The sequence below is a fragment of the Streptomyces sp. NPDC051582 genome (genome assembly GCF_040681715.1).
GTDB lineage: Bacteria > Actinomycetota > Actinomycetes > Streptomycetales > Streptomycetaceae > Streptomyces.
The window spans coordinates 512,996-569,984 of sequence record NZ_JBFAZJ010000001.1 but is presented as its reverse complement, the minus strand read 5'-3'; the positions used below and the strand labels follow the sequence as shown (position 1 = coordinate 569,984).

The window sequence follows — 56,989 nt, the reverse complement described above, 5'->3', positions numbered from 1 at the left end:
TCCCCCGGCACGCCTCCGGGACCGGCCCCGTCTCGGTCGGCGGCAAGATCCGCCGTGTCGCCGGCCGCGTGGCCATGGACCAGTTCGTCGTCGACCTGGGCGGTGACCCGGTACGCGCCGGGGACGAGGCGGTCCTCTTCGGCCCGGGCGAGCACGGCGAGCCCACGGCCGAGGACTGGGCTCAAGCGGCGCACACGATCGCCTATGAGATCGTCACCCGTATCGGGGTGCGCGTTCCTCGGGTCTACCTGGGCGGCTGAGGGCTGAGTGAGGACGGCGTGGACGGCGTGAGCGAGAACTGGCGCAAGGCGGGGTGGGCCGGCGCCGCGATCGGCGTGATAGCCGCAGGCGCGGCCGCCGGGGTCGCGGTCGAACGGATCACGGTCGGACGCGGCATGCGCCGCAAGGCGCGCCTCGCGCTCGACGCCACCGGCAACTACGGCTCCCTGCGCGGGACCCCGGGCGCCTGCTACGCCGAGGACGGCACCGAGCTCTACTACGAGGTCGACGAGCCGCCCGAGGGCCCCAAGAAGCGGACCCGGCTGCGCCGCAAGGACGCGGCCGCGCCGACCGTCGTGTTCTGCCACGGCTACTGCCTCGCCCAGGACTCCTGGCACTTCCAGCGCTCCGCCCTGCGCGGGCTGGTCCGCTCCGTCTACTGGGACCAGCGCAGCCACGGCCGCAGCGCGCGCGGCTTCGCCCAGGCCGACGGCGAGCGGGTGAGCATCGACCAGCTCGGGCGCGACCTGAGGACGGTCATCGAGGCCGCCGCGCCCGAGGGCCCGCTGGTCCTGGTGGGCCACTCGATGGGCGGCATGACGATCATGGCGCTGGCGGAGCAGTTCCCCGAGCTGATCCGCGACCGGGTGGTCGGCGTGGCCCTGGTCGGCACCTCCAGCGGCCACCTCGACCAGGTGACGTACGGACTGCCGGCGGTCGGCATGGGCGCCGTGCGCCGGATCCTGCCGCCCGTGCTCAAGGCGCTCGGCTCGCAGGTGGAGCTCGTCGAGAAGGGCCGCCGGGCCACCGCCGACCTCTTCGCGGGCATGATCAAGATGTACTCGTTCGGCGCCCCCCGCGAGGTGGACCCGGGCGTCGCGCGCTTCGCCGAGCGGCTCATCGAGGCCACCCCGATCGACGTGGTCGCCGAGTTCTATCCGGCCTTCCAGATCCACGACAAGAGCGCAGCCCTCCAGCGCTTCGCCGACATCCCCGTCACCGTCATCGCGGGCGATCGCGACATGGTCACCCCCGCCGCGCACAGCCAGGCCATCAAGGACGCGCTGCCGGCCGCCGAGCTCGTGGTCCTGGAGTCCGCCGGCCACCTGATGATGCTGGAGTACCCCGACACGGTGACCGGGCTGCTCACCGACCTGCTGGCGCGCACCGGCGCCGTGCCCGCAGCGACTAACGTTGGCGGGCATGGAAGAAGTACCGCTGGAAGCGCCGCGAGCACCGCTCAGTCAGACTCCGCAGCAGGGAGCTGAGGCGGCCGCCGCCGAGGCGCGCATCACCGTCGACTCGCCCGAGGCCATGCAGGACCTGGGCCGCACCCTCGCCGGCCTGCTCCGCCCGGGCGACCTCGTCCTGCTGACCGGGGAACTCGGCGCGGGCAAGACCACGCTGACCCGGGGCCTGGGCGAGGGGCTGGGCGTACGGGGAGCCGTGACCTCGCCGACCTTCGTGATCGCCCGGGTCCACCCCTCGCTGAGCGGCGGGCCGGCGCTGGTCCACGTGGACGCGTACCGCCTCGGCGGCGGGCTGGACGAGATGGAGGACCTGGACCTCGACGTCTCGCTGCCCGAGTCCGTGGTCGTCGTGGAGTGGGGCGACGGCAAGGTCGAGGAGCTCTCCGACGACCGGCTGCACGTGGTGATCGCACGGGCGGTCGGCCACGAGGAGGTCATGGACGACGTACGGGAGGTGTCGGTGCGCGGGATCGGGGCGCGCTGGTCCGCGCCGGGCGCGCTGGAGGCGCTGTAGCCGGTCGGCGGGGCGCCGTCCCGGAAAACGTACCGACAACTCGTCGGCAAGATATTGCGCCGATCGAGTCTGGCGTGGTCACATGGTACAGAGGGCTGGTTAGGTTTACCTAAGTACGGGCCGGCCCAAGCCAGGAGGAGCCATGTCCGCAGCAGGAGTGCAGCGCGACCCCCGCCCGTCCGTCGTGTCCATGGGGGCGCTGCTCGCCGCGGGCGCGGCCGCCACCGCCGTGTCGACGCCACCCGCACGCGAGCCCGCGCTCAGGCCCGGGGCCGAGGTGGTGGACGTACGCGAACAGGCCGCCCCGGAGTCCGAGGCGGCCTGAGAGCGTGTGTGCGTTGGCCCGTGCGGGTGAATCCGCGGCGGACCCGTCAGGGGAGGACGACGACCTTCGAGTTGATCGTCGCGAAGGCCCACATGGCGTCGCCGTCCGCCCGCGTCATCCGGATGCCGCCGGTCTTCTTGCTCTGGTCGGGCTCCGGCACCTGGCCGTCCACCCGGGAGCTGAACCCGACCACGACCCCGTCCGCCGTGGCGAACCGTACGACGTGCTCGATCGGCACCCCGTCCGAGCCGGTGACCGCGCCCGAGCGCGAGTTCACCAGGTACGTGCCCGGCTTCGGGTGCGCCGTACTGGGCTTGACCGGGAACGACTTCGGTTCCTGAGCGTTCTCGCCGACCAGCCACACCCGCTTCTGGCCCACCGAGTACACGACGCGCGATCCGGTGCCCGACCCGTCCGGCACGGCCACCGGCTTCGCCGGATCGGCGGCGTGGGCCGACGGGACGGGGGTGGGGGCCGCGGGCTGCTCGGCCGAAGCCTTCGGGGGGTGCGCGGGCGCGGTCGCGGAGGCCTGGTAACCGAGGAAGCCGACCGCGGCGATCGCCGCGACGGTGAGCCCGGCCACGATTCCCGAGCTGCTGCGTGCCACCTTGCTCCACCTCTCCCGTGCTTCCCCTGTGCCGAAATGCGCCTGCCGGGGGCTTGCGCGCGCCCCGGACCGGGCCTCGGCCGATACCTGGGTCGAAGGTAGCAGCCGGGGTGCCCCGCGACCGGCCGCGAGGGGCCGGGCCCCCGGAGTCGTAGGCTGTTCGCGTGCTCTTGCTCGCTGTAGATACCGCCACGCCCGCCGTCACCGTCGCCCTGCACGACGGCGAGTCCGTCCTCGCCGAGTCGAACCAGGTCGACGCCCGCCGCCACGGGGAGCTCCTGCTGCCCTCCGTCGACAAGGTCCTCGCCGAGGCCGGGCTCAAGCTCGACGCCCTCACCGGCATCGTCGTCGGCGTCGGCCCCGGCCCCTACACCGGGCTGCGCGTCGGCCTCGTCACGGCCTCCACCTTCGCCACCGTGCTCGGCATCCCGGTGCACGGCCTGTGCACCCTCGACGGGCTCGCGTACGCCGCGGGCGCCGCCGGGATCGAGGGCCCCTTCACCGTCGCCACCGACGCGCGGCGCAAGGAGGTCTACTGGGCCCGGTACGAGGACCCGCGCACCCGCGTCGGCGAGCCCGCCGTGGACCGCCCGGCCGACATCGCCGAGCGGGTCGCCGGGGTGCCCGCGGTGGGCCAGGGCGCGCTGCTGTACCCGCAGGTCTTCACCGACGCGCGGGCCCCCGAGCACCAGAGCGCCGCCGCGCTCGCCTCCCTGGCCGTGGAACGGCTGGCGGCCGGGGACGAGTTCCTCGCGCCGACGCCGCTCTACCTGCGCCGGCCCGACGCGCAGGTGCCCAAGAACTACAAGGTGGTCACCCCGCAGTGACGGCACCGACGGCAGTGACGGCGGTACTGCGCGAGATGCGCTGGTGGGACATCGGGCCGGTGCTGGAGCTGGAGCACGAGCTGTTCCCCGAGGACGCCTGGTCCGCGGGCATGTTCTGGTCCGAGCTCGCCCACGCCCGCGGTCCGCACGCCACCCGCCGCTACGTGGTGGCCGAAGACCCTTCGTCCGGCCGTCTCGTCGGCTACGCCGGGCTGGCCGCCGCCGGCGACCTGGCCGACGTACAGACCATCGCGGCCGCGCGCGACCAGTGGGGGACCGGGCTCGGCGCCCGGCTCCTCACGGACCTGCTGCGCGCCGCCACCGCGTTCGAGTGCGCCGAGGTGCTCCTGGAGGTACGGGTGGACAACACCCGGGCCCAGAAGCTCTACGAGCGCTTCGGCTTCGAGCCGATCGGCTTCCGGCGGGGCTACTACCAGCCCGGCAACGTGGACGCCCTCGTGATGCGCCTGACCGACCCCGCACAAGCGACGACTGAAAGCACTGAGAGCAATGGCTGACGAACCGCTCGTCCTCGGCATCGAGACCTCCTGCGACGAGACCGGCGTCGGCGTGGTCCGCGGCACGACCCTGCTGGCCGACGCGATCGCCTCCAGCGTGGACGAGCACGCCCGCTTCGGCGGCGTCGTGCCCGAGGTGGCCTCACGGGCGCACCTGGAGGCGATGGTCCCGACCATCGAGCGCGCCCTGAAGGAGGCCGGGGTCAGCGCCCGCGACCTCGACGGCATCGCCGTCACGGCGGGTCCCGGCCTGGCGGGGGCCCTGCTGGTGGGCGTCTCCGCCGCGAAGGCGTACGCGTACGCGCTCGGCAAGCCGCTGTACGGCGTGAACCACCTGGCCTCGCACATCTGCGTGGACCAGCTGGAGCACGGTCCGCTGCCGGAGCCGACCATGGCCCTGCTGGTGTCCGGCGGGCACTCCTCGCTGCTGCTGGCCCCGGACATCACCTCGGACGTAAGGCCGCTGGGCGCGACCATCGACGACGCGGCGGGCGAGGCCTTCGACAAGATCGCGCGCGTGCTGCAGCTGGGCTTCCCCGGCGGCCCGGTCATCGACCGGCTCGCCCGGGAGGGCGACCCGAAGGCGATCAACTTCCCGCGCGGGCTGACGGGGCCGCGCGACGCGGCGTACGACTTCTCGTTCTCCGGGCTCAAGACGGCGGTCGCCCGCTGGATCGAGGCGAAGCGGAACGCGGGCGAGGAGGTGCCGGTGCGCGATGTGGCGGCGTCCTTCCAGGAGGCCGTGGTGGACGTGCTGACCCGCAAGGCGATCCGCGCGTGCAAGGACGAGGGCGTGGACCACCTGATGATCGGCGGCGGTGTGGCGGCCAACTCCCGGCTGCGCTCGCTGGCGCAGGAGCGCTGCGACGACGCGGGGATCATCCTGCGGGTGCCGCGGCCGAAGCTGTGTACGGACAACGGCGCGATGGTGGCGGCGCTGGGCGCGGAAATGGTCAAGCGGAACAGGCCGGCCTCGGACTGGGACCTGTCGGCGGACTCCTCGCTGCCGGTGACGGACCCGCACGTGCCGGGTACCGCCCCTGCGCACACGCACTCCCACGACCACGACCACGTGCACGAGTTGAGCAAGGACAACCTCTACTGATGAGCACCGTCGCGCTGATGTGGGAGGCCCGCGCCACCGCCGGCCGGGGCAACGAGCTGCTGGAGTGGGCCCGTTCGCAGGTGCTGGAGCGCGAGCCCGTGCGCCGTGAGCTGCTGCGGGCTCCGCAGGACCGGGTGTTGGTCGTCACCTGGTGGGAGGCGGCCGAGGGAGTGGCGGCGCTGCTGCCCGAACTCCCTGAGCCCGCAGCGGATCTGATCACCCGTCCGGTGCACCGCTGGCGGTTCGAGTCGGTGGAGACCAGCGGAACCTGACATACGGGGCGGGCTCCAGCGACTCGTGAGCGGGACTCGGGCCCGCTGCCGTTATCGTCATGAGCATGCCTCGTCGTGACCTGCCGCCTCCACCGCCCCCGGCCCACTTGCGCGACTGGCTGGACGAGAACGCCGTACGCGCCGACCGCGCCCGCTTCCTGAAGGACCTGGGCCGGCGCAGCCTGGGCCTGGGGCGGCTGCTGCTGCTCTGGGCCGTCGCCGCCGTCTTCGCGCTCGGCTGGTCCTTCGTGGCGATGGCCCTGATCTCCTTCGAGACGCCGGGCGACCCGCTCTCGTACCTCTTCGGCCTGATCTTCGGCCTGCTCGGCGCGGGCGTGCTGATCCCGGCGGGGTTCTGGTTCGCCCGGGGCGCCCGGCGGGACCGGCTGGTCCACCAGCTGCTGTGCGCCTGGGCCGAGTCGGACCGGGACCCGGCCGCCGACGCGCGGGTCCGCGCCCCCGGGCTGAGCCTGACCTGGCTGCTGGCCTCCTTCGCGATGGGCGCGCTGGGGCTGTACGTGACCTTCGGGTCGGCGGCGTCGGCCCGTCCGGGCGCCACCACGTACGGGGAGGTCACGTACTACATGGGCCTCGGCATGATCCTGTGGATCACCGGCCTGCTGGGCCTCGGCAAGGCCGGCGCGCACTACCGGTGGGCGGTGCGCGCCTTCCGGGGCGGCAGCGGCGGCGCTACGGCGCGCTGACGGGCGCGCCGATCAGCATCGACGGGGCGCCCGCGACCCGGGTGAGGAAGACGGTCGCGGAGTGCGGCCCCTGCGGCTTGACCTTCTTGCGCAGCTCCTCGGGCTCGACGGCCGACCCGCGCTTCTTCACGGTCAGGATGCCGACCCCGCGCTCGCGCAGCAGGGCCTTCAGCTTCTTGAGGCCGAAGGGCAGCACGTCGGTGATCTCGTACGCGGTGGCGTACGGGGTCGCGCGCAGCTCGTCGGCGGTGACGTACGCGATGGTCGGGTCGATGAGCCGGCCGCCCAGCTGCTCGGCGACCTCGGCGACGAGGTGGGCGCGGATCACGGCGCCGTCGGGTTCGTAGAGGTAGCGGCCGACCGGCCCGGCCCCGGGATCGGGCAGCGGATCGGCGGTGTGCAGGGTGCGCGGGCCGGGCAGCAGGGTGGCGCGTACGGTGCCGGGCGCGGTCCCGAACCACAGCACCGCCTCCTTCACGTCCCCCTGGTCCGAGATCCACTCGGCCTCGGCCTCCGGGGGCACGGCCTCGTGCGGGATCCCGGGCGCGATCTTGATGGCCGCGTACTCGGCCGTACGGGCGGCCTCGACGGCCCACGACAGCGGCGGCGAGTAGCCCTCCGGGTCGAAGATGCGGCCGCGGCCCCCGCGTCGGGCGGGGTCGAGGAAGACGGCGTCGTACCCGGAGGTGTCGACGTCGGTCACATCCGCCTCGCGGACCTCGATGAGCTCTGCCAGTCCCAGGGCCTCGGCGTTGGCGCGGGCGACGGCGACGGTCAGCGGGTCGCGGTCCACGGCCAGGACGCGGATGCCGATCCGGGCCAGGGCGAGGGCGTCGCCGCCGATCCCGCAGCACAGGTCGGCGACGCTGCGCACGCCGAGCTCCGCGAGCCGCTCGGCGCGGTACGAGGCCACCGGGGCGCGGGTGGCCATCTCGCCGCCGCCTGGCGTGAAGTACATCCGGAACGCGTCCTCGGCGCCGAACTTCGCCACCGCGCGCTGCCGCAGCCGGGCCTGCCCGAGCGCTGCGGAGACCAGCGCCGCGGGGTGCTCGCGGCGCAGCCGGGTGGCGACGGCGAGTTCCCGGGCGGGGTCGTGGTCGCGGAGGGAGTCCAGGAGGGCGCGGCCCTCGGGGGTGAGGAGCGCGGCGAAGTCTTCGGGGGTCACGCCTCCATTGTCGGCTCCCTCGCCGGCTCTCCCGTCGGGGTCCTTGCCGGGTCCCCTCGCCGGCTCCCGCGCCGGTCCCTCGTCGCCTGCCTGCCGGTGGCGGTGCGTATGGGCCGGTCGGAGGAACGTGGCGGTCCGGTGCGAGGTGTCGTCCCGGAAGTGCGCGTGGCGGGTGCCAGGATGCGCTGCTATGCAGCTAGTCGGACAAAAGGAACATAAGACGCTTCATGGTCACCGGTCCGCGGCGGGTCCGCGCGGCCGCGTCGGGGTGGCACTGGCCGCACTGCTGGTCGCCGCCCTCGGAACGGGATGCGGCTCGGCCGCCGACACCGCGCCCGCCCGCAAGGGCGGCAAGGCCGCGGACGCACCCGCGGGCGCGGCGGGCGCGGTCGCGAACCCGGCCGAGCAGCAGAAGGCGGCCCAGCAGGCCGTGATCGCCGCGGCGAAGCGGTGGAAACTGGCCAAGCCGCCGCTGGCGGCCCCGCCCGCCCCGAAGACGAAGCCGGAGATCACCACCCGCGAGGGGTTCGAGGTCGAGGGCCAGGACGAGCTCCCGCCCGTCTTCACCACCGTCCCCACGGAGGACAAGGTCGTCTTCCTGACGATCGACGACGGCGCGGAGAAGGACCCCGAGTTCCTGAAGATGATGCAGGAGCTGAAGATCCCGTACACGGCGTTCCTCAGCGACTACCTCGTCCGCGACAACTACCCCTACTTCAAGCAGATGCAGGCCGCCGGCGTCTCGCTGAACAACCACACGCTCAACCACCGCTACATGCCGGCGCTCTCGTACGAGGAGCAGCACGAGGAGATCTGCGGGCAGCAGGACACGATCCAGAAGCAGTTCGGCAAGCGGCCGACGCTGTTCCGGCCGCCGTACGGCAACTACAACCAGGACACGCTGCGCGCGGCGAAGTCCTGCGGCATCAAGGCGGTCCCGCTGTGGAACGCGGAGGCCTTCGTGAACCGCATGGACTGGCGCGAATGGGACCGCGACCTCCACCCCGGGGACATCATCCTGACCCATTTCCGAGGGCGGGAGGACTGGAAGGGGACCATGCCTGACATGATCCGTCATGTCATGAAGACCGTCACGGACAAGGGGTACGCCGTGGCCCGCCTGGAGGACTACTTGTGAGCTACGCGCGCCGGTTGACGGCCGGAACGCTGGCGGCCGGCGCGCTGGCGCTGTCCCTGACGGGGTGCGGGGGCAGCGCGGACCCGGTCGAAAGACTGGGCACCGGAACACCACGGGCGACGCAGCCGACGACGACTGCGTCGCCGTCCCCGTCGGGCGCACCGGGGGACGAGGCCTACAAGAAGTGGGGCCTGAAGTCCCCCCTGGAATTCGCCCCGAAGCCGGCGCAGAAGCCCGCGCTGGCCCCGGCGGCCCCGGGCAAGGCCAAGGTGGTGGACCGAATACCCGTCCCGCCCGCCGACAAGGTCGTCTTCCTGACCTTCGACGACGGTGCGGAGAAGGACCCCGAGTTCCTGAAGATGGCGGCCGACCTCAAGCTGCCGATCAGCATGTTCCTGACGCACGACATCGCCTCGTCGGACTACGGACACTTCGAGAAGCTCCGCGACAACGGCTCCGGCAGCACGATCAACAACCACACCCTGACGCACCCGAACCTCCGGACCCTGCCCTTCGCGGCGCAGAAGAAGGAGATATGCGGCCAGCAGGAGCACCTGGAGAAGCGCTTCGGCACCAAGCCGGTCCGCTTCCGCCCGCCGTACGGCAACTACAACGACGACACCCTCAAGGCCGCCTCCGAATGCGGCATCTCGCAGGTGATCCTGTGGCGCGTGTCGATGCAGATCAACAACTTCCAGTACGCCGAGGGCTCCGCCCTCAAACCGGGCGACATCATCCTGGCCCACTTCCGCGGCCCCTCGGAACTCAAGGGCTCGACGGAAATCCAGATGACGACCCGCATGCTCCAGCGCATCCAGGAACAGGGCTACCGGATAGGGCGCCTGGAGGACTACCTCTGACGCCCGACGGCTGGAGCCGGGGCCGCATCGCGTCCTGAGGGGCCCGTCGGCCGGGCCCGTCAGCCGACCCGCCGCAGGGTCCACTCGCGCGAGGGGTGGGTGTCGCAGTCGAACTGGACGAGCGGGTGGCTGTTGGCCGTGGTGGTGCCGCCGGCGACCGTGGCGCACTTGCCGGTCTGGCCGTTGCTGATCCTGTAGGCGTCCTGGCCCCTGCTCTCGAAGTACCAGCGGCGCGAGGGGTGGGTGTCGCAGTCGAACTGGACGAGCGGGTGGCTGTTGGCCGTGGTGGTGCCGCCGGCGACCGTGGCGCACTTGCCGGTCTGCCCGTTGACGAGCCAGTACGCGCCCTCGGTCCGGTGCGTGATGTTCCAGCGGCGCGAGGGGTGGGAGTCGCAGTCGAACTGGACGAGCGGGAGGCTGTTGGCGGCGCTGGTGCCGCCGATGACCGTGGCGCACTTGCCGGTCTGGTCGTTGACGAGCTGGTAGAAGCCCTCGGTGATCACGGCGGGCGCGCCGCGTGTGGCCGCCTGTCCGGTGCCGGGGCAGGGCAGCAGCAGGACTCCCGCTCCCGCGAGGACCGTCGCGGCGTTCAGCAGACTTCGTGTACGAGCGTTCTTGCGCATCGCGGTACTCCTCGTGCTCGACTCCGCAGGGGCGGAGTGTCGTGGAGGAACGTCGAGGTGGGGTGGAGGCCGTGCCACCCCGGCGCTGCGGGGCACGGCGGTGAGGGCGGTCCGGGGGTCTGGGGCTCTCGCCACCGCGGCCGGCCGGACGGCCGATGAGGCCCCGTCGGCGGACCTTCCGTCCGGCTCCGGAGCCCCTTCACTATCGAAGCGGGTGCATGCTCCCGCAACCCGCGGCCACCACCGTGCCTACCGCGGATCCCCGCCCCGCAGCGCGTTCTCGGGGTGCGGAGATACCGCCATCGGAGTGATCGTCGTTTCCGCCGGGCCCTGGGCGTCCGCCTCGCGTTGGCGTTCCGAGCTGTCGCTGATGCGGAGGAGGAGGGCGATCATGATCCAGTTGGCCAGGAGGGACGAGCCGCCCTTCGCCAGGAACGGCAGCGCCTTGCCCGTCAGCGGGATCAGGCCCGTCACACCGCCGGCCACCACGAAGACCTGGAGCGCCAGCGCAGCCGACAGGCCCACCGCCAGCAGCTTCCCGAACGGGTCCCGGGCGCCCAGCGCCATCCGCAGCCCCCGCTGGACCAGCAGCGCGTACAGGAACAGCACCGCCATGACCCCGGCCAGCCCGAGCTCCTCGCCCACCGTGGTCAGGATGAAGTCGCTGCGCCCCGCGAAGCCGATCAGCTCCGGGTGCCCCATCCCCAGTCCCGTCCCGGACATGCCGCCGGTGCCGAAGCTGAACAGCGCCTGCGCGGACTGGTCCGAGATGACCCCCGGCGGCCGCTCCTTCCAGTAGTACGACAGCGGCTCCAGCCACGCCGCCACGCGCCCCTTGACGTGCGGCTCCGTCGAGCCCACGACGAAGGCTCCGACCCCCGCCATGAGCAGGCCCGTCACGATCCAGCTCGTGCGCTCGGTGGCGACGTACAGCATCACCACGAACACGCCGAAGAAGATCAGCGACGTACCCAGGTCCCGCTCGAAGACCAGCACCAGCAGCGAGACGATCCACACCGTGATGATCGGCCCGAGCTGGCGCATCGGCGGCAGCCGCATCCCGAGGAACTTCCGCCCCGTCAGGGCGAGCGAATCGCGGTGGATGACCAGGTAGCCCGCGAAGAAGATCGCGATCATGATCTTCACGAACTCGCCCGGCTGGAGCGAGAACCCGAACAGGATGATCCAGCGCTTCGCGCCGTACGTGTCCGCACCGAAGAACGCCGGCGCGATCAGCAGCACCAGCGCGACCACCATCGTGATGTAGATGAACCGCTGGAGCAGCCGGTGGTCGCGCAGCAGCGCCACCACCGCGAGGCAGGCGGCCACGCCGATCACCGTCCACAGCAGCTGCCCCGGCGCGTTCGCGTCGCCGCCGTACCGCGCGATGTAGGACTGGTCCAGCCGGTGCAGCAGCACCAGCCCCAGCCCCGACAGCAGCATGGCGATCGGGAAGATCAGCGGATCCGCGTACGCCGCGAACCGGCGCACGCCCAAGTGCCCCACCAGCGCCAGCAGCGTCATGCTGATCGTGAAGCCGGTGAGGTTGGCGGGCAGCTCGCCGTTCATCGCCAGGCCGGCGCTCGCGTGCCCGAAGACGGTGAGGGCGACGACGAAGACGAGCAGCAGCGCCTCGGTACGGCGGCGTGCGCCGGCCGTGGTCAGCGGCCTCAGTCCACGCACGGGATGCCGCCACCGTCGATGGCGGGGGCGGAGCCGCCCGCGCCCGTCGAGGGGCTGGAGGCCGCCCCTGAAGGCGCTCCCGAAGACGCCCCCGACGCCCCCGGTGACGCCCCCGGCGCGTCGCTCGGGCCCGCGTCCGGGCTCGGAGCGGACGCGGAGGCGGAGGCCTCCGGTCCGATCTGCTCGGCAATGAGGCGCTTTATCTTCATATCGTCTACGACGTTTATGTCCTCTCCATGGTTCCTTCCGAACCGCTCGACGGGCAGTGTCGTGAACGCCACTTTTCCGCCGGACAGGTTCTTCGCCTGCTTCACGAACGACAGCAGGTCCCAGCCCGCGTCCGTCACGACGTCCTGTTTCGCGGCGTCGACCAGCTTCATCAGCTTGACCGGATCGGTGAAGGTCCCGGCCGAGTTCAGCTTCTGCGTGGCCCCCGCCAGGAAGGCCTGCTGCCGCTTCGTCCGGTCCAGATCGCCCATGGCCAGGCCGTGCCGCTGCCGTACGAAGGCCAGGGACTGCTGCCCGTTCAGCATCTGGCGGCCCGCCGGGAAGTCGGCGCCCGAGTACGTGTCCCGCACCGGCCGCTTCAGGCACACCGGTACGCCGCCGAGCGCGTCGGCCAGGTGGTGGAAACCGGCCAGGTTGAGTTCGGCGAAGTGATCGACCGGGACGCCCAGGAAGCTGCGCACCGTCTCGATCTGCGCCTTGCGGCCGGCCTCCCGCCCCTCGCGCTCCAGCTGCCGCCGGTCCTTGACCCCCTGGGCGGAGAGCCGGTCCTCCTCCTTGGACTTCGCCAGCCCGTAGGCCTTCTTGATCTTGTCCTTGCCCTGACCCGGGATGTCCACGAAGTCGTCGCGCGGGACCGAGAAGGCCTTCGCCCGGCTGCCGTCGCCGGGTACGTGCAGCAGGATCAGCGTGTTCGCGTTGTAGCCGCCGATGTCGGAACTGCCGGCGTGCAGTTTGTCGAGGACCTCCGCCGGCAGCTCCTCGCCGTTCTGGTCGCGGCGGCTGTCCAGGCCCATCAGCAGGATGTTGGTGTCGCCGTACTTCGACTTCTCGGCGCCCTCCAGGGCCTTGGAGCTGCCGATGCTGCCGGCGAGGTCCCGGTACACGTACCAGGCGCCGGCGGCGGCCATGACCGCCAGCGCGCAGACGGCCACGAGCAGGGTGCGGGCGATGCGGCGGGGACGGGGTCGGCGGCGGGGCCGGCGGGCGGGGTGGCTGGTCTTCCTCCGGTGCGCGCTCATGCCAGTCGATGGTGGGGGAGGGGCGCTGAAGGAATCCTGAGAGACCTGAAGGGGCGTTCAGGACCCGGCGGACCGGGTCGGCGCGCGGGGCCCGCCGACCGGCACGCGCAGGACGAAGCGGACACCGGAGCCACCGCCCGCCCGGGGCGCCAGCGCCCGCGCCTCGCCGCCGTGCGCCCGGGCCGTCTCGCGGACGATGGCCAGGCCGAGGCCCGTGCCGCCGCCCGCGCGCCCCCGGTCCGGGTCCAGGCGGACGAACCGCTCGAAGACCCGGTCGCGGTCCGGCGCCGGGACGCCGGGGCCGTCGTCCTCGACCTCCAGCACCGCCCAGCCGCCGGCCACGGGGTCCGCGGGCTCGGTGGCCGCCCGTACGACGACCCCCGTACGGGCGTGCCGCAGCGCGTTGTCCACCAGGTTGGCCAGCGCCCGCTCCAGCCGGGCCGGGTCCCCGGCCGCCGGTACGGGGGCCCGCGCGTCCAGCCGGACCGGGACCCGGGGGTCCTGGCGCCGGGCCAGGTCCTCCGCGGCCAGCAGCGCCAGGTCCACCGGCTCGGTCCGCGGTACGGGGCCGCCGTCGAGCCGGGCGAGCAGCAGCAGGTCCGCGGCGATGCGCTGGAGCCGCTCGGTATCGGCCAGCGCGGCCGCCACCGACTCCCGGTCGGGGCGGCCCTGGGCCAGCGCCACCTCCAGCCGGGACCGGACGGCGGCCAGCGGATTGCGCAGTTCGTGCGAGGCGTCGGCGGTGAACTGCCGCTGCCGGGCGTCGGACCGCTCCAGCCGGTCGAGCGTGTCGTTGACGGTCCGGGCCAGCTGGGCGATCTCGTCCGCTCCGCCGGGGTCCGGAACACGGCGGTCCAGCTCGCTCGCGGTGACCGCCGCGAGCTCGGTGCGGATCGCGGTGACCGGGCGCAGGGCGTGTCCGGTCACCCACCGGGCGAGGGCCGCCGCGAAGCCGATCAGCGGGGGCGCGCCGGCGAGCAGGCCGAGGGCGATGGCGCGGGTCGCGTCGTCCACGTCGCCGAGCACGGTGACGGCGTACACCTCGTGCCCGCCCGGCGCCTCGACCGCGACCACCGCGCGGCGTTCCGCGCCGGGGCGCGCGGGCGGCAGGACGGCGGAGCGGGAGTCCTCGCCGGAGGCGGTGGGCGGCGGCGGGCGCAGACCGCCGAGGTCGGGGGTGTCGGCGAGGTCCCCGGTGGAGGCGACGGTCCGCCCCTGCGCGTCCCGTACGAGGACCAGGTCCACCCCGCCCTCCGGCGCGGGCAGCCGCCCGCCGGGGAAGGCGTGGCCGTCGAGCTGGGCGGCCACCTTGCGGGCGGCGAGCTCGGTGCGGCCGGTGGTGTTGTCGAGGAGGTTGGCCCGCAGCAGGGTGTACAGCCACAGCCCGCCGGCGCCGAGCACGGCGGCCATGGCGAGGGCGGCGGCCAGCGCGGCGCGGCGCCGGAGCGGGCCGGGGCTCGTCCTGGTTTCAGCCACCGTCGGCGGCCATGCGGTAGCCGGTGCCGTGGACGGTGAGGATCGAGCGGCGGCCGAAGGGGGCGTCGACCTTCTTGCGCAGCGAGGAGACGTACACCTCGACGATGTTCGGGTCGATGGCGTGCGGGGCGTCCCAGACCTCGTCCAGGATGTCCTGCTTGGCGACGGCCCGGCCGGGCTGCTCCATGAGGCAGGCGAGGACGCCGAGCTCGCGGGCGGTGAGCTCGATCTCGTGCGGGCCGCGGCGGCAGCGGCGGCCTGCGGGGTCGAGGACGAGGTCACCGGCCTGGAGGGTGGGGCGGGGGCCGGCGGCGTCGGCCGCCGCCCGCCGGGCGAGGGCGCGCAGGCGTGCGGCCAGCACGACGAACGAGAACGGCTTGGTGAGGTAGTCGTCGGCGCCGCTGTCGAGGCCTTCGGCCTCGTCGTACTCGCCGTCCTTGGCGGTCAGCATGAGGACGGGAGTCGGGTCGCCGCCGGCCCGCAGGCGGGCGCAGATCTCGTACCCGCTGAGGCCGGGCAGCATCAGGTCGAGCAGGACGGCGTCGTACGAGCCGGTGCGGGCGAGGTCCAGCCCGCGGTGGCCGTCGTGGGCGAGGTCGACCCAGTGCCCGTCGGCGGAGAGGCCGCGCCTCAGTGACTCGGCGAGGCCCTCTTCGTCTTCGACCACGAGAATGCGCACGCCCCCAACTGTCACATATCACCCACCGGGACTCTTGGGCGCAGTCCCGCCCGGGCCCCGGGGCGCAGCCCCCGGGCGGGGTCTCGGGGGCGGCGGGGGGGACCCCCGATCCGGACGACCCGGCGGAGCGTGTTGGCACTCCGCTTGACCGAGTGCTAATCGCCGGAATAGTCTCGCACCTGGCACTCGCCACCGGTGAGTGCCAACACAGCGACAGGCAGGTCCGGCACCCGCGACGACGGATCCACCTGGTCGCCACCCAGACAGTTAGCCCCGTGAGATCTCCGAAGGGGGAGGTCGGATCGTGACGACCACCAGCTCCAAGGTTGCCATCAAGCCGCTTGAGGACCGCATCGTGGTCCAGCCGCTCGACGCCGAGCAGACCACGGCTTCCGGCCTGGTCATCCCGGACACCGCGAAGGAGAAGCCCCAGGAGGGCGTCGTCCTCGCCGTGGGCCCGGGTCGCTTCGAGGACGGCCAGCGTCTCCCGCTGGACGTCAGCGTCGGCGACATCGTGCTGTACAGCAAGTACGGCGGCACCGAAGTGAAGTACAGCGGCGAGGAGTACCTCGTCCTCTCGGCTCGCGACGTGCTCGCGATCATCGAGAAGTAATTCACCGAAGTACCAAGCATTGCTTTGAGCTGCGCCCCTGGTCACCCCGCTGATTGCCGGGCGGCAAGGGGCGCGGTTCGTTAAACCCGAGTTTTCGAGAGGGCTGAACCGCTCCCATGGCGAAGATCCTGAAGTTCGACGAGGACGCCCGTCGCGCCCTCGAGCGCGGCGTCAACAAGCTGGCCGACACGGTGAAGGTGACGATCGGCCCCAAGGGCCGCAACGTCGTCATCGACAAGAAGTTCGGCGCCCCCACCATCACCAACGACGGTGTCACCATCGCTCGCGAGGTCGAGCTGGACGACCCGTACGAGAACCTGGGCGCGCAGCTCGTGAAGGAGGTGGCGACCAAGACCAACGACATCGCGGGTGACGGCACCACCACCGCCACCGTGCTGGCCCAGGCGCTGGTCCGCGAGGGTCTGCGCAACGTCGCCGCCGGCGCCTCCCCGGCCGCCCTCAAGAAGGGCATCGACGCCGCGGTCAAGGCCGTGTCCGAGGAGCTCCTCGCGACCGCCCGCCCGATCGAGGACAAGTCCGACATCGCCGCCGTGGCCGCGCTCTCCGCGCAGGACCAGCAGGTCGGCGAGCTCATCGCCGAGGCGATGGACAAGGTCGGCAAGGACGGTGTCATCACCGTCGAGGAGTCCAACGCCTTCGGCCTGGAGCTGGAGTTCACCGAGGGCATGGCCTTCGACAAGGGCTACCTCTCCCCGTACATGGTCACCGACCAGGAGCGTATGGAGGCCGTCCTCGACGACCCGTACATCCTGATCAACCAGGGCAAGATCTCCTCCATCCAGGACCTCCTGCCGCTGCTGGAGAAGGTCATCCAGGCCGGCGCCTCGAAGCCGCTGCTGATCATCGCCGAGGACGTCGAGGGCGAGGCGCTCTCCACCCTCGTCGTCAACAAGATCCGCGGCACCTTCAACGCGGTCGCCGTCAAGGCCCCCGGCTTCGGTGACCGCCGCAAGGCGATGCTCCAGGACATGGCCACCCTCACCGGTGCCACCGTCATCGCCGAGGAGGTCGGCCTCAAGCTCGACCAGGCCGGTCTGGACGTACTCGGTTCCGCGCGCCGCGTGACCATCTCCAAGGACGACACCACGATCGTCGACGGTGCCGGCAGCTCCGACGAGGTCCTCGGCCGCGTCAACCAGATCAAGGCCGAGATCGAGTCCACGGACTCGGACTGGGACCGCGAGAAGCTGCAGGAGCGCCTGGCGAAGCTCGCCGGCGGCGTCTGCGTCATCAAGGTCGGCGCCGCCACCGAGGTGGAGCTCAAGGAGAAGAAGCACCGCCTTGAGGACGCCATCTCGGCGACCCGCGCCGCGGTCGAGGAGGGCATCGTCTCCGGCGGTGGCTCCGCGCTCGTCCACGCCGTGAAGGTGCTCGACGGCAACCTGGGTCTGTCCGGCGACGAGGGCACGGGTGTCGCGGTCGTGCGCCGCGCCGCCGTCGAGCCGCTGCGCTGGATCGCCGAGAACGCCGGCCTTGAGGGCTACGTCATCACCTCGAAGGTCGCCGAGCTCGACAAGGGCCAGGGCTTCAACGCCGCCACCGGCGAGTACGGCGACCTGGTCAAGGCCGGCGTCATCGACCCGGTCAAGGTCACCCGCTCCGCGCTGGAGAACGCCGCTTCCATCGCCTCCCTGCTGCTCACGACCGAGACCCTGGTCGTCGAGAAGCCGGCCGACGAAGAGGGCGACGCCGGTCACGGCCACGGTCACGGCCACAGCCACTGATCGCGCCCCACATCGGGAAGGCCCCGTTCCGCATCTGCGGAACGGGGCCTTCCCCGTTGGCCGGGTGCGGTGAGCTGCGTAGGTGCGGTGCGGTGCGGTGGGCCGGGCGGGGCTACATCGCGCCCAGGTCCCTCATCAGGCGCATGGCGTCGTAGTGCCACCAGCCTTCCTTGATCATTCCGTCCTCGCACCGGAAGACCGTGGTGCCGGTCATCGTGCAGTCCTTGCCGGTCGGGGCGATCCCCATGAACTCGCCCGTGTGCTTGCCGCTGAAGGTCCACATCGTGGTGACGTGGTCCTCCTGTGCCATCTGCGCGTCCAGGGTGAAGGCGAAGTCGAAGGCGCTGCGCCAGGCCTGCACGTCCTCGCGGATGCCGTCGCGGCCGATCTTGGCCTGGGGCCGGCTGATGTCGTGGTCCCGGTAGTCCGTCGCGAAGATCTCGTCCACGACGGACATGTCGCCCTTCATCGCGACCTCTTCGAACATGCGGCTCGCGAGCAGGGTGTTGAGGTGCTCGTCGCGCACGACGTCCAGGTTGGTGAACCGGGGCATCCCGTCGCAGAGGGCCATCATCTCCTGGAACATCGTGTCCGTCTCCGGGAGGTGAGAGTTCTTCATGGCCGCTTCGTACGACGGGAATTCGACGACGTCGACGAAGTGGTTCTCGGATTCCCGGTCCCTGCCCACCACGGTGTGGGACACGGTGCGCTTGCCCTTCGTCTTCTCCAGGTACCGCTCGATGACCTCGTTGACCGCCTCGGGTCTGCTGGTCTCGTAATCGACTATCTGTACGAATGTCATGGCGTACTCCCGCGCTGGAAGGGGACACGTCCAGTTTAGGGAGATTTCACCCGTTCAGCCGGTTTCGAGGCCGCCCCACCCGGTGGTCGCCGGGCTACTGCGGGCCGTACTTGCGGCCCGTGCGCGAGGACACCCCGCCCAGCAGCCCGCGCGGGGTCAGCTTCACCACGCCCATCAGCGCCTTGTACCGCGGATCCGGGACGGAGACCGTCTTGCCGCGCGCCAGGTCGTCCAGCGCCGCCGCCACCAGCTTGTCCGCGTCGAGCCACATCCAGTTGGGGATGTTGTCCGTTCCCATGCCGGCGCGCTGGTGGAACTCGGTGCGCACGAAGCCCGGGCACAGCGCCATCAGCCGTACGCCCGTTCCGGACAGGTCCCGCGCCGCGCCCTGCGTGAACTGCACGACCCAGGCCTTGCTCGCCCCGTACGTACCGCGCGGTACGAACGCCGCCACCGAGGCCACGTTGACGACGCCGCCCCGGCCCCGCGAGCGCATCGACTCGGTGGCCGCCGAGGTCAGCCGCAGGACGGCCTCGACGTGCACCTTGAGCATGGTCAGCTCGTCGGCCATGGAGACTTCGAGGTAGCGGCCCTTGTTGCCGAAGCCCGCGTTGTTGACCAGCAGGTCCACCGGGTGCGTGCGGTCGCCGAGGCGGTGCTCCACGGCGGCGATGCCCTCGTCGGTGGACAGGTCGGCAACCAGCACCTCGGCCTCGATGCCGTGCCGGTCGTGCAGTTCGGTGGCCTGCTCGCCGAGCCGCGACGCATCGCGGGCCACCAGTACGAGGTTGTGGCCCTGGGCGGCGAGCCGCCGGGCGAATGCGGCGCCGATGCCCGCCGTGGATCCCGTAATCAACGCAGTCGTCATAGGCGCAACCTAGCCGCCCCCGGCGACAGCTCAAGGGGAGCCCGCCGGGCGGTACCCCTTCGTGATCGTCGGCGCCGCGCACCGTCGCTTCCCGCTGCGGAACCGCTACTTCCGGCTACGAAAACCCCTGCTCCCGCCCTACCGCCCGTACTTCTCCACGTGGGCCAGGGCCATCTCGTGCCACTGCGGAGCCATCGCCCCGCCCGCCGCCCGCGTGCGCGGCAGCAGCGACCGGTCGGTGGTGAAGGCGCGGAACCAGAGCTCCACCGTCACGTCGTGGTCCGGCCGGTGCGTGATCTCGACGCGGTCGCCGGGGGAGACCGGACCCTCCCGGACCACGCGCAGGTACGCACCCGGCCGCGCGGCCTGCGTGAACCGCTTGACCCAGCCCCGCTCGCCGAGGGCGCCCTGGAAGGTGCGGCACGGGATGCGGGCCGAGGCCACTTCGAGGACGAGCCCGCCCGAGCCGACGCGCCAGCGCTCGCCCAGCCGTGCGCCCGTCAGGTCCATGCCGGAGGTGGTGAGGTTCTCGCCGAAGAGACCGGCGGGCAGTTCCCGGCCCAGCTCGGCCTCCCACCAGTCGAGGTCCTCGCGCGCGTAGGCGTAGACCGCCTGGTGGTCCACGCCGTGGTGGCGCAGGTCGCAGACCGCGTCCCCCGCGAGACCGCCGGCGCCGGTCCCCTTGGGCCCGGGGGCGAACACGTCGACCGGGCCGGGGACGGGCTTCTTGCCGATGCCGGTCAGCCCGCCCTCCGCGTCGGTGTGCTCGACGACCGTCGCCCGGCCGAGGTTCACGGAGAGGACGCGCAGGGGGGCCGCGGGGGCGCCGGGAGCGCCGGGAGCAGAGGGGGGCATGCAGCCAAGGTAGCCGAGCCCCCTCAAAGAAGCACGAGAGTATTCGCACCGGGCCCAAAGCAGGGCTTATGCTCGGAGGATGATCGAGGCACGACATCTCCGGGTGCTGCGCGCCGTCGCCGGCACCGGGTCCTTCTCCGCCGCCGCCCGCGAGCTCGGCTGCACCCAGCCCGCCGTCTCCCAGCAGATGAAGGCGCTGGAGCAGTCCGCGGGCACCCCGCTGCTCGTCCGGGCCGGCCGAGAGATGCGGCTGACGCAGGCCGGTACGGCCCTGGTCCGGCACGCCGCCGGGATCCTCGCCGGGCTGACGGCCGCCGAGGAGGAGGTCGCGGCCATCGCCGGGCTGCGCGCGGGCCGGGTCCGGCTGGTGTCCTTCCCCAGTGGCAGTTCGACGCTGGTGCCGACCGCGCTGGCCGCGATGCGCGCCGAGCACCCCGGTACCCGGATCTCGCTGGTCGAGGCGGAGCCCCCGCGGTCCGTGGAGATGCTGCGCGAGGGCGACTGCGATCTGGCGCTGGCCTTCCGGTACGGCTCGGCCTCGCCCGCGGCCGCCGGCCCGGCCGACGCCGGCGAGTGGCAGGACCTCGTGGTGCGGCCGCTGCTCACGGACCGGCTCGTGGGCCTGGTTCCGCAAGGGCACCGGCTGGCGGGGGCGGAGCGGGTGGGCATGGCCGAACTCGCCGACGAGCCCTGGATCGCGGGCTGTCCGCGCTGCCGCCGCCATCTGGTGGAGGTGTGCGAGGAGGTGGGCTTCACCCCGCGCATCGACTTCGCGACCGACGACTACCCGGCCGTGGTCGGCCTGGTCGGTGCCGGGCTGGGCGTCGCCGTACTGCCGGAGCTGGCGGTGGAGTCGGTCCGGGCCAAGGGCGTGAGCACGGTGGCCGTGGAACCCGCGGTGGAGCGGGAGGTCGTGGCGCTGACCCTGCCCGACCTGGCGCGCGTACCGGCCGTGGCGGCGACCCTGGCCGAGCTGGAGCGGGCCGCCACGCGTTGACCGTACGGCGGTACGGCCAATCGCGTGACGTTCCGGGCCGGTGCCGGTCCGCGCGAGGGTTGGGGAAACGTTCCTTCGTACGTTTCGGCGAACCGCGGGTCAGTGGGGGGGCAGGGGTCCGATCGTGCTCGACGCGGGGATCAGGCGATGGCGTGCGCGTCCCATCAGCTCTTCTCGCTCGTCCTCGGTGAGGCCGCCCCACACCCCGTAGGGCTCGCGGACGGCCAGTGCGTGCGCGGCGCATTCGGAGCGCACCGGGCATCTCATGCAGACCTCTTTAGCCGAGGCCTCGCGCGCGCTCCTCGCCGCGCCCCGCTCGCCTTCCGGGTGGAAGAAGAGGGAGCTGTCGACTCCTCGGCAGGCTGCCAGCAGCTGCCAGTCCCAGAGGTCGGCGTTCGGTCCGGGGAGGCGGGAGAAATCTGCCATGGGTAGTCCTCTTGGTGCCGGTACTGAGACGGATACGGTCCAAGTCTCCACACCTACTGTCGTAGTAGATGTAAATATGACTCATTGGGAATCTAGCCTCAGACACGTGCCAAACGGAAGAAAAGCCGCCAAATAGGGCATAGCTCCAGATGGACGACACGCGGAGAGTGGCACGCGCGTCGTATTCGCTTCCTCACGTAGAGTGCCGAAGGTGTCCGTCCGACCCGTAACTCTTTCGAGTGACCATCGTTGAGAGTGCGAAGGCGGTTGAACGAAGAAGTTCCCGGACAGGTGTCCGAGAGCATCGACCGCACAGGTGACGATACGTACCAGCCTGGAGGCTCAAGGTGACGCGCATCAGCAGCTGCGGAGGGCGGTCATGACTTCCGTCCTCGTCTGCGACGACTCCCCGCTTGCCCGAGAGGCGCTCCGTCGCGCGGTTGCCACCGTGCCCGGCGTCGAGCGTGTGACGACGGCTGCCAACGGCGAGGAAGTCCTCCGCCGCTGGGGTGCCGACCGCTCCGACCTGATTCTGATGGATGTACGGATGCCGGGGCTGGGCGGTGTGGAGACGGTGCGCCGGCTGCTCTCGGCCGATCCGGGCGCCCGCATCATCATGCTGACGGTCGCCGAGGACCTGGACGGGGTGGCCCTCGCGGTCGCCGCCGGCGCCCGGGGCTATCTGCACAAGGACGCCTCGCGCGCCGAACTGCGGGCCACGGTCACCCAGGCACTCGCCGACCCGACCTGGCGGCTGGCCCCGCGCCGGCTCCGCTCGGCCGAGATGGGCGCCGCGCCCACGCTCACCGCGCGCGAGATCCAGGTGCTGGAGGGCATGAGCCACGGCCGGTCCAACGCGGAGATCGGGCGCGAGCTCTTCCTCTCCGAGGACACGGTCAAGACGCACGCCCGCCGGCTGTTCAAGAAGCTGGGCGCCTCGGACCGGGCGCACGCCGTGGCGCTCGGCTTCCGCTGGGGCCTGGTCCGCTGACCGCGAGCCCGCAGGCCGGACGCTGAGAGCGGTCCCGTCCGCCACCGGCGGGCGGGGCGGCCCCTCGTACGCCCGGCCGCGTGCCGATGCGCACGCCGTCCCGCGCACCCTCCGAGGGCCGGTCGGCGGCGCTCCGGTTCCGGCAGCCCCCGGCCGCCTTCGGCAGTCCCCGGCCGCCCCCGCGCGGCCCCTCGCGTGCCGGGTGTCCGCCCGCGGCGTTCTCGTCCGTTCCGGTCCCGCCGTACCCGGTGCGCACCCGGGGATGGGCGGGGCACAATCGGGGAACGTGTCGCTTCGCGCGCGATGCCGCATGCTTGAGGTGTGGCGCATTTTCTGGGATGGGGCCTCGGGGACTATTCGGTCGAGCGGGAGGGGAGGGCGCAGTGACGAGCTCAGGCGCACCCGCTCATAACGCTTCGACGCACAACACGGGCCGTGGCGGCGCGAATGCTCCGGCGCCAAGGCACCATGGATTGATGCGCGACGACGAGGCCCAGGGGTCACCCACGGCCACAGGCTCCACCGGCGCCGCCAAGAGCGGCAGCGCCGGGGCCGTCAGCGCGCTCGTACGCAGAGCGGTCGAGGGCGACGAGCAGGCGACGCACGATCTGCTCGCCTTCGTGCACCCGCTGGCCATCCGCTACTGCAGAACGCGGCTCTCGCGGCTCCCCGGCGACGCCCGCCACTTCGTGGAGGACCTCGCGCAGGAGGTCTGCGTCGCCGTCCTGATGGCGCTGCCGCGCTACCGGGACACCGGCCGCCCCTTCGAGGCCTTCGTCTTCGCCATCGCCGCGCACAAGGTCGCCGACCTCCAGCGCGCCGCCATGCGGCATCCGGGCAGTACGGCCGTGCCCTCCGACGAGATGCCGGAGCGGCCGGACGACTCGCTGGGTCCGGAGGAGCGGGCGCTGCTGAGCAGCGACGCGGCCTGGGCCAAGAAGCTGCTGGCCAACCTTCCGGAGAACCAGCGCGAGCTCCTCGTGCTGCGGGTGGCGGTCGGCCTGACGGCCGAGGAGACCGGGCAGATGCTCGGGATGTCCCCCGGCGCGGTGCGGGTGGCGCAGCACCGCGCGCTCAGCCGGCTGCGCGCGCTCGCCGAGCAGTGACGCCCCGGATCCCGCAAGGCTCGTAGGAACAGACGAAACTTCTCCTTGACCTTGGTCGTGGAATGAGACGCGTCGGGATCCCGTTAGCATGGACATCCGCGCTGAGCAAGACCATTTGGGAAGGTGTCATGACCGCCGACGGAGTGCCCGACAAATTCGCCACGCTCGGACTGACCTACGACGACGTGCTGCTGCTGCCGGGCGCGTCGGACATGTCGCCTGACGCGATCGACACCTCCTCCCTCATCTCGCGCAACGTCCGGGTGAACGTCCCGCTGCTGTCCGCCGCCATGGACAAGGTCACCGAGGCCCGCATGGCCATCGCGATGGCCCGCCAGGGCGGCGTCGGCGTACTGCACCGCAACCTGTCGATCGCCGACCAGGCCAACCAGGTCGACCTGGTCAAGCGCTCCGAGTCCGGCATGGTCACCGACCCGATCACGGTGCACCCGGACGCGACGCTGGGCGAAGCGGACCAGCTGTGCGCGAAGTTCCGCATCTCCGGCGTCCCGGTCACCGATGCCGCCGGCAAGCTGCTCGGCATCGTCACCAACCGCGACATGGCCTTCGAGTCGGACCGCAGCCGCCAGGTGCGCGAGGTCATGACCCCGATGCCGCTGGTCACGGGCAAGGTCGGCATCTCCGGTGTGGACGCCATGGAGCTGCTGCGCCGCCACAAGATCGAGAAGCTGCCGCTGGTGGACGAGGCGGGCATCCTCAAGGGCCTCATCACGGTCAAGGACTTCGTCAAGGCCGAGAAGTACCCGAACGCCGCCAAGGACAAGGACGGCCGCCTCCTGGTCGGCGCCGCGGTCGGCGTCGCCGGCGACGCGTACGACCGCGCCCAGGCGCTGATCGAGGCGGGCGCCGACTTCATCGTCGTCGACACCGCCCACGGCCACTCCCGCCTGGTCGGCGACATGGTCGCCAAGATCAAGTCGAACTCCTCCGTCGACGTCATCGGCGGCAACGTCGCCACCCGCGACGGCGCCCAGGCGCTGATCGACGCCGGCTGCGACGGCATCAAGGTCGGCGTCGGCCCGGGCTCCATCTGCACGACCCGCGTCGTCGCCGGCATCGGCGTCCCGCAGGTCACCGCCATCTACGAGGCCTCCCTCGCGGCGAAGGCGGCCGGTGTCCCGGTCATCGGCGACGGCGGCCTCCAGTACTCCGGCGACATCGCCAAGGCGCTCGTCGCGGGCGCCGACACGGTGATGCTCGGCTCGCTCCTCGCGGGCTGCGAGGAGTCCCCGGGCGAGCTGCTCTTCATCAACGGCAAGCAGTTCAAGTCGTACCGCGGCATGGGCTCGCTCGGCGCGATGCAGTCCCGCGGCGACCAGCGCTCCTTCTCCAAGGACCGCTACTTCCAGGAGGGCGTGGGCGGCGACGACAAGCTCATCCCCGAGGGCATCGAGGGCCAGGTCCCGTACCGCGGCCCGCTCTCCGCGGTCGTGCACCAGCTCGTGGGCGGCCTGCGCCAGTCGATGTTCTACGTCGGCGGCCGCACGGTGCCCGAGCTCCAGGACCGCGGCCGCTTCGTCCGCATCACCTCGGCGGGGCTCAAGGAGAGCCACCCGCACGACATCCAGATGACGGTCGAAGCGCCGAACTACAGCCGCAAGGGCTGAACCGACAGCGCCCGAAGGGGGCGGGTCCATCCGGACCCGCCCCCTTCGCCGTGCCCGCGCGTGCGTCCGTACAGCGGGCACCGGAACGCGGGGCGCCGGGGTTCGGGGATACTGGACGGGCAGACCCAGAGGAAAGGCCACCACACGTGACTGAGATCGAGATCGGGCGCGGCAAGCGCGGCCGCAGGGCGTACGCGTTCGACGACATCGCCATCGTCCCGAGCCGGCGTACGCGGGACCCGAAGGAGGTCTCGATCGCCTGGCAGATCGACGCCTACCGCTTCGAGCTCCCGTTCCTGGCCGCCCCCATGGACTCGGTCGTCTCCCCGCAGACCGCCATCCGCATCGGCGAGCTCGGCGGCCTCGGCGTGCTGAACCTCGAAGGCCTGTGGACCCGGTACGAGGACCCGCAGCCGCTGCTCGACGAGATCACGGGGCTGGACGAGGACGCCGCCACCCGCCGTCTCCAGGAGATCTACTCCGCCCCGATCCAGGCGGACCTGATCCGGCAGCGCATCAAGGAGGTGCGCGACTCCGGCGTCGTCACCGCCGCCGCGCTCTCCCCGCAGCGCACCGCCGAGTTCTCCAAGGCCGTCGTCGACGCGGGCGTGGACATCTTCGTGATCCGCGGCACCACCGTGTCGGCGGAGCACGTCTCGGGCGCCGCCGAGCCGCTGAACCTGAAGCAGTTCATCTACGAGCTCGACGTCCCGGTCATCGTCGGCGGCTGCGCCACGTACACGGCGGCCCTGCACCTGATGCGCACCGGTGCGGCGGGTGTCCTGGTCGGCTTCGGCGGCGGCGCGGCGCACACCACGCGCAACGTGCTCGGCATCCAGGTCCCGATGGCCACCGCCGTCGCGGACGTGGCCGCGGCCCGCCGCGACTACATGGACGAGTCCGGCGGCCGTTACGTCCACGTCATCGCCGACGGCGGCGTGGGCTGGTCCGGCGACCTCCCCAAGGCCGTCGCCTGCGGCGCCGACGCCGTGATGATGGGCTCCCCGCTGGCCCGTGCCACCGACGCGCCCGGCAAGGGCCACCACTGGGGCATGGAGGCCGTCCACGAGGACGTGCCGCGCGGCAAGAAGGTCGACCTGGGTACGGTCGGCACCACCGAGGAGATCCTCACCGGCCCGTCGCACACCCCGGACGGCTCGATGAACCTGTTCGGCGCCCTGCGCCGCTCGATGGCCACCACGGGCTACAGCGAGCTCAAGGAGTTCCAGCGGGTCGAGGTCACGATCGCGGACTCGCAGCACAGCCGCTGACCCGCACGCCGTACGCGGCACGCCGCACGTACGCGAAGGGCCGGCTCCCCGGATCGGGGAGCCGGCCCTTCGGCGTTCGGCCGGTCGGAGCCTCAGTCGCTGGCCTTCTTCGCGGCGCCGAAGGCCACGAAGCCGCCGATGGCGAGGAAGACGTAGTCCATCGCGTCCGCGCCCTCCTGCCAGATGTCGTTCAGACCGCCGACGCCCGCCTTGTCGAGGACCTCGCCGAGGCCGACGTTGCCGTAGTCGGCCAGGGCCAGCGCGATGAAGAACAGCTGGCCGAGGTAGACGGCGCCGAGGGAGAGCACCACGCCGACCACGGGGAGCACCGGGTTCTTGCCGCCGGCCTTGCCGGCGGCGAAGCCGATCAGCAGACCGACGCCGACCGCCGCGTAGCCGACCTGGCGGTCGATCGCGTTCATGATCCCGCCGTACGCGGCGGCCGCGACCAGAGCGGCGACCACGGCCGCGGCGATGCCCAGGCCCAGGTTGCCGGTGCGCGCGGGCTCGGCGGGGTACGGGACGGCGGGGGCCACGACGGGTGCGCCGGACTCGGGCGCGGGCGGCTGGGTGTGCTGGCTCAAGGTGAAGATCCCCCCCAGGGATTCGGGCATACGCGTGTCCTCGGAGGTCGCCGAGGACGTATGGACGAGATAAGAGTCGCCGCAGGCTAGCAGGCGGCTCCGACATCCGCTGGAGCGTTTTTTGGGCGCGGTGCGGTGCGGTCCGGCCCGGTCAGAGCCGGTGTGCCGCGCCCGCCGGACTCGCCCCGCGGGTGTCCAGCAGCAACTGCGCCTTCACGGCGAGGCCTTGGAGGTCGTAGGTGCGGTGGTGCTGGAGCAGGATCGTCAGGTCGGCGTTCGCGGCGGCCTCGTACAGCGATTCCGCACGCGGCACCGGCCGGTCCCTGACGCGCCATCCGGCGACGAACGGGTCGTGGTAGCTGACCAGCGCCCCGAGGTCGAGCAGGCGGCTGGCGATCTCACGGGCCGGCGAGCCCTCCTGGTCGGCGAGGTCCGGCTTGTAGGTGACGCCGAGCAGCAGGACGCGGGCGCCGCGGGCCGATTTCCCGTGCTCGTTCAGCAGGGTGGCGGAGCGTTGGATGACGTACTGGGGCATCCGGCCGTTGATCTCCTGTGCCAGTCCGACCATGCGCAGGGGGTGGCCCGGGGTACGGGTGGTGTGGGGGAGGTAGTTGGGGTCGAGGGGGACGCTGCGGCCGCCGACCCCCGGGCCGGGCCGGAAGGCCTGGAACCCGTACGGCTTGGTCTCGGCGCAGCGGATGACGTCCCAGAGGTCGACACCGAGGTCGTGGCAGAGCACCGCCATCTCGTTCATGAGGGCGATGTTGACGTGGCGGTAGTTCGTTTCGAGGAGCTGGACCGTCTCCGCCTCGCGCAGGCCGCGCGCCCGGACCACCTTCTCGGTGAGGCGGGCGTAGAAGGCGTGCGCGGACTCGGTGCAGGCGGGGGTGAGGCCGCCGATCACCTTGGGGGTGTTGGCGATGCCGTGCGTCCGGTTGCCGGGGTCGAGCCGGCTGGGGGAGTAGGCGAGGTGGAAGTCCCGGCCGGCGCGCAGTCCGGAGCCGGTCTCCAGGATGGGTCGCAGGTAGTCCTCGGTGACGCCCGGGTGGGCTGCGGATTCGAGGATGACGGTGGTGTGCGGGCGCAGCCGGGCGGCGAGCGTGCGCCCCGCCTCGCCGACGGCGGAGAGGTCGAGCGCGCGGTCGGCGCCGAGGCCGGTGGGGGCGCAGATCACGGCGGTGCGGACCCGGCCGAGTTCGGCGGGGTTGTTGGTGATCCGGAAGCCGGCGGCCGACATGCGGCGGATCTCGGCGGCGGTGAGGGTGGAGTCGGTGGCGTTGGCGGCGGTGGTGGCCGTGGTCCCGGTGGGGCCCGTGGCTCCGGCGGGTCCTGTGGCTGCGGCTGTCGCCGGACCGCTGTCGTAGCCGACCGTCTCGATTCCGGCGGCGACGGCCGCCTGGGCCAGCGGGAGGCCGAGGTGGCCGAGTCCGATGACGGCGAGATCTGCGGGCATGGGGTGCCGTCCCTTCCCTGACATGCATGAGGGGGCTGGGTGCGCAAGCCCTGTGGACCGTGCAGGTGGAGTGTGGAGCTGGCGCGATGTCAGACTAGGCGTATATATGACCGATGTGTCGTATTACGGGGTGATGGTCACTGTTGTGTTGTCCACAGGCGGTGGCTGATGTCGGTGCGGCGGGTCAGAATCGTGAGCGGGGGATGTGAGCGGGGTCACCCGCACCGAGCAGGGACGACCCGCACCAACGGGAGGCAGCCGTGAGGACAGCGACACTGGGGCCGGTCCAGCGCGAAGAGGCGCTCGCCGAGATGGCCGAGCGGGAACTGGACCTGCTGGTGGTGGGCGCGGGCGTGGTCGGCGCGGGCACCGCGCTCGACGCCGCGACCAGAGGCCTCTCGACGGGGCTGGTGGAGGCCAGGGACTGGGCGTCCGGCACCTCCAGCCGGTCGAGCAAGCTCATCCACGGGGGCCTGCGCTATCTGGAGATGCTCGACTTCGCTCTCGTGCGGGAGGCCCTGAAGGAGCGCGGTCTGCTGCTGGAGCGGCTGGCTCCGCACCTGGTGAAGCCCGTGCCGTTCCTGTATCCGCTCCAGCACAAGGGCTGGGAGCGGTTCTACGCCGGATCGGGCGTCGCGCTGTACGACGCGATGTCGGTCTCCAGCGGGCACGGTCGGGGGCTGCCGGTGCACCGGCACCTGTCGCGCAAGCGCGCGCTGCGGGTGGCGCCGGCGCTGCGCAAGGACGCGCTGGTGGGGGCGCTGCAGTACTACGACGCCCAGATGGACGACGCGCGGTACGTGGCGACGCTGGTGCGCACGGCGGCGGCGTACGGGGCGCAGTGCGCCAACCGGGCGAGGGTGGTCGGATTCCTGCGGGAGGGCGAGCGGGTCGTCGGGGCGCGCGTGCAGGACGTGGAGGGCGGCGGGGAGTACGAGATCCGCGCGCGCCAGATCGTGAATGCGACCGGGGTGTGGACGGACGACACGCAGGCGCTGATCGGGGAGCGCGGGCAGTTCCACGTCCGGGCGTCGAAGGGCATCCATCTGGTCGTACCGAAGGACCGGATCCACTCCTCGACCGGGCTGATCCTGCGGACGGAGAAGTCCGTGCTGTTCGTCATCCCGTGGGGCCGCAGCTGGATCGTGGGCACGACGGACACGGACTGGGACCTGGACAAGGCGCATCCGGCGGCGTCGAGCGCGGACATCGACTACCTGCTGGAGCACGTGAACTCGGTGCTGGCGGTGCCGCTGACCCGGGACGACGTGCAGGGGGTGTACGCGGGCCTGCGGCCGCTGCTGGCCGGCGAGTCGGACGCGACGAGCAAGCTCTCGCGCGAGCACACGGTGGCGCATCCCGTGCCGGGGCTGGTGGTGGTGGCGGGCGGCAAGTACACGACGTACCGGGTGATGGCGAAGGACGCGGTCGACGAGGCGGTGCACGGGCTGGACCAGCGGGTCGCGGAGTGCGTGACGGAGGACGTGCCGCTGGTGGGGGCGGAGGGGTACCGGGCGTTGTGGAACGGGCGGGCCGGGATCGCGGCCCGGACGGGTCTTCATGTGGTGCGGGTGGAGCACCTGTTGAACCGGTACGGCTCGATGACGGACGAACTGCTGGACCTGATCGCGGCGGACCCGGGTCTGGGGCAGCCGCTGGGCGGTGCGGACGACTACCTGCGGGCAGAGGTCGTGTACGCGGCTTCGCACGAGGGGGCCCGGCATCTGGACGACGTCCTGACGCGGCGGACGCGGATCTCGATCGAGACGTTCGACCGGGGGACGCGTTCGGCGCGGGAGTGCGCGGAGCTGATGGCTCCGGTTCTCGGGTGGGACAAGCAGCAGATCGAGAAGGAAGTGGAACACTACGAGAAGCGGGTGCAGGCGGAACGGGAATCGCAGCGGCAGCCGGACGACCAGACGGCGGACGCGGCGCGGCTGGGGGCGCCCGACATCGTTCCGTTGTAACTCCGGGATGCGGAGGGGGGAACCGCGGACCCGGGGCGCCCGTCCGTTGCGGAGTGAGGAACAATGAGGGTTCTGCCGGGGCGGGTTACCGGGGATCCCCGGGGCAGCAGGCGGCACGATCGCAGAGGGGACGCATGTCGAAGCCGGAGCACACCGAGTCGCCTGCGGCGAAGCAGGACGCTACGCGTGCCGAGTCGCCTGCGGCGAAGCGGGACCTGAGCGCGGCCGGGGCGGAGCCGGAGGCTGCGAACACCGACGCGTCGCCCGCGGCCGACGCCGCCGAGGACGGGAAGTCCGCCCGCGAAACGGCAGGGGACGCCGCGCCCGAGGACGCGAAGCCGGACCCGGCCCCGGGCAAGCCCGACCTGGGCAAGCCCGATCCGGGCAAGCCCGCGGCCGCGTCCGCCTCCCCGGCGCGGCCGAAGGGCAAGGCGCCGGCCACGCCCACGCCCGCGTCCGGGGCCGCCGCCGGCGGTAAGCCCGCTTCCGGCGGGGCCGGTGACGGATCGCCCGCGGCGAAGCCGCAGGACGCCGGGCCCACGGCCGAGGCCGCCGAGGGCAGTGCGCCCGAGGGTGCGAAGCCGGACCTGGGCAAGCCCGCGGCCGCCAGAGCCGGCGGCGCCTCCCGAGGCGCGGAGCCGGAGGCCGGGGCCAAGGCCGATGACAAGAAGGCCGGCGCGGTCAATCCCGTCGTCGAGAAGGCCGATGCCGTTGCCGCCGCCGTCAAGGCCGCCGCCGCCAAGGCCGCCGAGGGCGGACACGACGAGGGCCGGCTGCTCGCGCGTCGCTACCGGCTGCGCGAAGTGCTCGGCAAGGGCGGCATGGGCACCGTCTGGCGCGCCGAGGACGAGACCCTCGGCCGCACGGTCGCCGTCAAGGAACTCCGCTTCAGCACCGGCGTCGACGAAGACGAGAAGCGCCGCCTCATCACCCGCACTCTCCGCGAGGCCAAGGCCATTGCGCGGATCCGCAGCGGCGGCGCGGTCACCGTCTTCGACGTCGTCGACGAGGACGGCCGCCCGTGGATCGTCATGGAGCTCATCGAGGGCCCCTCGCTCGCCGAGTTCATCCGTGAGAACGGCCCGCTGACCCCCCATCGCGCCGCCGAGGTCGGCCTCGCCGTCCTCGACGTCCTGCGCGCCGCGCACGGCCAGGGCATCCTGCACCGGGACGTGAAGCCCTCCAACGTCCTCATCGCGCGCACCGGCCGCGTCGTCCTCACCGACTTCGGCATCGCCCAGGTCGAGGGCGACCCCTCCGTCACCTCCACCGGCATGCTCGTCGGCGCCCCCTCGTACATCTCCCCGGAGCGCGCCCGCGGCCAGAAGCCCGGCCCTCCCGCCGACATGTGGTCCCTCGGCGGACTGCTGTACGCCGCCGTCGAAGGCGTGCCCCCGTACGACAAGGGCTCCGCGCTCGCCACCCTCACCGCCGTCATGACCGAGCCGGTGGAACCGCCCAAGAACGCGGGTCCGCTGACCGAGGTCATCTACGGCCTGCTGGCCAAGGACCCGGCCCGCCGCCTCGACGACGAGCGCGCGCGGGTGATGCTCACCGCCGTCGTCAACGCGCCGGAGCCGGTGGCCGCCCCCGTCCTCGCCCCGGCCGTCGAGGAGACCCGCCAGATCTCGCTCGCCGACGCCAAGGAGGCCGCGGCCAAGGCCACCGCCGAGAAGGCCGCGGAGAAGGCCGCTGAGAAGGCGGAGAAGAAGGAGCGCGAACGGCTGGAGCGCGAGCAGCGCGACCGGGCCCGCGCGGCGCTGAAGGCGACCCGCAAGGCCGCGGCCGCCGCCGCGGCGGCCGCGGCGGCCACGGCGGCCTCGGCGGCCGAGTCCCCGGCCCCCGCGCCGGCGCCGAGCAGGCCCTCGCCGGTCGCGGCGCCGCTCACCGACGTCATGTCCCGCCGCACCATCGCCCTGGCGATAGCCGGTGTGGTCGTCGCGCTCGCCGTGATCGGTTCGCTCATCGCGTACGCGTTCAGCGGTGACGACCCGAAGGACAAGAAGAAGGAAGAGGGCAAGGGCGGTCCGGGTACGGCGGTGTCCGGCAGCCCGAGCCCCGGCTCTTCTCCGAAGACCGGCGAGACCAACGCCACCTCGGGCAAGGGTGGCACCGGCACCGGAAACGCCGACGGCGGGGCCGGCAGCGAGCCGAGTCAGGGGCAGTCCCCGGGCGCCCAGCAGGGCCAGAGCCAGGGCCAGGGGCAGAGCCAGGGGCAGGGCTCCTCTCCGGGCAGCCCCGGAGCCGGACTCCCCGACGGGTACGCGAAGGTGACGGACCCCGGGTTCCACTTCTCGATGGCGATGCCGACGGGCTTCAAGGTGACGGGCATAGCCGGGGAGAACTCCGGCGCGATATACAGCCGCGACGGCGGCTTCCCGCGCATCCAGGTCGACTACACCGCCAGCCCCGGCAACGACGCCCGCGCCGCCTGGGCCGAGGCCGTCGCCGGAACGGCGAGCGGCAGCACCAACTACCGCACGATCCGCATCGACGCGACGGAGTACAACGGCTACCCGACCGTCGCGGACTGGGAGTTCGAGCGGGAACAGAAGGGCATCAAGGTCCGCGTGCTCAACCGCGGTTTCAAGGTGGACGCGAAGCACGGCTACGCCATCATGATCAGCTGTCCGGCGGACCAGTGGGACGCCCCGGAATGCACGACGATGCGCAACACGGCGTTCCAGACGTTCCAGCCCCTGGGCTGACCCCTCCTCCTCCGCCCCGCCGTCCCGCCGCCCCTCCGCCCCGCCTCCTGCGGCCCCGCTTCAACTCCGCCCCCGGCACGGTCGGGTGACGAGCCTTCGCAGGCTCGGGACGCGGGCGCCCTGCGCGACGTATCGTGGCAGTGGGGCCATGGGGGACGTGCGCCCCGGCACTCGGGGGAGGCGAAGTGGAGGACTACGCGGGCCGGATCCTGGCCGACCGCTACCGTCTGCCGCTTCCGCCGTCGGACGAGTACGAACTGGTCGAGACCCGGGCCTTCGACACGCGCAGCGGGCAGGAAGTCCTGGTACGGCAGGTGCCGTTGCCGGAGGTGGTGGACGCCGAGCTGCTGGACGGGGACGCGTCGGCCGCCGGCGGGCCGCACCCCGCCGTGTCGGCCGGGCGCCGGGCGGTGGGGGATCTGCCGGCCGTGCGCCGGGCGATCGCGGCGGCGCAGGCGGCCGCGTCCGTGCCGGACCATCCCCGGCTGGACCAGGTCTTCGACGTGTTCGCCGAGGGCGGGTCGCTGTGGATAGTGAGCGAGTTGGTGCCGGCGCGCCCGCTGGCGGCGCTGATCGCCGATGAACCGCTGAGCCCGTACCGGGCGGCGGAGGTCGCGGCGGACGTGCTGACCGCGTTGCGGGTGCTCCACGCGCACGGCTGGACACACCGGAACATCACGGTCCGGACCGTGTTGATATGCGATGACGGCAGGGTCGTCCTGACGGGCCTGGCGGCGGGCGCCGCGGAGGACGCCCTGTGCGGCTACGACCCGATCCCCGCGGAGTCCGCGCTTCCCGCTGCCGAGACCTGGGACGCGCCGCCGCCGGCCAAGGGCTGGGCCACGGGGCCGAGTTCCGGTGGCGGTCCGGGCCGGAGCGCGGCCCCCGGCCCGGAGTCCGGCCTCGGCGGGGCGCCGGGGCGCGGTGCGCCGCCCGCGCCGTCCGTGCACGCGGGTACGGCCGCCCCGGGCGGTGACCCGGGTCGGGGCACGGGGCCCGAGATGTGGCGGGACTCGGACTCGGACACGGACGCACCGGGCGACGGCCGCGGCCGGGGCACCCGGCCCGCCGCTCAGCCCGGCGCGGGGCTGGCCGTACGGGGCGAGTCGGCAGGCGACGGCGTGGACGGCGGCCCGGGCGCGGGCGGTTACGCGCCGCTCGTGGCGCCGGGGTACGACACCGGGCCGCGCTACTCCGACCACATCACCCCCCGGGTGCCGGGGGAGCGGCCCGACCTCAAGGCCGCCGCCCGCGCTGGGGCCATCGCCGCGTACCGGGCGGGGGCGCAGGCGGCCGCCGCGCGCGTCACCGAGCAGCGCAAGAGCGGCTCCGAGCCCGCGCCGGAGCCGAGGCCGCAGGGTTCGAAGCTCCCGCAGGGCTACTCTTACCCGTACGGGGGACCGGACGGCGACGGCCGTGCGAACGCGCCGTGGCACGGAGCCACCCCGCGCCGGCAGGCCGCGCTTCCGCCCGCCGAGCCGACGGAGCCCGGGCAGGAGCCGCAGCCGGTGCGGGAGTCGGTACAGGAGCCGCACCCGGTACAAGAGCCGCACCCGGCACAGGAGCCGGTGCGGGAGCCCGAATCGCGGCCCGACCCTCCGATGCGCACCGCGCTGCCCGCCCAACTCGCCCTGCCCGAGGGCTACCACCAGGCCGAAGCCCCCGACCCGACGGCCTACCTCCGCCCGGGCCTGCCCGGACAGCCGGCGCCTCAGGCCGACCGGGCCCGGACGCGGCGGCCCGAAGGCCCGGACGCGGGCGCGTACGTGCTGCCCGGCCCGCCCCGGCCGTACGGCGCGCAGGGCCCGAGCATGGCTTCGTACCTGCCGTCCGGCGAGCCCGACCGGCCCGAGCCCGACCGGCCCGAGCCCGACCGGCCCGAGCCGAGCGGCTCCGACGGCTCGGACACGGGCGCGTACCCGCTCCCCGGGCAGCCGCAGGCCCGGCCCCTGCCGGGGCGGATCCAGCCCGGTCGGTCCGCGCCCGAGCCCACCCGGTCCGCGCCGCCCACCCCGCCCGCGCCGCCCGCTCAGGGCGCCGACGCGAGCTGGGGCGGCCTCCGGGGGCTGGGAGCCGAGCGGGCCCGGCTGACCCGGATGGCCGTCGTCGGGGCCGTCACCGAGCGGTGGGCACCCGAGCAGGCCGGGTCCGTCACCGGGCCCTGGCAGCTGGCCGCGCCCATCGGCCCCGCCACCGACCTCTGGGGACTCGGCGCACTGCTGTACCGCGCCGTCCAGGGGCACGCCCCGTACCCCGAGGACAACGTCACCGAACTGGTCGACATGGTCTGCGCCGAGTCCCCGGCCTTCGCCGAGGAGTGCGGCCCGCTGCGCCCCATCGTGGAGTCGCTGCTGCGCCAGGACCCCACCGAGCGCCCCGACTTCGAGGAGCTCCGCGGCTGGCTGCGCTCGCTCGTGCGCTCCGCCCCCGAGCCGGACGGCGGCCACGCCGCGCTCCCGATGCCGGAGCCGGACCCCGCGCGGCTGCCCGTCGTACGCCGGCGCGGCGACCTGCACGGCCGCCACCGCAATCCCGCCGCCTCCCGCAAGCCCCGCGCCCTCGGCCGGAGCCTGCTCCTCGGCGTCCTGGTCCTGCTCGCCGGGGCCGTCGCCTACGCCGTGTTCTTCCTGCCCGGGACGTCCGGACAGGAGCCCGCCGCCGTCGCCAAACCCCCCACGCACGGCCCGTCCACCTCGCCCTCGGGATCCTCGAAGGAGTCGCCGAAGGAGTCGCCGAAGCCCTCGGCCGGGCAGCCCTCCGCCGCCCCGGTCCCCGCCCCGCCCGGCTACACCACCCAACAGGACCCCGAGCACTTCGAGATCGCGGTGCCGGGCGGCTGGGAGCGGCGCGGGATGAACGAGGCCGGGCAGGTGAGGTACACCGACGGGCAGTACGTCCTGACCGTCGTCCCCGGCCGGGACAAGGTCGAGGGCAGTCCCGACCCGGCGACGTACCAGAAGGACAAGGAGCCGGAGCTGGCCCCGTACCGGTCCTCCACGTGGGCCAGCGGCGGCGACGTCAAGACCACGAAGGTCGGCAACCAGCTCCGCGTCACCGGCCGGTACACCTGGATCGACGGCAACGGCCGCAGCGTCGTCGCCCGCAATTTCGTCGTCGCGCTCGGCGGCAGCTACCACGTCGTCATGGTGACCGGGCCACAGGACGGAGAGGGCAAGGTCACCGAGGTCTTCGAAAAGGCCACGGGGAGTTACAAATCGGGTGGTTGAGGCCGACTGACGGTGACTCAGTACGGCGATTGCGTCACAGTGCACCCGGAACCGAGGCTTCACGGTTCCAGGAGCCCCGAGCGCTCCGTAATCTGGCCCGAAGTGCACAGAGTGGCGGGGTTTCGTGGAACAGCAGACAGGCGCGGGTGCGGTGCTCGCAGGCCGGTACCGGCTCGTGGAGCCCATCGGCAGCGGCGGCATGGGCAAGGTGTGGCGCGCGCATGACGAGCTGCTGCACAGGACCGTCGCCGTCAAGGAACTGACGGCGGGTCTGTACGTGGCCCAGGCCGATCGGGAGGTGCTGCACGCCCGGACCCAGAAGGAGGCCCGGGCCGCGGCCCGGATCCAGCACCCGGCGGTCGTGGTGGTCCACGACGTACTGGAGCACGACGACCGGCCGTGGATCGTCATGGAGTACATCGACGGGCCCTCCCTCGCGGACGCGGCCAAGGCGGCCGGCCGGATCGAGCCCGCCGAGGCGGCCCGGATCGGTCTGCACGTCCTGGGCGCGCTGCGCGCGGCGCACGCGGTCGGCGTCCTGCACCGCGACGTCAAGCCCGGCAACGTGCTGCTCGCCAAGGACGGGCGGGTCCTGCTCACCGACTTCGGGATCGCCGCGATCGAGGGCGACTCCTCCATCACGCGAACCGGCGAGATCGTCGGCTCCATCGACTACCTGGCGCCGGAGCGGGTCACCGGCGGCACCCCCGGCACCTCCTCCGACCTGTGGTCGCTGGGCGCGACCCTGTACACGGCGGTCGAGGCGCGCTCGCCCTTCCGCCGCACCTCGCCCATCTCCAGCCTCCAGGCCGTCGTGAACGACGAGCCGCCGGCGCTGCGCCAGGCCGGCGCCCTGGGCCCGGTCATCACCGCCCTGCTGCGCAAGGACCCCGAGGAGCGGCCCTCGGCGCAGGAGACCGAGCGGATGCTGATCGAGGCCATGGAGGGCCGCCAGCCCAAGGCGGCGCAGGCGTACGTACCCACGCGCGCCGTGACTCCGGAGGAACTCGCCGACGCCGCGGACGCGGAGGAGGCGCGGCAGCCCGAGGCGGCGCCCGCTCCCGCCCCGGCCCCGGCCCCCGCAGCGGACCAAGGGCGCACGGCGGCCCTGCCCGAGCAGCCCGGTCCCGGGCCCGAGGCCGCCGGCGGCGGCTGGGTCAAGCGGGCCACCGCCATCGCGCTCGTGGCGGCGCTGGTCGGCGGCGGCGCCGTCTTCGGCGTCCTGAAGTTCACCGGTGACTCGGAAGACGGGAAGGGTGCGGGCTCCGACAAGAACACGAGCGCCCCGGACCAGCAGGGCGGCGGCGGTGGTGGTGCTGGTGGTGGTGGTGAAGAGGCCGCGCCGCCGGAGGGCTACACCCAGGTCACCGACCCCACCGGCTTCACCCTCTTCGTCCCGGCGGGCTGGAAGCGCCAGATGGACGGCGACCAGATCGACTACACGCCGGACAACGGGAAGCACTTCATCCGCATCGCCGCCGACCCGACCCCGGACTACCGGGACCCGTACGCGCACCTGCTCGACCTGGAGACGCAGGTGGCGAAGCGGACGGACTACAAGAAGCAGAAGCTGAACCAGAACACCTTCCGGGACAGCACCCGGTCCGCGATCTGGGACTTCAGCTGGATGGAGAAGGGCACGCACGCCGGGCCGCGCCGGGCCATCGAGCAGATGTACATCGCCCCGGACGGCACCGAGTACGCGGTCTACATGTCGAGTCCCGTCGCCGACTGGAACACGACGCGCCAGCAGTTCGACGTCGTGCTCAGCGGCTGGAAGCCGCCCGCGAAGCCCTGATCCCGTCATCCTGCCAGCGATCGCTGGCAGAAATGGCAAAATCCGGTTACCGACGGGTACCCAAAGCCCTCCCGGCGGAATACGCTCACCGCCATGACGGACTCGCAGGCCCCGGCCCCCCTCCGCAGCGCACCGCAGCCCACCAACCCGGTCGCCCCCGCCCCGGCCGGTGCCCGTACCGCCGCCGACGTGGTGACCCCCGACCTGGTCACCCGGCTCACCCGCGGAGTGATCGGCTCCGGCCGGACCGCCAACCACACCCCCTTCACCGGGGCCAAGCTGGCGGACCTCCCCGAGGCCACCCCCGAGGACGTCGCCGAGGCCTTCGACCGGGCCCGCGCCGCCCAGGGCGCCTGGGCCGCCGTGCCCGCACGCAAGCGGGCCGCCGTGCTCCTGCGCTTCCACGACCTGGTCCTCGCCCGTCAGGCCGAGGTGCTCGACCTCATCCAGCTGGAGACCGGCAAGGCCCGCCTGCACGCCCACGAGGAGGTGCAGGCGGTCGCTGTCGCCGCCCGCCACTACGGCAGGAAGGCGCCCTCGTACCTGCGTCCCAAGGGCCACACGGGCGCCATCCCCACCCTCACCAAGGTCACCGAGCTGCGCCAGCCGCGCGGGGTCGTCGGTCAGATCGCCCCGTGGAACTACCCGCTCGAACTCTCCGTCGGCGACGCGCTCCCCGCCTTCGTCGCGGGCAACGCCCTCGTCATGAAGCCCGACACCGAGACCGCGCTGACCGCCCTGTGGGCCCGCGACCTGCTGATCGAGGCCGGACTGCCCGCCGAGGTCTTCCAGATCGTCCTCGGCGAGGGACCCGTCGTCGGCCCCGAGGTGGTCCGGCACGCCGATTACGTCTCCTTCACCGGCTCCACCCGCACCGGCCGCGAGGTGGCCCGGGGCGCGGCCGCCCGCCTGGTCGGGCTCACCCTCGAACTCGGCGGCAAGAACGCCATGCTCGTCCTCGCCGACGCCGACATCGAGAAGGCGGCCGCGGGCGCCGTCCGCGCCTGCTTCTCCTCCGCCGGCCAGCTCTGCATCTCCATCGAGCGCCTCTACGTCCACGCCTCGGTCGCCGACGCCTTCGTCGAGCGCTTCGCCGCCCGTACGAAGGCCATGCGGCTCGGCGCCTCCCTCGCGTACGGGGCCGACATGGGCTCGCTGGTCGGCGAGCGGCAGCTGGAGACCGTACAGCGGCACGTCGACGAGGCCGTCGCCAAGGGCGCCACCCTGGTCGCCGGCGGCACCGCCCGCCCCGACATCGGCCCGCTCTTCTACGAGCCGACCATCCTCGACGGGGTCGAGGCGCCGATGGCGGTCTGCGGCGAGGAAACCTTCGGGCCGGTCGTCTCGATCTACCGGTTCACCGACGAGGACGAGGCGATCGCGCAGGCCAACTCCACCGCGTACGGGCTCAACTCCAGCGTCTGGACCAAGGACGCCCGCCGCGGCCACGCCGTCGCCGCCCGCCTGCGCACCGGCACCGTCAACATCAACGAGGGCTACGCCCCCGCCTACGGCAGCGCCCAGGCCCCCATGGGCGGCATGAAGGACTCCGGCCTCGGCCGCCGGCACGGCTCCGAGGGCATCCTCAAGTACACCGAGGCCCAGACCGTCGCCCACCAGCGGCTGCTGCCGATGGCGCCCTCGCTGGGCATGGACGACGAGAAGTACGCGGCGTTCATGACCCGCAGCCTCAAGGTCATGAAGACGCTCCGATTCCGTTAGGCACCACCGCTCGGGAGGCACCGCAGTGTCGGACAACACCGACGAGAACGCGTACGAGAACGGCAGCGAGCACGCGTACGACTACGACGTGATCGTCATCGGATCGGGCTTCGGAGGGTCGGTCTCGGCACTGCGGCTCACCGAGAAGGGCTACCGGGTCGGCATCCTTGAGGCCGGGCGCCGCTTCACCCGCGAGAGCCTGCCGAAGAACAGCTGGGACCTGCGCAACTACCTGTGGGCCCCGGCCCTCGGGCTGTACGGGATCCAGCGGATCCACCTGCTCGGCAACGTGATGGTGCTCGCGGGCGCCGGGGTGGGCGGCGGCTCGCTCAACTACGCCAACACGCTGTACGTGCCGCCCACCGCCTTCTTCGAGGACCGGCAGTGGGCGTCGATCACCGACTGGCGCGAGGAACTCGCCCCGTACTACGACCAGGCCAAGCGGATGCTGGGCGTACGCCTGAACCCCACGATGACCCCCTCCGACGTCCACCTGAAGGCCGCCGCCGAGAAGATGGGCGTCGGGGGCTCCTTCCACATGGCCCCGGTCGGCGTCTTCTTCGGCGACGGCGCGGACGCCGAAGCCGGGGGCGGCCGCACGGCCGCGCCCGGCGAGGAGGTCCCCGACCCCTATTTCGGCGGAGCCGGCCCCTCCCGCAAGGCCTGCACCGAGTGCGGCGAGTGCATGACCGGCTGCCGGCACGGCGCGAAGAACACCCTGAACGAGAACTACCTCCACCTCGCCGAGCGCGCCGGAGCCGTCATCCACCCGATGACCACCGTCACCGCGCTCGCCGAGCACCCCGAGGGCGGATACCGCCTCCGCGCCGTCCCCACCGACGCCCGGCGCCGGGGCGTCGCCAAGGAGCTGCGCGCCCGGTACGTGGTCGTCGCGGCGGGCACGTACGGCACCCAGACCCTGCTGCACACCATGAAGGACAACGGGCTGCTCCCGCGCGTCTCGGACCGGCTCGGCGAGCTGACCCGGACCAACTCCGAGGGCATCGTGGGCGCGCAGACCGACGACCGGCGCTACCGCAGGCGGCACGGGCAGGGCCCCGGCGAGGGGGAGCGGGCCGACTTCACCCGGGGCGTCGCGATCACCTCGTCCGTGCACCCCGACGCCGACACCCACATCGAGCCCGTCCGCTACGGCAAGGGCTCCAACGCCATGGGGTTCATGACCGTCCTCCAGGTGCCGTACGGCAGCCACCGGGTACGGGCCTGGTTCGCGCGCACCGCCAGGCACCCGCTGCAGCTGGCGCGCTCGCTCTCCAACCGGCGCTGGTCGGAGCGGACGATCATCGGGCTGGTCATGCAGTCGCTGGACAACTCGCTGACGACGTACCGCAAGCCCGGCGGCCTCGGGAAGGGGCTGCTCACCGCCCGCCAAGGGCACGGCGCCCCGAACCCGGTGCAGATCAAGGAGGCCACCGAGGCGGCGACCCTGCTGGCCGAGGAGATCAACGGCTTCCCCGGCAGCAACGTCGGCGAGCTGATGGGCACGCCGCTGACCGCGCACTTCCTCGGCGGCTGCCCGATCGGGGCCTCCGCACAAGAGGGCGTGGTGGATCCGTACCACCGGCTGTACGGGCACCCGGGCATCTCCGTGGTGGACGGCTCGGCGGTCTCCGCGAACCTCGGGGTCAACCCCTCGCTGACGATCACGGCGCAGGCGGAGCGGGCGATGTCGTACTGGCCGAACAAGGGCGAGCAGGACCCGAGGCCGGAACAGGGCGCGGCCTACACCCGCCTGGCCGCGGTGGAACCGGCCCGTCCGGCGGTCCCGAAGGAGGCCTTCGGCGCGCTGCGACTGCCGCTGCTGCCGGTGCCGGAGGTTCCGAAGAAGGTCTGACACGTGTCGCGGCGGCGGGTTCCGCGCTCCCCCTCCGAGCGCGGAACCCGTCGCCGCGTACATAAGTGACAGGTGATCAGTCCGGATGGTTGCATGTGATGCCCGTCACCGCCCGAAGGGGGCAACCGGGGCCCCCGCTCGACGGTCTCGATCTTCATGGACAAGCGCATCTCCCTTTTGGCCGCTACGGGCTTGGCGGCGCTGAGCCTCGGCGCGGCCGCCCCCGCGCTCGCCGCGGAACCGGCCTTCCCGCTCGGGGGCCCCTCCGCCCTGGTGCTCCAGCCGTACCCGGACACGGGCGCGTCGAAGGAGCGCAGCCTGCACTACACGCTGGACTACGTGGGCCCCGGGAACAGCTTCCCGGGCGAGTTCACCGTCACCGTCGACCTGTCCAAGGTCGCCGGCGTGGCCTCGGTCCGGCCGGACCCGGCCAAGCCGAGGCCGAACTGCACGACGAGCGCCACCGCGATCGTCTGCAAGCAGCAGGGCCTGTCGGCCGACACCCCGAACGCCAACCGCTTCGACCTGCTCGTCTCCGCCGCCAAGGGCACCAAGAGCGGTGCGAGCGGTGAGATCGCGGTCACCGGCCGGGTGGCGGGCGCGAGCGTCACGCCGGTCACCACCAAGCTGACCGTCGGCGGCCCCGACCTGTACATGGGCGAGCTGGGCCTGCGGTCCGAGGTGACGGCCGGCGAGCAGCAGGACCTCCCCCTGGCCTTCGCGAACCGGGGCACCCTGCCCGCCAGGTCGGTCGCGCTGGAGCTGGACGCCTCGGCGGGCCTGCAGCCGGCCCGGACGTACGACAACTGCCGGGTGCAGGACCACGGCGGCATGGGTGCGACCACGGTCTGCCTCGTCGAGGGCGAGTTCCTGCCGGGCGAGTCCTACCGGCTCGCCCCCGACTCCCCGCTGCAGCTCAAGACCACCGAGCGGGCCTACCGGGACCGGCTGCGGTACGCGGTCGTCCCCGACCCGGCGCCGCGCGAGGACGCGCACGAGGGCGGGCCGGCCACCGGCAGGACGCTGAAGCTGGTCAAGTCCGCGGTCGCGGTGCCGGTCACGGGCTCCGCCGCGGCCGAGCCCGCCGGCCACGCCGAGAACACCGACCTCAACCCCGGTGACAACGAGCGCGACGTCGCATTCACCGCCAAGGGGGCCCGGGCCGACTTCGAGGCGGTCACCGCCTCGCCGTCCGGCAAGGTCGGCGACACGGTCGTGGCCGAGCTCGGCTTCCGCAACAAGGGCCCGGCCGTGATCAGCCACCTGCGCTCGGGCGAGAGCGTGGCCCGTACGGACATCGTGATGCCCGCCGGGGTGCAGGTCACGGACGTCCCGCGGAACTGCCGCGCGGTCAACGCCGACGGCAGCGACCGCAGCGACCGGCTGGGCGCGCCGCGCTACTTCTGCGACGGCGGGATCTTCGCGGACTTCGGGAGTGCGTACACCGGCCGGTTCACGATGAAGATCGAGAAGGCCGTGGCGGACGCCAAGGGCTCGGTCACCGTGGGCGAGCCGGTCGCGGGCGGCACCAGGCCGCCGGCCTTCGACCCGGTCGCGGGCAACGCCAAGGCCGTGTTCGCGGTCGAGGTCAAGGGCGGTACGAGCCCGAGCCCGAGCCCGTCCGGCTCGGCCTCCGCATCGCCGTCCCCGTCGGCCTCCGCCTCGGCTTCGGCTTCCGCCTCGCCGAGCACCTCCGCGACCGCCGCCGCCGGCGCCGCGGGCGGCAACCTGGCCTCGACCGGCAGCTCCGTCGGCCCGATCGCGCTGGGCGCTCTGGGCGCCGTGGCCGTCGGCGGAGCGCTGTACGTGGGGGTGCGCCGCCGCTCGGGCGGGCACGCGTAGGCAGCGGGAGCACCGCACACGGCGCGAACGCGCAGAACGGCCGGCTCGGGGCGTCCCCCGGGCCGGCCGTCCTCTTGGGGTGACCGGGCTGCTGTCCCCTGCCGTCCGGTCACGCGAAGGAGCGAGGTCCCACGACGCACCTCCCGACGGGCCGTACGTCTCATCGCTCCCGAAGAGCCACGCGTGGTGCTGCGGTCCCGCGCCTGGCTGACGCGGCCATCCACACCAACGAAGGGCCCCGGGGCCGGTCACGGTCCGGACGAGTGACGAACAGGCGTAAGGCGGGCCGGACGCGGAACGGACCTCAGACCCGGCCGCGGCACAGCTCCAGCAGGGTCATCGCGACGGTGGTCCCCGGCTTGCCGAGGGCGTCGCTCCAGTGCGCGAGCACCTCCATTTCGCGCGAGAGGTGCACCCGCCGGCCGCCCGAGGCGATCCGGGCCTCCTGGATGACGGTCGAGACGGCCATCCGCTCCTGGATCAGCCCGATGATCCGGTCGTCGATGGCGTCGATCCGCTCGCGGGACTCGGCGATCAGCTGCGCGGGGGTGGTGGTCACGGTCATGTTCTTACTCCTGTGGATTGCGGCGACAGGAGCGGAAACGCCAGAGCGCCCCGGTCCTGTCGGACCGGGGCGCTCTGGGAAGTCAGCGGCTCAAGCGAGCATCACGCGGACCCATGGCGACCGGACCGGCCGGTGCCATAGGTAAAGAGGAAGCTCAGCTGCTTGCGCATGGACAGGATTATGGCCCTGCGCCCCCTACCGGGCCAACCCGGCCCGGATCGTGAGACGTGCGCCTCGGATGGTGCGACAAAGTGGCGCCCGGCGCCACCGGTAGAATCGACAAAACAGCCACCCTCTTCCGCCGGAAGGCCGCCCCGTGCCAGAAGCACCCTCCGCCGCCCACGACAGCGCCCCGGACACGGTTCTCGTCGTCGACTTCGGCGCCCAGTACGCCCAGCTCATCGCCCGCCGCGTCCGCGAGGCACGGGTCTACAGCGAGATCGTCCCCAGCACGATGCCGGTGGCCGAGATGCTCGCCAAGGACCCGAAGGCGATCATCCTCTCCGGCGGCCCGTCCTCCGTGTACGAGGAGGGTGCTCCGCGCCTGGACGACGCCGACGCCCTCTTCGGGGCCGGCGTCCCCGTCTTCGGCATGTGCTACGGCTTCCAGCTGATGGCGACCACCCTCGGCGGCACCGTCGACAACACCGGCGCCCGCGAGTACGGCCGTACGCCGCTCGCCGTCTCCAAGGCCGGGTCCACCCTCTTCGAGGGCACCCCCGAGAACCAGTCGGTGTGGATGTCCCACGGCGACGCCTGCTCCGCCGCCCCCGAGGGCTTCACCGTCACCGCGTCGACGAACGTCGTCCCGGTCGCCGCCTTCGAGAACGACGAGAAGAAGCTGTACGGCGTGCAGTACCACCCCGAGGTGATGCACTCCACGCACGGCCAGCAGGTGCTGGAGCACTTCCTGTACCGCGGCGCCGGCCTGGAGCCCACCTGGACCACCGGCAACATCGTCGAGGAGCAGATCGCGGCCATCCGCGAGCAGGTCGGCGACAAGCGCGCCATCTGCGGCCTGTCCGGCGGCGTGGACTCCGCGGTCGCCGCGGCCCTCGTCCAGAAGGCCATCGGCTCCCAGCTGACCTGCGTGTACGTCGACCACGGCCTGATGCGCAAGGGCGAGACCGAGCAGGTCGAGAAGGACTTCGTCGCCGCCACCGGCGTGCAGCTGAAGGTCGTCGACGCCCAGGAGCGCTTCCTGACCGCGCTGGCCGGGGTCTCCGACCCGGAGACCAAGCGGAAGATCATCGGCCGCGAGTTCATCCGCGTCTTCGAGCAGGCCCAGCTGGAGATCCTCCAGGAGGACGGCCCCGCGGTCGCCTTCCTGGTCCAGGGCACCCTGTACCCGGACGTCGTGGAGTCCGGCGGCGGCACCGGCACCGCCAACATCAAGTCCCACCACAACGTGGGCGGCCTGCCCGACGACATCGAGTTCGAGCTCGTCGAGCCGCTGCGCCAGCTGTTCAAGGACGAGGTCCGGATGGTGGGCCAGGAGCTCGGCCTGCCGGACGAGATCGTCCAGCGCCAGCCCTTCCCCGGCCCGGGCCTGGGCATCCGCATCGTCGGCGAGGTCACCAAGGAGCGTCTGGACCTGCTCCGCGAGGCCGACGCCATCGCCCGCCACGAGCTGACCGCGGCCGGCCTGGACCGCGAGATCTGGCAGTGCCCGGTCGTCCTGCTCGCGGACGTCCGCAGCGTCGGCGTCCAGGGTGACGGCCGCACGTACGGCCACCCGATCGTGCTGCGCCCCGTCTCCTCCGAGGACGCGATGACCGCGGACTGGACGCGCATGCCGTACGAGGTGCTCGCGCAGATCTCCACCCGCATCACCAACGAGGTGCCGGACGTGAACCGCGTCGTCCTCGACTGCACGAGCAAGCCCCCGGGCACCATCGAGTGGGAGTAGTCCCCACCGAGCCGTAGCCGGTCCGGTCGAAGCCGTCGTTCCCCCGGGGAGCGGCGGCTTCGCCGCGTGTATGGCCACTTGGCGCGGCCGCCGGTACCTTGCGCGGCGAGCCGAAGGAGGGGGTCATGCCGGACCAGCCCGCACCCGCACCCGCACCGGGGTCCGCACCGGGGTCCGCGCCGGGATCCGCACCGGGGTCCGCGCCGGGGTCCGCGCCGGGGGCCGCGCCCGCGCCCGTACCGGTGGACCGGCTGCGGTTCGCGCTGCCGCCCGTCCACGCGGACGCGGCCGGGGAGCGCGCGTACCGCAAGGAGCGGCTCGCCGGGGCGCTGCGGCTCTTCGGCCGCCTCGGGTACGAGGACGGGGTCGCCGGGCACATCACCGTGCGGGACCCGGAGTTCGCGGACTGCATCTGGGTGAACCCGTTCGGGCGTGCCCTGTCCGCACTGGGCCCCGACGACCTGCTGCTCGTCGACGGGGACGGGCGCGTGCGCCAGGGTGAGCGCCGGGTCAACGAGCTGGCCTTCGCCGTGCACGCCGCCGTGCACCGGGCCCGCCCCGACGCGGTGGCGGTCGTGCACGCGCACGCCCCGTACGGCAGGGCGCTGGCGGCGCTCGGCGAACTGCTCGCCCCCCTCAGCGAGGAGGCCTGCGCCTTCTACGAGGACCACGCGCTCCTCGACGGGTTCGCCGGGCCCGAGGACAGCGGGCGCATCGCCCGCGCCCTGGGCCCGTACAAGGCGCTGGTCCTGCGGGGCCGCGGACTGCTGACGGTCGGCGACTCCGTGGACGCCGCGGCCTGGTGGTTCATCGCGGCGGAGCGCGCGGCGCAGGTGCAGCTGATCGCGCGCTCCGCCGGGAAGCCGGTGCCCGTCGACCGCCGCGCCGCGCTCGCCGCGCGGGAGCGCTTCGGCACGGATCTCGCCGCCTGGGTCAGCTACCAGCCGCTCTGGCAGGGCGTCCGGCCCTGAAACCACCGGGCCGGGCGGGTGGCGTCAACATCATGAACGGTTAATCACCTGCTCTGACATCGTGCGCAATCCGGAGCACTGCCGCAGTGGTGCACAATTCGCTGGCATTGCACCGTAGTTCAGAGAGGCGGCACGCACGTGGCTGTCCAAGAGATGTCCCGAAGCACCCACGGCGGCGCCTGCACCTGTGACGACTGCCCGCACGGCGCGCAGGAGGGGCACCGGCGCGCCGTCGCCGCGTTCACCGAGAAGCGGGACGAGTTCGCCGCCGGCCAAGGGCTGCCGGCCGCGGTGGCCCGCTCCGCCGGAGCCTCCCGGCAGTGGGTCTCCGACGAGCTGACCCTGTCGGCCCGCACGGTCGCCGACCGCGGCCGGGAGGCCGGCAACTCCTGGCTGTACCTGTTCTCGCGACGGGCCGTGCTCGCCGTGTGGATCGCCGCCGGCGTGCTGCTGCTGGTCCAGGTCGGCACCGCGCTCGGCAACGGCTGGTCCACCGCCCGCACGGCCGGACTGCTCGCGGCGGTGGCCCTGGCCGGGCTGCTCACGGTCGCCGCCCGCGCCCAGTCGCTGCGCGGCGGGCTCCTCGCCCCGCTGGTGGGCGAGGACAACCGGCTGTCCACCTCGAAGGCCGTGCCGAGTGCCTGGGTGGTGCTGACGGCGTTCGCCGCGCTGCTGCCCGCGCTGCGGCTGGCCGCCTCGCCGCCGGGGCCGCAGCGCCAGGCCCTGTACGCGGGGCTGGCGCTCGGGCGGGCGCTGCCGCTGCTGGCGGTGGTCGCGCTGACCTCGGCCGTGGCGGTGCTGGTGCGCCGGGTGGTCACCGTACGGATCATGGGCCAGCGGATGCAGAAGCTGCCGGCGGACCGGCCGCGCGGGGTGGACCTGCTCACGGACGACGCGGGCCGCGGCAGCTTCCCGGACGCGCAGTACGTGCTGGTCTCCACCGTCGTGCTGGCCTTCGCGGCGGTGTCGATGGCCCGGTTCCCGGACCGGCTGCCGCGGCTGCCGTGGGCGCTGGCCGTGCTGGTGGCCCTGTCGGCGGCGGTGTACCTCGCGGCGAAGTACGCGGAGGTGACCCGCCCGCTGATCCTGTCGGTGGTCCGCAGGCGGGAGCCGGGCGACCTCGACGCGGCCATCCGGCCGGGCGACGACATCGAGATCCGGGGGGTGGGCTTCGTGCCGCCGGGGGCGCAGACGCCGGAGATGCTGGCCCGGCTGGTCGTACGGGTCGGGGCGGTGCACGTGCACGTGCCGCTGGTGCCGGTGGCGGGCGGGTTCACCAACCCCTCGGACTCGGCGCTGACGGTGCCGGTCCCGGCGGAAGTGGAACCCGGACGCATCGAGGTTCAGGTGGTGACGGCCGCCGGGGTGGAATCCAACCGCTGCACCATCGACGTGGCCGAGTGAGACGGGGTACACATGGGACGTGACCCGAACTGACGTCCCTTCCGCCGGCGCTTCCGGCGCTTCCGGTCCCGCTGGTCCGTCCGGCCGCTCCGGCCCTTCCGGAGTGCGGGAGCGGGCCGCCCGGTACGCCCTGCTGCCGCTGCGGATCTTCCTCGGCGTGACCTTCGTCTACGCGGGCCTGGACAAGCTGACCGACCCCGCGTTCCTGTCCGCCTCCGGCGCCGGCTCCATCGGCGAGCAGATGCAGGGCGTACGCGACACCTCCGCGATCCCCGCCCTGGTGGACTGGGCGCTGCACTCGCCCGTCGGGTTCGGGGCGGCGCTGGCCGTCGGCGAACTCCTGGTGGGCCTGGGGACCCTGGCGGGCCTGCTGACCCGGATCGCGGCCACCGGCGGAGCGCTGATCTCGCTCAGCCTGTGGCTCACGGTGTCCTGGCAGGTCACCCCGTACTACTACGGCAACGACCTGGTCTACCTGATGGCCTGGATCCCGATGATCCTGGCCGGAGCGCCCTATCTCTCGCTGGACTCGCTGATCAGGTCGCGCGGTACGCGGACCCGGTCGCGCCGGTCCCGCCGGATCGCGTAGGTCACGATCCCCACCAGCGCGGCCAGGCACAGCCCGCCCATGGTCATCGGGATGACCAGGAACCAGGGCAGATCCGCCTCCCCGGTCGCGTCGAGCAGGTACAGCACGCCCGCCGCCACCAGGATCAGGCCGGCCAGCAGCCGTCCGGGCTGGAACTCATGACGCGGCACGGGCCACCTCCACCTGTCCGAAATCTGCGCTCAGGTCCAGCTCGATCGTTCCCCCGGCCTCGGTGCCGGCGGAGGGCTTCAGGGTCGCCTCCTGGGTTTCCCCGCCGCTCTTGACGCGTACGTCCTGGCTGGTCTCCCCGGGCAGGTGGATGTCGCCCAGCTTCACCGACACGTCGGCCCGCGCGGTGACCTCGCGGGGCAGGATCACCTTGAGCCGGCCGGCCTCCAGGGAGGCGCGGACGGACAGCGTGGAACCCTTCGGCACGTCCAGCCGGCTCAGGTCCAGCGTGGCCAGCCCGGTGCCCGCCGTGTAGACCGGTCTGACGTCGGCCACGGCGGCCGGCCGCCATTCCACGGACTTCCAGTCGGTGCCGATCTCGCGCGGCAGGGCCGAGGCGCCGGCCAGCAGCCCGGCCGTGATCACCGCCAGCAGGATCGTGCCGAAGCCGGTGCGGCCCCTGACCGAGCTGACCGCCAGGCCCAGCCCGAACACGGCGAGGGCCGAGGCCAGACCGATCTGCAGCGCGTGCGAGAGGGTGCTGCCCTGCCAGACCGCGGCGGTGGCGCCGCCCCCGGCCAGCAGGGCCAGGACGAACACCCGGCCCCCGATGCCGCCGCGCGGGACCTTCGGGGCCTTGGCCCGGTCGGGGTCCCCGCCCCGGCCGCCCCCGATGTTCCGGGCGGCGTTGGCATCGGCGGAGTCGTCCGGCCCCCACAGGTATCCGGAGGATCCCACCGGGCCGGTGGTGCCGTCCTTGACCAGCGGGTCCCGCCACCAGGACGGGCTGCCGGGCACGGGCGGCGCCTGGGTCTCCGGCGGGGCGGGGGCCGGGCGGTGCGCCGCCTGCGGCTCGGCCTCGGGGACGGCGGTCTTGCGGCGGCGCTGCGACCAGTACCCGGCCCCGCCGAGGGCCAGGATCACCAGGACGGAGAACACGGCCAGCCCGCCGTTGTCCAGCATCGACAGGAACAGCGCGCAGCCGACCAGGGCCGCGAACACCGCGGCCAGGGTGGCGCCCTCGACCCGGCCGGTCAGCAGCTTCTTGGCCTCGCTGTCCTCCTCGCCCTCGACCGGCAGCAGCAGCCAGGCGAAGCCGTAGAAGATGAGGCCGACCCCGCCGGTGACCGCGAGGACGCCGAGCACGATCCGGAAGATCACCGGGTCCAGGTCGAAGTACCGGCCGAGGCCGCCGCACACGCCCGCGAGGACCTTGTCGCGCTTGGCGCGGCGCAGCGGCGGCCGCTCGGCGGCGCGGTCGGCGGGCCGGTCGGCGACCCGGTCTGCGGGCCGGCCGCCGGGCGGCGGCGTCGCGGTGGCACCGGCCGGCGAAGGCGGGGAGTCGGGCTTGGTCATGGCTCCATGGTGACAACCCGCCGCGGCGCGCGGCACCGGGTCCGACCCTGGCGCAACCCTGATATCCCCCCGAGGGAACTGGGGGGCTGCCCTGATGTCCCCTGCGCCGCCCGCGTGTGACCATCAATGGCATGCCCGTCTCCGCCGCCCCCCGTCCCCCGCACACGACAGACACCGAGGAACCGCCGCAGCGCAAGCTCTACCGCAGCGCCGACGGCCGGATGCTCGGCGGTGTCGCGCGCGGCCTCGCCGGGCACCTCGGGCTGCCGGTCGTCTGGGTCCGGCTCGCCTTCCTCGGCCTGTTCCTGTGGGGCGACGGACTGGGCGTGCTGCTCTACGCCGCGTTCTGGGTGTTCGTACCGCTGGGCGTCGGCGGCCGCACCGGCCACCGCTCCTTCTTCGAGACCCTCCCCGACGGCACCCGCCGCCTGCGCAAACCCGACCGGGGCCAGCTCACCGCCCTCATCGCCCTGTGCATCGGCGCCGGCATCTTCATCTCCAAGGTCCAGCTCGGCGGCACCTCGGGCCGGTACGTGTGGCCGACGCTGCTGGTCGGCGCCGGCGTGGTCCTCGTCTGGCGCCAGGCCGACAACGCCCGTCGCGCCCACTGGGGCGCCGCCGCCGGGCGCAACGCGCGCCTGCTCCAGATCGCCCGCGCTTTCGCCGGGGTCGCCCTGGTCGGCGTCGGCCTGACCGTCTTCATCGTCGTGCGCGGCTCGGCGGCGCAGCTCGGCAACGTGCTGACCGCCGCCCTCGCCGTCCTCGTCGGCATAGCCCTGCTCGCCGGACCCTGGCTGATCCGGATGACCCAGGACCTCTCCGAGGAGCGCCTGATGCGCATCCGTGCCCAGGAGCGCGCCGAGGTCGCGGCCCACGTGCACGATTCGGTGCTGCACACCCTGACCCTGATCCAGCGCAACGCGGAGGACGTCGGCGAGGTCCGCCGCCTGGCCCGCGCGCAGGAGCGGGAGCTGCGGAACTGGCTGTACAAACCGGAGGGCACCGGAAAGGACGAGGCCGAGGAGCCCACCACCCTCGCGGAGGCCGTCAAGAAGACGGCCGCCGAGGTGGAGGACCACCACGGGGTCCCGATCGAGGTGGTCGTCGTCGGCGACTGCCCGCTCGACGAGAGGCTCGGCGCACAGGTCCAGGCCGCGCGCGAGGCGATGGTCAACGCCGCCAAGTACGGTGGCGACGGCGGGCCGGTGCAGGTGTACGCCGAGGTGGAGGGGCAGACCGTCTTCGTGTCCGTACGGGACCGGGGGCCGGGCTTCGACATCGACGAGGTACCGGACGACCGCATGGGCGTACGAGAATCGATCATCGGCCGGATGCAGCGCAACGGCGGGACCGCACGGCTGCGGTCCGCGCCCGACGGCGGCACGGAAGTCGAGCTGGAGATGGAGAGGGCGGCGAACGCAGCATGACCGAAGAGACGACCGGCAGCACGACCGGGGCGCCGGTGGGCAGGCACGTCCGGGTGGTGCTCGTCGACGACCACCGGATGTTCCGCACGGGAGTGCAGGCCGAGATCGGCGAGACCGACCGGACCGGGGTCGAGGTCGTCGGCGAGGCGGCCGATGTCGACCAGGCCGTCACCGTCATCACCGCCACCCGGCCCGAGGTGGTCCTGCTCGACGTGCACCTGCCGGGGGGCGGCGGGGTCGAGGTGCTGCGGCGCTGCGCCCCGCTGATGGCGGCCGCCGAGAACCCGGTGCGGTTCCTGGCCCTGTCGGTGTCGGACGCCGCGGAGGACGTCATCGGGGTCATCCGGGGCGGTGCGCGCGGGTACGTCACCAAGACCATCACCGGGACCGACCTGGTGAACTCGGTCTTCCGGGTTCAGGAGGGCGACGCGGTGTTCTCGCCGCGGCTGGCCGGCTTCGTGCTCGACGCCTTCGCCTCCACGGACGCGCCGCCGGTCGACGAGGACCTGGACCGCCTCACCCAGCGCGAGCGCGAGGTGCTGCGGCTGATCGCGCGCGGGTACGCGTACAAGGAGATCGCCAAGCAGCTCTTCATCTCCGTGAAGACCGTGGAATCGCACGTCTCCGCGGTGCTGAGGAAGCTCCAGCTCTCCAACCGGCACGAGCTGACCCGCTGGGCGACGGCCCGCCGCCTGGTGTGACCGACGCCGCAGGGGCCGGGGGCAACCGCGCGGTGTCGCGGCGCCCTCTTGGGTGGCGTGATGAGCTTGACGGGGTTTCCCCTGTTCGCGACGGCGATCGCCCTCACGGCGATCGCCGTTCTCCTGCCGCTGGCCGTGTGGAGCAAGGTGCGCGGCCCCGCCGTCGTACGCGTGTCGACCCGGGCCCTGATGGTGGTGTTCGCCCAGGTCACCGCCGTCGCGCTGGTGTTCATCTCGGTGAACCGCGAGGAGACCTTCTACGCGTCCTGGGGTGACCTGCTGGGCACCGGGAAGTACGTCACGGCCGCCCCCGACCTCGGCGCGGACGGGCTCGGCGGCAAGAAGGCCGCGGAGGTCAAGGCCGAGCCGAAGGTGCTCCAGGACTTCCAGCCGGTGGAGGGCCTCGGCGGCCGGGTCAAGAAGACCGAGCTCAACGGCAAGATCTCCGGGGTCAAGGGCGACGTCATGGTGTGGCTCCCGCCGCAGTACGAGGACCCGGCGTTCAAGAACAAGAAGTTCCCGGTGGTCGAGCTGGTCCCGGGCATACCGGGGACGGGCAAGTCCTGGTTCCAGGGGCTCAAGGCGGCCGAGGTGCTGGAGCCGCTGATGAAGAGCGGCAAGGTGCAGCCGTTCATCCTGGTCTCGCCGCGCGCCATGCTGCTGGGCAACGGCGACACCGGATGCGCGAACATCCCGGGCAAGGTGAACGCGGACAGCTGGTTCAGCGTCGACGTCCGCAAGATGGTCACCGACAACTTCCGTGCCTCAGACGAGGCCCGCACCTGGGGCGTGGCCGGCTACTCGGCGGGCGCGTACTGCGCCGCCAAACTGGCGATCCTGCATCCCGACCGCTACAGCGCGGCCGTCTCCCTCTCCGGCTACAACGACCCGGGCCAGGAGCCCACCTCGCTGGTCGCCCAGGACCCCGAGATGCGGCGCACCCACAACCTGAAGGCCCTGCTCAAGGCCGCGCCCGCGCCGCCGGCGGTCTCGCTGTGGATGTCGGGCGCCGAGCAGGACGGCTACCTGTCCGGCACGGACCTGGGGGCCATCGCGCAGAGCCCGACCACGGTGCACGCGGAGAAGGTCACCGGCGGGCACAACCTCGACTCGTGGTCGAAGCAGCTCCCGACGGCCTTCGGCTGGCTGAGCAAGCAGGTCAAGGCGCCGTAGGGCGGCACGGCCGAGGGCGCCTCAGGCCGGGCGGGAGGCCCCCGCCCACGGCATCGAGTCGAGCGGGGCCACGCGGACCGTCGACCCGGGGCGCGGGGCGTGGATCATCTGGCCGTTGCCGATGTACAGGCCGACGTGGGTGACCCCGGAGTAGAAGAACACCAGGTCGCCGGGGGCCAGCTGGTCGCGCGAGACCCGCTGCCCGGCGTTGATCTGGGTGTACGTGGTCCGGGGGAGGGAGACCCCGGCCGAGCGCCAGGCCGCCTGGGTCAGGCCGGAGCAGTCGAACGAGCCCGGCCCCGTCGCGCCCCACACGTACGGCTTGCCGATCGCCCCGTACGCGAAGGCCACGGCGCGGGCCGCGCGCGAGCCGTCCGCGGGGGCCGCCGGGGCCGTGGCCGGGGTGCCGGCCGGGGCCGCGCCGCCCGACTGGGCCTCGTACGCGGCCCGCTCCTCGGCGGTGAGCTTGGCCAGCAGCCGCTTCGCGGTGTCGAGCTTGCCCTCGACGGTGGCCTTGTACTCGGCGAGTTCGCCCTCGCGGGCGCGCAGGTCGGCGAGGCGGCCGGCGGCCCGGTCCCTGAGCTTGCCGACCTCGTCGAGCCGTCGTCGTACGGACGCCACCTCGGCGGCGCTGCGGTCGCCGGTCCGGGTGAGGAACGAGGCCTGGTCCAGGTACTCCTGGGGGTTGGCGGCCAGCGCCAGCCGCATCGCCGGTCCCAGGCCGCCGGTGCGGTACTGGCCGGCGGCGAGGGAACCGAGCGCCCGGCGGACGGTGTTCAGCCGGTCGGTCTTCCGGGCGGTCTCGTCGCGCAACGCGTCGAGCGCCCGCTGGGCCTCGTCGGCGTGCTCCTTCGCCCCGTTGTACCGCTCGGCGCTCTCCTCGGCCTCCTCGTAGAGCCGGTCCACCTCCGCCTTCACCTGGGAGGGCGTCTGCTGGGGATCGGCCTGCGAGGTGCCTTCGAAGGCGGTGGCGGTGGCAGCGCCCGCGAGGGCGAGCGTCGCCGCGGTCCGCACGGTTCCGCGGGACAGCGGATGGAGCGGGCGCTGCCTGGGCTTTCGGTGACTGGCCACGAGGGCCTCACGTCCTTCCTCGCTCGGGAGCTCGGTGCTTGGAGGAGGACGCTAGACCGGAAGGTAACGGTCGGATGACGAGATGATCGCAAGTGCCCCGACGTGAACTGATGTGGCCGGATGTGGCTGTTGTGGTTCGCTCCCGGGATCAGTGCCAGAGGACGGCGATGAAGATATTGATCACGGTCAGCCCGCCGACCGCGCCGAACAGCGCCTTCTCCACGTGCTCCTCGTCCCGCTTCACGTAGACGAGCGCGAGGATCACGAAGAGGACGGCGAGCTTCACGCCGATCTTGATGTTGTTGACGTGGCCGCCGTCCATCTCGCGGAAGCCGACCAGCAGGACGCCCGTGACGAGCATCGTCAGCGCGCCGTGCAGCATCGCGGGCACGAAGCGGGCGGTGCCGGCGCTCATCGCCTTCATCTGCGTGAGGAAACCGCCCAGCAGGGAGGCGATGCCGATGATGTGCAGGCCCACGAAGACACTGATGAGTACGTCCATGGCGCCGAGCGTACGGGGGCTGTCGGTCGGCCCCGTACGCGGGTCACGAGATCTTCGAAGGGTCCGGCCACGTCCGTACGAGATCTGCGTACAGTGAGGACATGCCTGCCGCCGCCGAGCTGAGCCATCCCCGCGCAGAGGCCCTCGACCTGGCCGAGGTCCTCGCGGCCCTGGGGCACCCCGTCCGCCTCGACATCGTTCGCAAGCTGGCCTCCGGCGAGGCGACGTTCTGCGGCGAAGTGGTACCTGACCTGCCCCGATCCAGCGTCACGCACCACCTCAAGACGCTCCGCGAGGGCGGAGTGATCCGTCAGCGCCCGCAAGGGCGCAAGCTCTACCTCGCGCTGCGCCGCGACGATCTGGAACTGCGCTTCCCCGGTCTCCTGGAACTCGTACTGGCGTGTCGGTCCCGACCTCTAGACTCGGAAAGCGATGAGCAGCCTCTTTGACGACAGTTTCCTGGCGGACCTCACCCCCTCCGACGAGGTCCCCCCGCCGCCCGAGGATCACCCCGCGCCGGAGCAAGGCGCGGACGATCTCTTCGGGGGCCACTTCGACGTGCCCATGAGTGGTGACGCGTACTACCGGGACGGCGCCCCCAAGCCCGTCATCGACCCGGCGACGCTCCTGGAGGGGCTGAACGAACAGCAGGCCGCGGCCGTCGTGCACGCCGGCTCCCCGCTGCTCATCGTGGCCGGCGCCGGCTCCGGCAAGACCCGGGTGCTGACCCACCGCATCGGCCACCTGCTGGCCGCGCGGAACGTCCACCCCGGGCAGATCCTGGCGATCACCTTCACCAACAAGGCCGCCGGCGAGATGAAGGAGCGCGTGGAGGGCCTGGTCGGCCCGCGCGCCAACGCCATGTGGGTGTCCACCTTCCACAGCGCGTGCGTCCGCATCCTGCGCCGTGAGTCGAAGCGCCTCGGTTTCACCTCGTCCTTCTCGATCTACGACGCGGCCGACTCGAAGCGCCTGATGGCGCTCGTCTGCCGCGACCTGGACCTGGACCCGAAGAAGTTCCCGCCCAAGGCCTTCAACGCCAAGGTCTCGAACCTGAAGAACGAGCTGATCGACGAGGACGCCTTCGCCGGGCAGGCCGTCGACGGCTTCGAGAAGACGCTCGCCCAGGCGTACGCGATGTACCAGGGGCGGCTGCGCGAGGCCAACGCGCTCGACTTCGACGACATCATCATGACCACCGTCCACCTGCTCCAGGCGTTCCCGGACGTCGCCGAGCACTACCGGCGGCGCTTCCGGCACGTCCTGGTGGACGAGTACCAGGACACCAACCACGCCCAGTACACGCTGGTGCGCGAGCTCGTCGGCACCGGCTACCCGGACCTGCCTCCGGCCGAGCTCTGCGTGGTGGGTGATGCCGACCAGTCGATCTACGCCTTCCGCGGCGCGACCATCCGCAACATCCTCCGGTTCGAGGAGGACTACAAGGACGCGACGACGATCCTGCTGGAGCAGAACTACCGCT

General features: G+C 72.7%; 52 protein-coding genes (2 of these 52 cut by a window edge). 34 read left to right on the top strand and 18 right to left on the bottom strand.

The genetic code is table 11. The features are described from left to right. From alr to AB0M92_RS02585, 4 genes are all read left to right on the top strand, one after another. Positions 1-260: the 3' end of an alanine racemase gene (gene alr, locus AB0M92_RS02600; RefSeq protein ID WP_366100246.1), read on the top strand. 877 nt of this gene lie to the left of the window's left edge; 260 of the gene's 1,137 nt are visible here — the last part of the coding sequence; its start codon lies off the left edge, out of view; its stop codon occupies positions 258-260. A 27-nt stretch (positions 261-287) separates the two neighbouring features. After that, positions 288-1,487, top strand: coding sequence for an alpha/beta hydrolase (locus tag AB0M92_RS02595; protein WP_366100358.1), 1,200 nt, complete (start codon positions 288-290; stop codon positions 1,485-1,487). Further along, a complete protein-coding gene (gene tsaE, locus AB0M92_RS02590) occupies positions 1,423-1,983 on the top strand; it encodes a tRNA (adenosine(37)-N6)-threonylcarbamoyltransferase complex ATPase subunit type 1 TsaE (protein ID WP_366100245.1) in 561 nt (186 codons plus the stop codon). The genes AB0M92_RS02595 and tsaE overlap by 65 nt, the downstream gene beginning before the upstream one ends. A 142-nt stretch (positions 1,984-2,125) precedes the next feature. Then, on the top strand, positions 2,126-2,308 hold the full coding sequence (locus AB0M92_RS02585) for a hypothetical protein (RefSeq protein ID WP_366100244.1): 183 nt from the start codon (positions 2,126-2,128) through the stop codon (positions 2,306-2,308). A 46-nt stretch (positions 2,309-2,354) separates the two neighbouring features. Here the strand turns inward: AB0M92_RS02585 and AB0M92_RS02580 are convergent, their stop codons facing one another. After that, positions 2,355-2,915, bottom strand: a complete 561-nt coding sequence (locus AB0M92_RS02580; RefSeq protein ID WP_366100243.1) for a hypothetical protein — start codon at positions 2,913-2,915, stop codon at positions 2,355-2,357. A 164-nt stretch (positions 2,916-3,079) separates the two neighbouring features. Here AB0M92_RS02580 and tsaB point away from each other — a divergent pair, with 164 nt between their 5' ends. The 5 genes from tsaB (at position 3,080) to AB0M92_RS02555 (ending at position 6,341) form a co-directional block, all read left to right on the top strand. After that, positions 3,080-3,742 carry a tRNA (adenosine(37)-N6)-threonylcarbamoyltransferase complex dimerization subunit type 1 TsaB gene (gene tsaB / locus AB0M92_RS02575; protein WP_366100242.1) on the top strand — a complete coding sequence of 221 codons (663 nt, stop codon included), beginning with the start codon at positions 3,080-3,082 and terminating at the stop codon, positions 3,740-3,742. Between the two features lie 35 nt (positions 3,743-3,777). After that, the gene (gene rimI, locus AB0M92_RS02570; RefSeq protein ID WP_366100357.1) at positions 3,778-4,260 is read left to right on the top strand and encodes a ribosomal protein S18-alanine N-acetyltransferase; all 483 of its coding nucleotides are present in this window, start codon (positions 3,778-3,780) and stop codon (positions 4,258-4,260) included. After that, positions 4,253-5,365: a tRNA (adenosine(37)-N6)-threonylcarbamoyltransferase complex transferase subunit TsaD gene (gene tsaD, locus AB0M92_RS02565; RefSeq protein WP_366100241.1), complete on the top strand. Its 1,113-nt coding sequence runs from the start codon at positions 4,253-4,255 to the stop codon at positions 5,363-5,365. Before rimI ends, tsaD begins: the two co-directional genes overlap by 8 nt. Then, positions 5,365-5,637, top strand: a complete 273-nt coding sequence (locus AB0M92_RS02560; protein ID WP_366100240.1) for a hypothetical protein — start codon at positions 5,365-5,367, stop codon at positions 5,635-5,637. The genes tsaD and AB0M92_RS02560 overlap by 1 nt, the downstream gene beginning before the upstream one ends. Before the next feature lie 65 nt (positions 5,638-5,702). Then, complete coding sequence (locus AB0M92_RS02555) at positions 5,703-6,341, top strand: hypothetical protein (RefSeq protein WP_366100239.1); 639 nt, start codon at positions 5,703-5,705, stop codon at positions 6,339-6,341. Here the strand turns inward: AB0M92_RS02555 and AB0M92_RS02550 are convergent. Beyond that, positions 6,328-7,506, bottom strand: coding sequence for a methyltransferase domain-containing protein (locus AB0M92_RS02550; protein ID WP_366100238.1), 1,179 nt, complete (start codon positions 7,504-7,506; stop codon positions 6,328-6,330). The genes AB0M92_RS02555 and AB0M92_RS02550 overlap by 14 nt on opposite strands. 268 nt (positions 7,507-7,774) lie before the next feature. On the opposite strand from AB0M92_RS02550, the gene AB0M92_RS02545 reads away from it, so the two are divergent. Then, complete coding sequence (locus tag AB0M92_RS02545) at positions 7,775-8,644, top strand: polysaccharide deacetylase family protein (RefSeq protein WP_366100237.1); 870 nt, start codon at positions 7,775-7,777, stop codon at positions 8,642-8,644. Next, positions 8,641-9,504: a polysaccharide deacetylase family protein gene (locus AB0M92_RS02540; RefSeq protein WP_366100236.1), complete on the top strand. Its 864-nt coding sequence runs from the start codon at positions 8,641-8,643 to the stop codon at positions 9,502-9,504. The genes AB0M92_RS02545 and AB0M92_RS02540 overlap by 4 nt, the downstream gene beginning before the upstream one ends. A 59-nt stretch (positions 9,505-9,563) precedes the next feature. On the opposite strand, the gene AB0M92_RS02535 is transcribed toward AB0M92_RS02540, so the two are convergent. From AB0M92_RS02535 to AB0M92_RS02515, 5 genes are all read right to left on the bottom strand, one after another. After that, positions 9,564-10,127: an RICIN domain-containing protein gene (locus AB0M92_RS02535; RefSeq protein ID WP_366100235.1), complete on the bottom strand. Its 564-nt coding sequence runs from the start codon at positions 10,125-10,127 to the stop codon at positions 9,564-9,566. A gap of 249 nt (positions 10,128-10,376) precedes the next feature. Further along, positions 10,377-11,810: an FtsW/RodA/SpoVE family cell cycle protein gene (locus tag AB0M92_RS02530; RefSeq protein WP_366100234.1), complete on the bottom strand. Its 1,434-nt coding sequence runs from the start codon at positions 11,808-11,810 to the stop codon at positions 10,377-10,379. Further along, the gene (locus tag AB0M92_RS02525) at positions 11,798-13,057 is read right to left on the bottom strand and encodes an LCP family protein (RefSeq protein ID WP_366100233.1); all 1,260 of its coding nucleotides are present in this window, start codon (positions 13,055-13,057) and stop codon (positions 11,798-11,800) included. The genes AB0M92_RS02530 and AB0M92_RS02525 overlap by 13 nt, the downstream gene beginning before the upstream one ends. 57 nt (positions 13,058-13,114) lie before the next feature. Next, positions 13,115-14,533, bottom strand: a complete 1,419-nt coding sequence (locus AB0M92_RS02520) for a HAMP domain-containing sensor histidine kinase (protein ID WP_366100232.1) — start codon at positions 14,531-14,533, stop codon at positions 13,115-13,117. Next, positions 14,526-15,212, bottom strand: coding sequence for a response regulator transcription factor (locus AB0M92_RS02515; protein ID WP_366100231.1), 687 nt, complete (start codon positions 15,210-15,212; stop codon positions 14,526-14,528). The genes AB0M92_RS02520 and AB0M92_RS02515 overlap by 8 nt, the downstream gene beginning before the upstream one ends. A 304-nt stretch (positions 15,213-15,516) precedes the next feature. On the opposite strand from AB0M92_RS02515, the gene groES reads away from it, so the two are divergent. Beyond that, positions 15,517-15,825: a co-chaperone GroES gene (groES, locus tag AB0M92_RS02510; protein ID WP_030154760.1), complete on the top strand. Its 309-nt coding sequence runs from the start codon at positions 15,517-15,519 to the stop codon at positions 15,823-15,825. Positions 15,826-15,941: 116 nt separating this feature from the next. Next, entirely contained in the window at positions 15,942-17,570 is a 1,629-nt protein-coding gene (groL, locus tag AB0M92_RS02505; RefSeq protein WP_366100230.1) for a chaperonin GroEL, read from the top strand. A gap of 112 nt (positions 17,571-17,682) precedes the next feature. Here the strand turns inward: groL and AB0M92_RS02500 are convergent, their stop codons facing one another. From AB0M92_RS02500 to AB0M92_RS02490, 3 genes are all read right to left on the bottom strand, one after another. After that, entirely contained in the window at positions 17,683-18,372 is a 690-nt protein-coding gene (locus tag AB0M92_RS02500; protein ID WP_366100229.1) for an ester cyclase, read from the bottom strand. A gap of 94 nt (positions 18,373-18,466) precedes the next feature. Next, complete coding sequence (locus AB0M92_RS02495; RefSeq protein ID WP_366100228.1) at positions 18,467-19,240, bottom strand: SDR family oxidoreductase; 774 nt, start codon at positions 19,238-19,240, stop codon at positions 18,467-18,469. 138 nt (positions 19,241-19,378) lie between these two features. After that, the gene (locus tag AB0M92_RS02490; protein ID WP_366100356.1) at positions 19,379-20,050 is read right to left on the bottom strand and encodes an MOSC domain-containing protein; all 672 of its coding nucleotides are present in this window, start codon (positions 20,048-20,050) and stop codon (positions 19,379-19,381) included. A 124-nt stretch (positions 20,051-20,174) separates the two neighbouring features. On the opposite strand from AB0M92_RS02490, the gene AB0M92_RS02485 reads away from it, so the two are divergent. After that, positions 20,175-21,092: a LysR family transcriptional regulator gene (locus tag AB0M92_RS02485; protein WP_366100227.1), complete on the top strand. Its 918-nt coding sequence runs from the start codon at positions 20,175-20,177 to the stop codon at positions 21,090-21,092. A 99-nt stretch (positions 21,093-21,191) separates the two neighbouring features. Here the strand turns inward: AB0M92_RS02485 and AB0M92_RS02480 are convergent, their stop codons facing one another. Then, positions 21,192-21,518: a WhiB family transcriptional regulator gene (locus AB0M92_RS02480; RefSeq protein WP_030864318.1), complete on the bottom strand. Its 327-nt coding sequence runs from the start codon at positions 21,516-21,518 to the stop codon at positions 21,192-21,194. A gap of 379 nt (positions 21,519-21,897) precedes the next feature. Between AB0M92_RS02480 and AB0M92_RS02475 the strand changes: the two genes are divergently transcribed. The 4 genes from AB0M92_RS02475 (at position 21,898) to AB0M92_RS02460 (ending at position 26,514) form a co-directional block, all read left to right on the top strand. Next, positions 21,898-22,509 carry a response regulator transcription factor gene (locus AB0M92_RS02475; protein ID WP_003948568.1) on the top strand — a complete coding sequence of 204 codons (612 nt, stop codon included), beginning with the start codon at positions 21,898-21,900 and terminating at the stop codon, positions 22,507-22,509. A 476-nt stretch (positions 22,510-22,985) separates the two neighbouring features. Next, entirely contained in the window at positions 22,986-23,615 is a 630-nt protein-coding gene (locus tag AB0M92_RS02470) for a sigma-70 family RNA polymerase sigma factor (protein ID WP_030864315.1), read from the top strand. A 128-nt stretch (positions 23,616-23,743) separates the two neighbouring features. Beyond that, a complete protein-coding gene (guaB, locus tag AB0M92_RS02465) occupies positions 23,744-25,243 on the top strand; it encodes an IMP dehydrogenase (protein ID WP_366100226.1) in 1,500 nt (499 codons plus the stop codon). A 146-nt stretch (positions 25,244-25,389) separates the two neighbouring features. Continuing rightward, a complete protein-coding gene (locus AB0M92_RS02460; RefSeq protein WP_366100225.1) occupies positions 25,390-26,514 on the top strand; it encodes a GuaB3 family IMP dehydrogenase-related protein in 1,125 nt (374 codons plus the stop codon). 92 nt (positions 26,515-26,606) lie between these two features. Here the strand turns inward: AB0M92_RS02460 and AB0M92_RS02455 are convergent, their stop codons facing one another. After that, positions 26,607-27,128: a hypothetical protein gene (locus AB0M92_RS02455; RefSeq protein ID WP_366100224.1), complete on the bottom strand. Its 522-nt coding sequence runs from the start codon at positions 27,126-27,128 to the stop codon at positions 26,607-26,609. 121 nt (positions 27,129-27,249) lie between these two features. After that, positions 27,250-28,551, bottom strand: coding sequence for a nucleotide sugar dehydrogenase (locus tag AB0M92_RS02450; RefSeq protein WP_366100223.1), 1,302 nt, complete (start codon positions 28,549-28,551; stop codon positions 27,250-27,252). Between the two features lie 260 nt (positions 28,552-28,811). Here AB0M92_RS02450 and AB0M92_RS02445 point away from each other — a divergent pair, with 260 nt between their 5' ends. From AB0M92_RS02445 to AB0M92_RS02415, 7 genes are all read left to right on the top strand, one after another. Beyond that, positions 28,812-30,518: a glycerol-3-phosphate dehydrogenase/oxidase gene (locus tag AB0M92_RS02445; protein ID WP_366100222.1), complete on the top strand. Its 1,707-nt coding sequence runs from the start codon at positions 28,812-28,814 to the stop codon at positions 30,516-30,518. Positions 30,519-30,652: 134 nt separating this feature from the next. Next, complete coding sequence (locus AB0M92_RS02440) at positions 30,653-33,226, top strand: protein kinase (protein WP_366100221.1); 2,574 nt, start codon at positions 30,653-30,655, stop codon at positions 33,224-33,226. 185 nt (positions 33,227-33,411) lie between these two features. Then, entirely contained in the window at positions 33,412-36,453 is a 3,042-nt protein-coding gene (locus AB0M92_RS02435) for a serine/threonine protein kinase (protein WP_366100220.1), read from the top strand. 124 nt (positions 36,454-36,577) lie between these two features. Then, a complete protein-coding gene (locus AB0M92_RS02430; RefSeq protein ID WP_366100219.1) occupies positions 36,578-38,251 on the top strand; it encodes a serine/threonine-protein kinase in 1,674 nt (557 codons plus the stop codon). 93 nt (positions 38,252-38,344) lie between these two features. Further along, the gene (locus AB0M92_RS02425; RefSeq protein WP_366100218.1) at positions 38,345-39,973 is read left to right on the top strand and encodes a succinic semialdehyde dehydrogenase; all 1,629 of its coding nucleotides are present in this window, start codon (positions 38,345-38,347) and stop codon (positions 39,971-39,973) included. A gap of 25 nt (positions 39,974-39,998) precedes the next feature. Further along, positions 39,999-41,828 carry a GMC family oxidoreductase gene (locus AB0M92_RS02420; RefSeq protein WP_366100217.1) on the top strand — a complete coding sequence of 610 codons (1,830 nt, stop codon included), beginning with the start codon at positions 39,999-40,001 and terminating at the stop codon, positions 41,826-41,828. A gap of 156 nt (positions 41,829-41,984) precedes the next feature. Continuing rightward, the gene (locus AB0M92_RS02415) at positions 41,985-43,670 is read left to right on the top strand and encodes a peptidase (RefSeq protein ID WP_366100216.1); all 1,686 of its coding nucleotides are present in this window, start codon (positions 41,985-41,987) and stop codon (positions 43,668-43,670) included. A 304-nt stretch (positions 43,671-43,974) separates the two neighbouring features. Here the strand turns inward: AB0M92_RS02415 and AB0M92_RS02410 are convergent, their stop codons facing one another. Next, positions 43,975-44,235 (bottom strand): chorismate mutase, encoded by a 261-nt coding sequence (locus AB0M92_RS02410; protein WP_366100215.1) that lies wholly within the window; start codon positions 44,233-44,235, stop codon positions 43,975-43,977. Positions 44,236-44,551: 316 nt separating this feature from the next. On the opposite strand from AB0M92_RS02410, the gene guaA reads away from it, so the two are divergent. From guaA to AB0M92_RS02390, 4 genes are all read left to right on the top strand, one after another. Continuing rightward, the gene (gene guaA, locus AB0M92_RS02405; RefSeq protein WP_366100214.1) at positions 44,552-46,144 is read left to right on the top strand and encodes a glutamine-hydrolyzing GMP synthase; all 1,593 of its coding nucleotides are present in this window, start codon (positions 44,552-44,554) and stop codon (positions 46,142-46,144) included. Between the two features lie 125 nt (positions 46,145-46,269). After that, positions 46,270-47,115, top strand: a complete 846-nt coding sequence (locus tag AB0M92_RS02400; protein ID WP_366100213.1) for a class II aldolase/adducin family protein — start codon at positions 46,270-46,272, stop codon at positions 47,113-47,115. A 138-nt stretch (positions 47,116-47,253) separates the two neighbouring features. Next, the gene (locus AB0M92_RS02395) at positions 47,254-48,519 is read left to right on the top strand and encodes a hypothetical protein (RefSeq protein WP_366100212.1); all 1,266 of its coding nucleotides are present in this window, start codon (positions 47,254-47,256) and stop codon (positions 48,517-48,519) included. A 103-nt stretch (positions 48,520-48,622) separates the two neighbouring features. Next, on the top strand, positions 48,623-49,108 hold the full coding sequence (locus tag AB0M92_RS02390; RefSeq protein ID WP_366100355.1) for a TQO small subunit DoxD: 486 nt from the start codon (positions 48,623-48,625) through the stop codon (positions 49,106-49,108). Here the strand turns inward: AB0M92_RS02390 and AB0M92_RS02385 are convergent. Both AB0M92_RS02385 and AB0M92_RS02380 read right to left on the bottom strand, forming a co-directional pair. Further along, on the bottom strand, positions 49,033-49,278 hold the full coding sequence (locus tag AB0M92_RS02385) for a hypothetical protein (RefSeq protein ID WP_366100211.1): 246 nt from the start codon (positions 49,276-49,278) through the stop codon (positions 49,033-49,035). The genes AB0M92_RS02390 and AB0M92_RS02385 overlap by 76 nt on opposite strands. After that, entirely contained in the window at positions 49,265-50,632 is a 1,368-nt protein-coding gene (locus AB0M92_RS02380; protein WP_366100210.1) for a PspC domain-containing protein, read from the bottom strand. Before AB0M92_RS02380 ends, AB0M92_RS02385 begins: the two co-directional genes overlap by 14 nt. 131 nt (positions 50,633-50,763) lie before the next feature. Between AB0M92_RS02380 and AB0M92_RS02375 the strand changes: the two genes are divergently transcribed. The 3 genes from AB0M92_RS02375 to AB0M92_RS02365 are packed head-to-tail and all read left to right on the top strand — an operon-like array spanning position 50,764 to position 53,933. Next, positions 50,764-52,059 carry a PspC domain-containing protein gene (locus AB0M92_RS02375; RefSeq protein ID WP_366100209.1) on the top strand — a complete coding sequence of 432 codons (1,296 nt, stop codon included), beginning with the start codon at positions 50,764-50,766 and terminating at the stop codon, positions 52,057-52,059. Beyond that, complete coding sequence (locus AB0M92_RS02370) at positions 52,056-52,760, top strand: response regulator transcription factor (protein WP_366100208.1); 705 nt, start codon at positions 52,056-52,058, stop codon at positions 52,758-52,760. The genes AB0M92_RS02375 and AB0M92_RS02370 overlap by 4 nt, the downstream gene beginning before the upstream one ends. 60 nt (positions 52,761-52,820) lie before the next feature. Then, positions 52,821-53,933 (top strand): alpha/beta hydrolase-fold protein, encoded by a 1,113-nt coding sequence (locus AB0M92_RS02365; protein ID WP_366100207.1) that lies wholly within the window; start codon positions 52,821-52,823, stop codon positions 53,931-53,933. A gap of 21 nt (positions 53,934-53,954) precedes the next feature. On the opposite strand, the gene AB0M92_RS02360 is transcribed toward AB0M92_RS02365, so the two are convergent. Together AB0M92_RS02360 and AB0M92_RS02355 are read right to left on the bottom strand one after the other, a co-directional pair. Continuing rightward, positions 53,955-55,004 (bottom strand): NlpC/P60 family protein, encoded by a 1,050-nt coding sequence (locus AB0M92_RS02360; RefSeq protein WP_366100206.1) that lies wholly within the window; start codon positions 55,002-55,004, stop codon positions 53,955-53,957. Between the two features lie 148 nt (positions 55,005-55,152). Next, on the bottom strand, positions 55,153-55,506 hold the full coding sequence (locus AB0M92_RS02355; protein WP_366100205.1) for a hypothetical protein: 354 nt from the start codon (positions 55,504-55,506) through the stop codon (positions 55,153-55,155). 101 nt (positions 55,507-55,607) lie between these two features. On the opposite strand from AB0M92_RS02355, the gene AB0M92_RS02350 reads away from it, so the two are divergent. Continuing rightward, entirely contained in the window at positions 55,608-55,955 is a 348-nt protein-coding gene (locus AB0M92_RS02350; RefSeq protein WP_366100204.1) for a helix-turn-helix domain-containing protein, read from the top strand. Then, positions 55,939-56,989, top strand: the 5' end (the start) of a protein-coding gene (pcrA, locus tag AB0M92_RS02345) for a DNA helicase PcrA (RefSeq protein WP_366100203.1). 1,466 nt of this gene lie beyond the right edge of the window; only the first 1,051 of its 2,517 coding nucleotides appear in the window; its start codon is at positions 55,939-55,941; the stop codon falls past the right edge of the window. Before AB0M92_RS02350 ends, pcrA begins: the two co-directional genes overlap by 17 nt.

Coding starts and splice junctions, on each gene's coding strand:
- AB0M92_RS02350 (WP_366100204.1), top strand. CDS start 55,608: ATGCCTGCCGCCGCCGAGCTGAGCCATCCCCGCGCAGAGGCCCTCGAC.
- AB0M92_RS02375 (WP_366100209.1), top strand. CDS start 50,764: ATGCCCGTCTCCGCCGCCCCCCGTCCCCCGCACACGACAGACACCGAG.
- tsaE (WP_366100245.1), top strand. CDS start 1,423: ATGGAAGAAGTACCGCTGGAAGCGCCGCGAGCACCGCTCAGTCAGACT.
- AB0M92_RS02500 (WP_366100229.1), bottom strand. CDS start 18,372: ATGACATTCGTACAGATAGTCGATTACGAGACCAGCAGACCCGAGGCG.
- AB0M92_RS02560 (WP_366100240.1), top strand. CDS start 5,365: ATGAGCACCGTCGCGCTGATGTGGGAGGCCCGCGCCACCGCCGGCCGG.
- AB0M92_RS02400 (WP_366100213.1), top strand. CDS start 46,270: ATGCCGGACCAGCCCGCACCCGCACCCGCACCGGGGTCCGCACCGGGG.
- AB0M92_RS02480 (WP_030864318.1), bottom strand. CDS start 21,518: ATGGCAGATTTCTCCCGCCTCCCCGGACCGAACGCCGACCTCTGGGAC.
- AB0M92_RS02425 (WP_366100218.1), top strand. CDS start 38,345: ATGACGGACTCGCAGGCCCCGGCCCCCCTCCGCAGCGCACCGCAGCCC.
- AB0M92_RS02365 (WP_366100207.1), top strand. CDS start 52,821: ATGAGCTTGACGGGGTTTCCCCTGTTCGCGACGGCGATCGCCCTCACG.
- guaB (WP_366100226.1), top strand. CDS start 23,744: ATGACCGCCGACGGAGTGCCCGACAAATTCGCCACGCTCGGACTGACC.
- AB0M92_RS02555 (WP_366100239.1), top strand. CDS start 5,703: ATGCCTCGTCGTGACCTGCCGCCTCCACCGCCCCCGGCCCACTTGCGC.
- AB0M92_RS02370 (WP_366100208.1), top strand. CDS start 52,056: ATGACCGAAGAGACGACCGGCAGCACGACCGGGGCGCCGGTGGGCAGG.
- rimI (WP_366100357.1), top strand. CDS start 3,778: ATGCGCTGGTGGGACATCGGGCCGGTGCTGGAGCTGGAGCACGAGCTG.
- AB0M92_RS02495 (WP_366100228.1), bottom strand. CDS start 19,240: ATGACGACTGCGTTGATTACGGGATCCACGGCGGGCATCGGCGCCGCA.
- groL (WP_366100230.1), top strand. CDS start 15,942: ATGGCGAAGATCCTGAAGTTCGACGAGGACGCCCGTCGCGCCCTCGAG.
- AB0M92_RS02585 (WP_366100244.1), top strand. CDS start 2,126: ATGTCCGCAGCAGGAGTGCAGCGCGACCCCCGCCCGTCCGTCGTGTCC.
- AB0M92_RS02450 (WP_366100223.1), bottom strand. CDS start 28,551: ATGCCCGCAGATCTCGCCGTCATCGGACTCGGCCACCTCGGCCTCCCG.
- AB0M92_RS02525 (WP_366100233.1), bottom strand. CDS start 13,057: ATGAGCGCGCACCGGAGGAAGACCAGCCACCCCGCCCGCCGGCCCCGC.
- AB0M92_RS02440 (WP_366100221.1), top strand. CDS start 30,653: ATGTCGAAGCCGGAGCACACCGAGTCGCCTGCGGCGAAGCAGGACGCT.
- AB0M92_RS02355 (WP_366100205.1), bottom strand. CDS start 55,506: ATGGACGTACTCATCAGTGTCTTCGTGGGCCTGCACATCATCGGCATC.
- AB0M92_RS02410 (WP_366100215.1), bottom strand. CDS start 44,235: ATGACCGTGACCACCACCCCCGCGCAGCTGATCGCCGAGTCCCGCGAG.
- tsaD (WP_366100241.1), top strand. CDS start 4,253: ATGGCTGACGAACCGCTCGTCCTCGGCATCGAGACCTCCTGCGACGAG.
- AB0M92_RS02470 (WP_030864315.1), top strand. CDS start 22,986: ATGCGCGACGACGAGGCCCAGGGGTCACCCACGGCCACAGGCTCCACC.
- AB0M92_RS02380 (WP_366100210.1), bottom strand. CDS start 50,632: ATGACCAAGCCCGACTCCCCGCCTTCGCCGGCCGGTGCCACCGCGACG.
- AB0M92_RS02455 (WP_366100224.1), bottom strand. CDS start 27,128: ATGCCCGAATCCCTGGGGGGGATCTTCACCTTGAGCCAGCACACCCAG.
- AB0M92_RS02535 (WP_366100235.1), bottom strand. CDS start 10,127: ATGCGCAAGAACGCTCGTACACGAAGTCTGCTGAACGCCGCGACGGTC.
- AB0M92_RS02485 (WP_366100227.1), top strand. CDS start 20,175: ATGATCGAGGCACGACATCTCCGGGTGCTGCGCGCCGTCGCCGGCACC.
- AB0M92_RS02475 (WP_003948568.1), top strand. CDS start 21,898: ATGACTTCCGTCCTCGTCTGCGACGACTCCCCGCTTGCCCGAGAGGCG.
- AB0M92_RS02415 (WP_366100216.1), top strand. CDS start 41,985: ATGGACAAGCGCATCTCCCTTTTGGCCGCTACGGGCTTGGCGGCGCTG.